General features: G+C 65.1%; 44 protein-coding genes, 1 tRNA gene and 2 pseudogenes (1 of these 47 only partly in view). 19 read left to right on the forward strand and 28 right to left on the reverse strand.

Annotation, left to right across the window (positions count from 1 at the left end; genetic code table 11):
* Positions 1 to 81: 81 nt before the first annotated feature.
* A pseudogene (locus AC1RJ9_RS22365) lies at positions 82 to 372 on the forward strand (hypothetical protein); the annotation flags it as partial.
* A 45-nt stretch (positions 373 to 417) separates the two neighbouring features.
* On the opposite strand, the gene AC1RJ9_RS22370 reads toward AC1RJ9_RS22365, so the two are convergent.
* Genes AC1RJ9_RS22370 through AC1RJ9_RS22410 form a run of 9 tightly spaced genes read right to left on the reverse strand, consistent with a single transcriptional unit; the run spans position 418 to position 9,545 of the window.
* Positions 418 to 1,569: a glycosyltransferase family 4 protein gene (locus AC1RJ9_RS22370; RefSeq protein WP_492840320.1), complete on the reverse strand. Its 1,152-nt coding sequence runs from the start codon at positions 1,567 to 1,569 to the stop codon at positions 418 to 420.
* Between the two features lie 14 nt (positions 1,570 to 1,583).
* Entirely contained in the window at positions 1,584 to 3,020 is a 1,437-nt protein-coding gene (locus AC1RJ9_RS22375; RefSeq protein ID WP_492840318.1) for a lipopolysaccharide biosynthesis protein, read from the reverse strand.
* A 34-nt stretch (positions 3,021 to 3,054) separates the two neighbouring features.
* On the reverse strand, positions 3,055 to 4,167 hold the full coding sequence (locus AC1RJ9_RS22380; RefSeq protein ID WP_492840316.1) for a glycosyltransferase: 1,113 nt from the start codon (positions 4,165 to 4,167) through the stop codon (positions 3,055 to 3,057).
* A complete protein-coding gene (locus AC1RJ9_RS22385) occupies positions 4,160 to 5,350 on the reverse strand; it encodes a glycosyltransferase (protein WP_492840314.1) in 1,191 nt (396 codons plus the stop codon). The genes AC1RJ9_RS22380 and AC1RJ9_RS22385 overlap by 8 nt, the downstream gene beginning before the upstream one ends.
* The gene (locus AC1RJ9_RS22390) at positions 5,347 to 6,132 is read right to left on the reverse strand and encodes a glycosyltransferase family 2 protein (protein WP_492840312.1); all 786 of its coding nucleotides are present in this window, start codon (positions 6,130 to 6,132) and stop codon (positions 5,347 to 5,349) included. The genes AC1RJ9_RS22385 and AC1RJ9_RS22390 overlap by 4 nt, the downstream gene beginning before the upstream one ends.
* The gene (locus AC1RJ9_RS22395; RefSeq protein WP_492840310.1) at positions 6,129 to 7,157 is read right to left on the reverse strand and encodes a glycosyltransferase family protein; all 1,029 of its coding nucleotides are present in this window, start codon (positions 7,155 to 7,157) and stop codon (positions 6,129 to 6,131) included. Before AC1RJ9_RS22395 ends, AC1RJ9_RS22390 begins: the two co-directional genes overlap by 4 nt.
* Before the next feature lie 2 nt (positions 7,158 to 7,159).
* Positions 7,160 to 8,164: a GDP-L-fucose synthase gene (gene fcl, locus AC1RJ9_RS22400; RefSeq protein ID WP_492840308.1), complete on the reverse strand. Its 1,005-nt coding sequence runs from the start codon at positions 8,162 to 8,164 to the stop codon at positions 7,160 to 7,162.
* Entirely contained in the window at positions 8,130 to 9,206 is a 1,077-nt protein-coding gene (gene gmd / locus AC1RJ9_RS22405) for a GDP-mannose 4,6-dehydratase (protein WP_492840306.1), read from the reverse strand. Before gmd ends, fcl begins: the two co-directional genes overlap by 35 nt.
* Positions 9,207 to 9,230: 24 nt before the next feature.
* Positions 9,231 to 9,545, reverse strand: coding sequence for a hypothetical protein (locus AC1RJ9_RS22410; RefSeq protein ID WP_492840305.1), 315 nt, complete (start codon positions 9,543 to 9,545; stop codon positions 9,231 to 9,233).
* A 107-nt stretch (positions 9,546 to 9,652) separates the two neighbouring features.
* On the opposite strand from AC1RJ9_RS22410, the gene AC1RJ9_RS22415 reads away from it, so the two are divergent.
* From AC1RJ9_RS22415 to AC1RJ9_RS22425, 3 genes are all read left to right on the forward strand, one after another.
* Positions 9,653 to 11,341, forward strand: a complete 1,689-nt coding sequence (locus tag AC1RJ9_RS22415; RefSeq protein WP_492840303.1) for a DUF1800 domain-containing protein — start codon at positions 9,653 to 9,655, stop codon at positions 11,339 to 11,341.
* A gap of 5 nt (positions 11,342 to 11,346) precedes the next feature.
* The gene (locus AC1RJ9_RS22420) at positions 11,347 to 12,711 is read left to right on the forward strand and encodes a DUF1501 domain-containing protein (RefSeq protein ID WP_492840301.1); all 1,365 of its coding nucleotides are present in this window, start codon (positions 11,347 to 11,349) and stop codon (positions 12,709 to 12,711) included.
* Positions 12,712 to 12,928: 217 nt separating this feature from the next.
* Positions 12,929 to 13,051: a hypothetical protein gene (locus AC1RJ9_RS22425; RefSeq protein WP_492840299.1), complete on the forward strand. Its 123-nt coding sequence runs from the start codon at positions 12,929 to 12,931 to the stop codon at positions 13,049 to 13,051.
* Between the two features lie 301 nt (positions 13,052 to 13,352).
* On the opposite strand, the gene AC1RJ9_RS22430 is transcribed toward AC1RJ9_RS22425, so the two are convergent.
* Both AC1RJ9_RS22430 and AC1RJ9_RS22435 read right to left on the reverse strand, forming a co-directional pair.
* A tRNA-Cys gene (locus tag AC1RJ9_RS22430) sits at positions 13,353 to 13,426 on the reverse strand.
* Between the two features lie 275 nt (positions 13,427 to 13,701).
* Positions 13,702 to 15,573, reverse strand: coding sequence for a hypothetical protein (locus AC1RJ9_RS22435; RefSeq protein ID WP_492840297.1), 1,872 nt, complete (start codon positions 15,571 to 15,573; stop codon positions 13,702 to 13,704).
* Positions 15,574 to 15,766: 193 nt separating this feature from the next.
* Here AC1RJ9_RS22435 and AC1RJ9_RS22440 point away from each other — a divergent pair, with 193 nt between their 5' ends.
* The gene (locus AC1RJ9_RS22440; protein ID WP_492840295.1) at positions 15,767 to 16,000 is read left to right on the forward strand and encodes a helix-turn-helix domain-containing protein; all 234 of its coding nucleotides are present in this window, start codon (positions 15,767 to 15,769) and stop codon (positions 15,998 to 16,000) included.
* 418 nt (positions 16,001 to 16,418) lie between these two features.
* On the opposite strand, the gene AC1RJ9_RS22445 is transcribed toward AC1RJ9_RS22440, so the two are convergent.
* The 4 genes from AC1RJ9_RS22445 to AC1RJ9_RS22460 form a co-directional block, all read right to left on the reverse strand.
* The gene (locus AC1RJ9_RS22445; protein ID WP_492840293.1) at positions 16,419 to 17,627 is read right to left on the reverse strand and encodes a tyrosine-type recombinase/integrase; all 1,209 of its coding nucleotides are present in this window, start codon (positions 17,625 to 17,627) and stop codon (positions 16,419 to 16,421) included.
* Between the two features lie 268 nt (positions 17,628 to 17,895).
* Positions 17,896 to 18,213, reverse strand: coding sequence for a HigA family addiction module antitoxin (locus tag AC1RJ9_RS22450; protein WP_492840291.1), 318 nt, complete (start codon positions 18,211 to 18,213; stop codon positions 17,896 to 17,898).
* A gap of 46 nt (positions 18,214 to 18,259) precedes the next feature.
* Complete coding sequence (locus tag AC1RJ9_RS22455) at positions 18,260 to 18,541, reverse strand: type II toxin-antitoxin system RelE/ParE family toxin (RefSeq protein WP_492840289.1); 282 nt, start codon at positions 18,539 to 18,541, stop codon at positions 18,260 to 18,262.
* A gap of 195 nt (positions 18,542 to 18,736) precedes the next feature.
* A complete protein-coding gene (locus AC1RJ9_RS22460) occupies positions 18,737 to 20,134 on the reverse strand; it encodes a tyrosine-type recombinase/integrase (RefSeq protein WP_492840287.1) in 1,398 nt (465 codons plus the stop codon).
* Between the two features lie 636 nt (positions 20,135 to 20,770).
* Between AC1RJ9_RS22460 and AC1RJ9_RS22465 the strand changes: the two genes are divergently transcribed.
* From AC1RJ9_RS22465 to AC1RJ9_RS22475, 3 genes are read left to right on the forward strand one after another with little or no spacing between them, the layout of a single operon-like run.
* Entirely contained in the window at positions 20,771 to 23,821 is a 3,051-nt protein-coding gene (locus tag AC1RJ9_RS22465) for a TonB-dependent receptor domain-containing protein (RefSeq protein ID WP_492840285.1), read from the forward strand.
* 16 nt (positions 23,822 to 23,837) lie between these two features.
* Positions 23,838 to 26,348, forward strand: coding sequence for a zinc-dependent metalloprotease (locus AC1RJ9_RS22470; protein WP_492840283.1), 2,511 nt, complete (start codon positions 23,838 to 23,840; stop codon positions 26,346 to 26,348).
* Between the two features lie 26 nt (positions 26,349 to 26,374).
* Positions 26,375 to 28,180, forward strand: a complete 1,806-nt coding sequence (locus tag AC1RJ9_RS22475) for a CIA30 family protein (protein ID WP_492840281.1) — start codon at positions 26,375 to 26,377, stop codon at positions 28,178 to 28,180.
* A gap of 132 nt (positions 28,181 to 28,312) precedes the next feature.
* On the opposite strand, the gene AC1RJ9_RS22480 is transcribed toward AC1RJ9_RS22475, so the two are convergent.
* Positions 28,313 to 29,632 (reverse strand): sialate O-acetylesterase, encoded by a 1,320-nt coding sequence (locus tag AC1RJ9_RS22480; RefSeq protein WP_492840279.1) that lies wholly within the window; start codon positions 29,630 to 29,632, stop codon positions 28,313 to 28,315.
* Here AC1RJ9_RS22480 and AC1RJ9_RS22485 point away from each other — a divergent pair.
* The 5 genes from AC1RJ9_RS22485 to AC1RJ9_RS22505 are packed head-to-tail and all read left to right on the forward strand — an operon-like array spanning position 29,613 to position 36,645.
* On the forward strand, positions 29,613 to 31,502 hold the full coding sequence (locus AC1RJ9_RS22485) for a polysaccharide lyase 6 family protein (RefSeq protein WP_492840277.1): 1,890 nt from the start codon (positions 29,613 to 29,615) through the stop codon (positions 31,500 to 31,502). The genes AC1RJ9_RS22480 and AC1RJ9_RS22485 overlap by 20 nt on opposite strands.
* Before the next feature lie 7 nt (positions 31,503 to 31,509).
* Positions 31,510 to 33,672, forward strand: coding sequence for an alginate lyase family protein (locus AC1RJ9_RS22490; RefSeq protein WP_492840275.1), 2,163 nt, complete (start codon positions 31,510 to 31,512; stop codon positions 33,670 to 33,672).
* Between the two features lie 8 nt (positions 33,673 to 33,680).
* A complete protein-coding gene (locus AC1RJ9_RS22495) occupies positions 33,681 to 34,979 on the forward strand; it encodes an MFS transporter (protein ID WP_492840273.1) in 1,299 nt (432 codons plus the stop codon).
* Positions 34,979 to 35,731 carry an SDR family NAD(P)-dependent oxidoreductase gene (locus AC1RJ9_RS22500; protein ID WP_492840271.1) on the forward strand — a complete coding sequence of 251 codons (753 nt, stop codon included), beginning with the start codon at positions 34,979 to 34,981 and terminating at the stop codon, positions 35,729 to 35,731. Before AC1RJ9_RS22495 ends, AC1RJ9_RS22500 begins: the two co-directional genes overlap by 1 nt.
* A gap of 14 nt (positions 35,732 to 35,745) precedes the next feature.
* On the forward strand, positions 35,746 to 36,645 hold the full coding sequence (locus AC1RJ9_RS22505; RefSeq protein WP_492840269.1) for an alpha/beta hydrolase fold domain-containing protein: 900 nt from the start codon (positions 35,746 to 35,748) through the stop codon (positions 36,643 to 36,645).
* Between the two features lie 366 nt (positions 36,646 to 37,011).
* On the opposite strand, the gene AC1RJ9_RS22510 is transcribed toward AC1RJ9_RS22505, so the two are convergent.
* The 4 genes from AC1RJ9_RS22510 to AC1RJ9_RS22525 form a co-directional block, all read right to left on the reverse strand.
* Positions 37,012 to 37,890: an alpha/beta hydrolase gene (locus AC1RJ9_RS22510; RefSeq protein ID WP_492840267.1), complete on the reverse strand. Its 879-nt coding sequence runs from the start codon at positions 37,888 to 37,890 to the stop codon at positions 37,012 to 37,014.
* Positions 37,887 to 39,146, reverse strand: coding sequence for an enterochelin esterase (gene fes, locus AC1RJ9_RS22515; protein ID WP_492840265.1), 1,260 nt, complete (start codon positions 39,144 to 39,146; stop codon positions 37,887 to 37,889). The genes AC1RJ9_RS22510 and fes overlap by 4 nt, the downstream gene beginning before the upstream one ends.
* Positions 39,146 to 41,170 carry a TonB-dependent receptor domain-containing protein gene (locus AC1RJ9_RS22520; protein ID WP_492840263.1) on the reverse strand — a complete coding sequence of 675 codons (2,025 nt, stop codon included), beginning with the start codon at positions 41,168 to 41,170 and terminating at the stop codon, positions 39,146 to 39,148. Before AC1RJ9_RS22520 ends, fes begins: the two co-directional genes overlap by 1 nt.
* A gap of 253 nt (positions 41,171 to 41,423) precedes the next feature.
* Positions 41,424 to 42,350 (reverse strand): LysR family transcriptional regulator, encoded by a 927-nt coding sequence (locus AC1RJ9_RS22525; RefSeq protein ID WP_492840261.1) that lies wholly within the window; start codon positions 42,348 to 42,350, stop codon positions 41,424 to 41,426.
* Positions 42,351 to 42,442: 92 nt separating this feature from the next.
* On the opposite strand from AC1RJ9_RS22525, the gene AC1RJ9_RS22530 reads away from it, so the two are divergent.
* Positions 42,443 to 43,276, forward strand: coding sequence for an oxidoreductase (locus AC1RJ9_RS22530; RefSeq protein WP_492840259.1), 834 nt, complete (start codon positions 42,443 to 42,445; stop codon positions 43,274 to 43,276).
* A gap of 119 nt (positions 43,277 to 43,395) precedes the next feature.
* Here AC1RJ9_RS22530 and AC1RJ9_RS22535 read toward each other — a convergent pair whose 3' ends face one another.
* From AC1RJ9_RS22535 to AC1RJ9_RS22560, 6 genes are all read right to left on the reverse strand, one after another.
* A complete protein-coding gene (locus tag AC1RJ9_RS22535) occupies positions 43,396 to 45,537 on the reverse strand; it encodes a phosphocholine-specific phospholipase C (protein ID WP_492840257.1) in 2,142 nt (713 codons plus the stop codon).
* A gap of 11 nt (positions 45,538 to 45,548) precedes the next feature.
* Positions 45,549 to 46,571 carry an alkaline phosphatase D family protein gene (locus tag AC1RJ9_RS22540; RefSeq protein ID WP_492840255.1) on the reverse strand — a complete coding sequence of 341 codons (1,023 nt, stop codon included), beginning with the start codon at positions 46,569 to 46,571 and terminating at the stop codon, positions 45,549 to 45,551.
* Positions 46,568 to 47,842, reverse strand: coding sequence for a DUF5690 family protein (locus AC1RJ9_RS22545; RefSeq protein WP_492840253.1), 1,275 nt, complete (start codon positions 47,840 to 47,842; stop codon positions 46,568 to 46,570). Before AC1RJ9_RS22545 ends, AC1RJ9_RS22540 begins: the two co-directional genes overlap by 4 nt.
* Before the next feature lie 88 nt (positions 47,843 to 47,930).
* Positions 47,931 to 48,494, reverse strand: a complete 564-nt coding sequence (locus tag AC1RJ9_RS22550) for an HD domain-containing protein (RefSeq protein WP_492840251.1) — start codon at positions 48,492 to 48,494, stop codon at positions 47,931 to 47,933.
* A 39-nt stretch (positions 48,495 to 48,533) separates the two neighbouring features.
* Entirely contained in the window at positions 48,534 to 49,463 is a 930-nt protein-coding gene (locus AC1RJ9_RS22555; protein ID WP_492840249.1) for a LysR substrate-binding domain-containing protein, read from the reverse strand.
* Positions 49,464 to 49,616: 153 nt separating this feature from the next.
* A complete protein-coding gene (locus AC1RJ9_RS22560; protein WP_492840247.1) occupies positions 49,617 to 52,466 on the reverse strand; it encodes a TonB-dependent receptor in 2,850 nt (949 codons plus the stop codon).
* A gap of 405 nt (positions 52,467 to 52,871) precedes the next feature.
* On the opposite strand from AC1RJ9_RS22560, the gene AC1RJ9_RS22565 reads away from it, so the two are divergent.
* From AC1RJ9_RS22565 to AC1RJ9_RS22580, 4 genes are all read left to right on the forward strand, one after another.
* Positions 52,872 to 54,164 carry a Xaa-Pro dipeptidase gene (locus tag AC1RJ9_RS22565; RefSeq protein ID WP_492840245.1) on the forward strand — a complete coding sequence of 431 codons (1,293 nt, stop codon included), beginning with the start codon at positions 52,872 to 52,874 and terminating at the stop codon, positions 54,162 to 54,164.
* Positions 54,165 to 54,234: 70 nt separating this feature from the next.
* Positions 54,235 to 55,248, forward strand: coding sequence for a methionine ABC transporter ATP-binding protein (locus AC1RJ9_RS22570; protein WP_492840244.1), 1,014 nt, complete (start codon positions 54,235 to 54,237; stop codon positions 55,246 to 55,248).
* Complete coding sequence (locus AC1RJ9_RS22575; protein ID WP_125155762.1) at positions 55,245 to 55,904, forward strand: methionine ABC transporter permease; 660 nt, start codon at positions 55,245 to 55,247, stop codon at positions 55,902 to 55,904. Before AC1RJ9_RS22570 ends, AC1RJ9_RS22575 begins: the two co-directional genes overlap by 4 nt.
* 8 nt (positions 55,905 to 55,912) lie before the next feature.
* Entirely contained in the window at positions 55,913 to 56,275 is a 363-nt protein-coding gene (locus tag AC1RJ9_RS22580) for a hypothetical protein (protein WP_492840241.1), read from the forward strand.
* Between the two features lie 11 nt (positions 56,276 to 56,286).
* Here the strand turns inward: AC1RJ9_RS22580 and AC1RJ9_RS22585 are convergent.
* Positions 56,287 to 56,372, reverse strand: a pseudogene (locus AC1RJ9_RS22585) (hypothetical protein); the annotation flags it as partial.
* A gap of 10 nt (positions 56,373 to 56,382) precedes the next feature.
* Positions 56,383 to 56,631, reverse strand: a complete 249-nt coding sequence (locus tag AC1RJ9_RS22590) for a hypothetical protein (RefSeq protein ID WP_082009197.1) — start codon at positions 56,629 to 56,631, stop codon at positions 56,383 to 56,385.
* 117 nt (positions 56,632 to 56,748) lie between these two features.
* Between AC1RJ9_RS22590 and AC1RJ9_RS22595 the strand changes: the two genes are divergently transcribed.
* Positions 56,749 to 57,414, forward strand: the 5' portion of a protein-coding gene (locus tag AC1RJ9_RS22595) for a MetQ/NlpA family ABC transporter substrate-binding protein (RefSeq protein ID WP_492840239.1). Its footprint extends 153 nt past the window's final position; 666 of the gene's 819 nt are visible here — the first part of the coding sequence; the start codon lies at positions 56,749 to 56,751; its stop codon lies off the right edge, out of view.

Consider the following 57,414-nt stretch of genomic DNA (forward strand, 5'->3'; position numbering starts at 1 on the left):
AAACTGATCGAAACCGACGGACACCTTCATCCCCTATAGGCGCCATCCTCGCCGCGGCGCTCACCGGATGGGTACGCCGGACTTATCGCGCTGGCAATCTCTCCGAAAGCCAGTCTGCTCACGGCCGCGCCCTTGAAATGGCTGGGAAAGGTGTCGTTCAGCCTGTATCTGACGCACCTTTTGGTGTTGCTCAGCGTTTTCCATCTCTTGAATGAGCAGCTGCCCTTTTGGGTTCTGTTGCTGGTCGTAATCTCGTTCTCGCTGATCTTCGCGGAGATTTTCTATCTCTTGGTCGAGAAGCCATCAATGCGGCTGGGGCGGAAAATCGTGTTCCGCGAGACCGCTCAGCTCGAGTCTGTTCGCCCGACTTGAAGCACGGTGCGAGACTTGGGCCGACGGCTTGGTCTCGCGTCAGGCCTAGGTGGACTGCAGGTCCTGCAGGATGGTCGCGTAGTTCTGACCGTAAGTGTCCCAGCCTCCCAGCGTTGTTACGCGATGAAGTGCAGCTGCGCTCATGCGAGCGCGCAGGTCACGATCATCCGCCAGTTGCTGTAATCGTTCCGCGAACGCTTCGGCCGTGCGATTATGGACGACGAAGCCCTCAACCCCGTCCGTCAGGATGTCCTCGACGCCTGTATTGGCCGTCGCCACGATCGGCACGCCGCACGCGAGCGCTTCGCCGATCACCATCGCCAAACCTTCTTCGATCGACGCCAGGGCGAAGACGTGGGCCGAGGAATAATGGGCCGCCAATTCGGTGTTCGGCACCAGGCCGAGGAACTCGACATCATCGAAGCGACGTTCGCTCAGCCAGGCTTTCAGCTCTGGCATCACGCCGCCGATGATCTTCAGACGCTTGCGGGGGTGGCGTACGCGCGCGAAAGCCTCGAGCAGCAGCGGTATGCCTTTGCGGGCGCCGACCTGGCCGACGAACACCACCTCGAAAGTTTCTGGGTCGGGCGAGCCGACGGGCTTGAAGCGCGCGCGGTTTGCGCCGTAGGGACAGATCCGCAGTTTCTCAGCGGGAATACCTTCCTCAATGAAGGTGTTGGCCACGAAGCGTGACGGCACCACGATGCGGTCAGCGGCGGCATATTCGGCCCGTTCGCGCTCAAGCGTGGCCGGCGGGGTAGGGGGCGTGGCCCCGAAGCGCGCGAGTTCTTCACCCACGACGCGATGCGACCAGTCGGCGTGGGTTGAGCCGCGGTCGCAAATCCATTTTCCGCCGCGTTGCTGCGTTTGGCGGCCAGCCGCCAGGCCTGACTGCGACAGAGCGACGAACACGTCGCACTCCGGAATGTGGCGCGTGAGGTGTCGGTCGTTGTCGGAGTATCGCAGCCGCATGAAGGCGTCCGAACGGCTCAACTGCAGGCCGCGGCGGAGCAGGGCAAGCTCGGCCGTGTAGATCGGCCAGTTGCACGTGATCTTGTCCTGAGGCACCCCAGGTTCCGCGGAGATCTTGAAGCGGGGGTAGGTGGTGAAGATCCGCTCAAGCCATCCGCGTTGTTCCATCTGGCGAGCTAGATGAAACATGTGAAAACGACCCCAGGTCGACAGCACGACACGCATCAGTGTTCTTTTCCTTAGGCTCGGCGCGCGAAGCGAGAGGTGATTTTCGAGGCTTGGTCGCGGACTACCTGAGCCTCGGCAGCGACCCAGGCTCCCGGCCATTCGATCAGTTTCAGCGGTGTGATGCGAATGTCGCTCGGCGCATGCCTGGCCAGGTTCAAATAGCTGACCACGATCATCGTGCTCTCCGGGATGAGTAGGGCCATGGCCATGCCAACCGTCCCCATCAGGGGCATGAGGAGAGCTCCAAGACCAATTGCGACACCGAAGCCCAAGAGGGCGCCGAGGGCGATGGGCCACAGGCGGTTGGTGACGATCATGGCGTTGGCGAGCACGTCGCTGAAGCTGGCCATCACCGCGCCCATCAGCAGGCAGATCAGAACGCCATAGTCGGGGTGTACGCGGCCAGCGGTCCACTTCTCGATCACCAATGGCGAGACCGCCAATGCGCCCAGCGCCAGGACGATGGCCACCCAGAAAGCGCTCTGGCACGCCCTCGCCACCATGGCGTAGTACTTCTCGGTCTCCTTGGAACCGAAAGCGCGGCCGAGCTCGACACCGGTCGAGAGCATGACGACCGCAGCGAAGCTGCGCACAGTGCGCGCGTAGGTCATGGAGACCGTAAAGACGACGACCGCCGTAGGACCTAGGAGCGAGAACAGCACCATGCGCGGCACTTGCACGCCGATCGCATTCACCGCCACGTAAAGTACGAAGATGCTCGCGGCGGGCTTCAGGACCAGCCCGACCATGGATCGATCGAACAAGCCGGGCCGGAACCGGAACCAGGGCGAGACCCGCCTGATAGCAATAACGTCGGCCACGACGGTGAGTGCGCCGAAGCCCACCATGATCCAGGCAACAGTGAGGTAGTCCGCCTTGAATAACAGGGCCAGCGTCGTGACGGTGATCTCCGCCAGCTTTGATACCGCGCCGATCATGTTGGGTGCTCCGACACCGACCATAGCGCCGAGCGTGGAGTTCAGTGGTCCCGTCATGAATCCGATCATGACGTTAAGCGTCACCAGCATGAGAACCAGGCTAGCCTGGGAGCGCGTGAAGTGAGCGAGATGAGCCGTGCTCTTGACATCAATGATCATCAGCGTCGCGGCCACCAGCGTTGCGACGACAAGGAGGAGGCCGGAAAGGATGACCAATGCTGTCGTGCAAATCTTCTGGGCGCCTTCTCGATCGCCTGCGCCCAGGCGCATCACGACTTCATTCCCGGCGGCGGAGCCAAGCCCAAAATTCGATACGGAGGCGAGCGCGGCGACAGCGGTCAGCGTCAGCCATTCCCCGTAAGAGGAGACACCCCATGCGACTAGGAAGATCGGGATGAGGGCGACTTGCTCGACGATGCGTACGCCCCGCGACATCAGGGTGGCGCCGGCGGCCTCCCAGACGCGGCGACGCGTGCTCTTGGCCTCGGGAGGGGCGATTTCTACGGTCATGGGGCGAAAGTCTCGCCAAGTGAGTAGGCGGCTGTCATTTAGCGAATGTGCGGAAAGCACTGACGTAGCGTTCAAGGATCGGCGTCGGAGCAAAGCGCTCAACATTGGCTGCGCCAGCGCGCTTTAGCGCGTCCGCGACCGTCGAGGAGCGTATGATTTCGGCCAACGCCTCAGCCGCCGCGTCATGGTCGTGAGCGCCGACGATTTTACCACCGCTGCCAACGACTTCCGGCAATGAGCCACGATCAGAACTGACGATGGGAAGGCCGAGCGATTGGGCTTCTATGATGGGCAAGCCAAAGCCCTCGTATAAAGAGGGGAAATACAAGGCGGCGGCCGACTTGTAGAGCAGGCGTAGTTCCGCGCCGTTGGCCTGACCGAAGAAGTGCAGACGATCGTCCACCGCCGTGGCGGGGAAGTCCCGCCGGCCGACGATCGCGGCGTGAACGTCCAGGCCGTGGTCGCGCGACAGGCGCTGGACGACTTCGGGGAACGCCTTGGCGTTCTTCACGAATTTTCCCCCGCCGACGCCCAGGACGATGGGGCGACCACTGTCGAGCAGCGATTGCAGTTCGGGACGGATCACAGCCCCCTGGAAGACCGAGTTGTCCATCGCAAGAAGATTCGGATTGTGGATCGTGATCGTGCGATCAGCCGATAGGGCCAATCGTTCGACGAGCTCCCTTCGCGTGTTGTCCGACACGCAGATCACCAGGTCCGCTCGGCGCATGGCTTCGAGGTTTCGACTGAACAGCCATTCGCCTAACGCGCTCGGCTTAGGCCCCTCGATCTCACCGACCGCAAGGAGCTTTGGCAGGATGTCGTGGCAGACTATGATTGTGTGCCTGGCTTTGCTGCGAAAGGCCACGTGACCATCGGAATGGTCCGTGATGATCATCGCGTCGACATCGCGACCATTGAACGGACGGCCGTTCAGGACATAACGGTCAAGGTTGTAGAATAGCTTGCCGAGCTTTCCTCGTCCGGTCTGGGTTATCGCCAGCCTTGGTTCGTCGAAGCACTCCTCGACGGGCCTGGGAGCGAATGCCAAGCGCGCAGCATCGGCCACGAACTCACCCATGGCCTTCATGCTGAACTGCTTGCCGCTGTCGAACCCGCGGTACAGGCCTACGATACCGTCAGTCATGGCACGAACCATCGGAGTTGGCGGTGGAGAGGGACGCTTGCGTCAGCCTGTCCCACAGTTGTTCGGCGACGACGGCGGAGGAATAGCGGCTACGCGCGTAGTCGGCGCATTTCGCCCACGTATTTTCGGCGCCCACGAGGCCTTTGAGCTTTGCCAGCGCTTCGGCCATGTCGGAGCCGCTGCGATCGAAAGTTACACCGATGCCATCCGCATCGATCTGGTCCCACGCGAGGCCGCGTGTCACCATGACAGGACGACCGGCCAGGAGGGCCTCGACGATCACGTTGCCGAAGTTCTCCCGAACGCCGCCCTCCATGCCCGAGGGAAGAACCAGGGCGTCTACGTCGCGCAGTGCGGCTAGGAGTGTATCCCGCCCTAGCACGCCAAGATGAGTGACGTTCACCGATTGGGTGCAGGCCTGAGTGACCAGCGCACCATATTCCGCTTCCGGAGCGCCTCCAAGGCGCAGCTCGTCCTGCGCGTCCCCTACCTCAAGAAACCGCTTCATAAAGGCCAGGACACCCTTCTCGGGCGCTATCCGACCGAGAAACAGTAACCGGACGCCTGCGTGAGGCGGCGGGGGCGTGACCTCTTCCGCGCCCGGTAGGGAAAAACCATTCGGGATGACGATGGATTTTATGTTTGGGACGATAGCTTCGGCTTGTGACCGTTCGAGTTCGGTCGTGACGTGCACGCCTTGGGCGTGGCGGAGCGCGGGGAAGGTCAGGCATCGATAGAAGAGCGCCTTGAACGGTTTCTTGGCCTCGATGCTTTCCCAGTGCTCGCCCATCAGGCCGCCCCGTAGGGCGACGACGTAGGGGCGACCGAGCAGGCGGGCGTAAAGCGCGGCGACCGTCGTCGGCCAGGTCCCGATTCCCGAGACATAGGCCATGTCACTGCGCCGAAGGAGGGTAAGGGCCTTGGTCAAGGCGCCCAAGCCAAAGCCCCAGCGCACTAAGAACCTAGCCTTGTAAAGGCTCACCGGAGCATGCAGCGTTTCTTCGAAATCGCGGGTGGTCAGCGGAGGACCGCGGGTCCCATCCGACGTCAGGACGGATACGTCGCGGCCGCCCGCCCGCCAAGCCAAGATGAGTTCAGCGGTGCTTTCGGCGACGCCGCCATAGCCCAGGGCGGGACGGAGATGCGTGGCGACGACCGCGAGCTTGGGGTTCTGGCGGGTCATCGACGTGAACCCCGCATAAGCCAGATCGTCAATTCATACCAAGCGTACATCGCCGCGTATCGGAAGCCCGCGCGCCCGTCCAGGAATCCGAGCCGAAGGACATAGTGGTAGAGGAAGCGAATAATGGGGCGGAGGGCCCCTCTGGGCGCCAGGGCCGAAAGGCGTGCTCTCAGCGTCGAGGCGGCCTTGGCAGGAGCGTTTACCTCGTATTCGGCGAGCCGCACATGTTTATGGATCCAGGGGATCAGCGATCCCGACTGGAAATAGTGATCGTAGCCTTCGGGTGCCTGAGCGACCCGGCAGTCGACAACCTTTTCGCCGTGCCCCTGATGGTTCACCTCGAACTTCGTGGTCGTCCGAACTAGGCGCGGGTGAAGGATCGGATATCCCGGCGCATGGTTCAGTTTCGTACCGTCCAGAACCATCCAGCTGGGGACGTCATAGACGTCGACCGGGGGGTTTTCAGAAATCGTCTTAAGCAGCCAGGAAAAGAAGGTTTCGGAATAAATCTCATCCGCGTCGACAAAGAGGACCCAGGTAGTCCCAATCCCGCACTCGCGAAGGGAGAAGTTTCGCTGGTCCGCAAATCCCGTCCAAGGCCGTTCGAAGACCTTCGCGCCGGCGCATTCCGCGAGCGCCACGGTGTTATCGATGCTGCCGGAATCCACAACGACCTTCGGCATCCAGCTCGGGATGGCGGCCAGGCAGGCCGGCAGGTTTTTCTCTTCATTCTTGGTCAGGATGACGGCGGTAACGTCGCCGGGCTTGATATCCAGCATCATTGAACGCCTTCTAGGCGTTTCAACGCCAAGCTGACGAAATCCTTTTCGGAAAGTCCAAGTTCTCGCACGCGGATCGCCGCATTCTTACCGATCTCGTTGAGTAAATTTGGTGAACGCCACGCAGCGACTATCTTTTGCGCGCAATCATCCACGTCGTTGAATATCAAAGCGGACACGCCATCCTCGAATACTTCAGGGTGCCGACCGTGATTGTCGACGATCGGTGGGCGGCCGCATGCGGCGATTTCAATGGCCTTGTGCGAAATCTCGTCGCGATTGGAGCGCGTGACGAAAGCGAGGGAGGCTTTCGACGACAGTATCGCCTCGCTGTATCTAGGGCCCCACACCGCTGGTTGGGCGTCGAGGCGCTTCCCGTGGCGCGAATGGCGCCAGCTGTGCCACTGGGGACCCATGACGCTGAGTGTGATCCCTGCACGATCGAGATGTTCCTTTAACCGCCAGAGAAACTCCGGCCGATCATCGTAGGGCGAACCGATGAAGCTCACATCGTAGTTGAAAATCGAGCGGCCAAGATCCGGGGCGTGGATCGCGGGATCGAAGCTGAAGTCGCGAACGATCACGTCCCTCGCGCCCGCCGCACGAAAATCCGAGGCCGAGACCTGCCTTGGAACGATATGAAGATCGTAGAGCGGGAGGCTCTTTAGGAACAGCCGCCAGACGCCATCCTTCCGGGGGCCGAACGGGTCGTCCGGCATGTAGGATAGCGTCCGTATTCCACGGGTGTTCATCAGCGCGACCGTTTCGGGGCGGACGAAGATGGGCTTATCCAGAAAGACCGCGTCGGGCTTGTCGTCGAGCCGCTGGATGATCTCTCGGTTGATGGCGTCGACCACCGGACCGGTCTGTAGTCGGACGGCTTGCTGCTTCTGGAATAAGCCAGCGTTCAGGTGCTTCGAAACATCAACTCTTGCGACGTCAACACCAAGTGAAGCGAAGAGGTCAGCACGTCGCCTCGATGACTGGCCTTCAGCCATCGATCCAAGATACATGATTTTCTTAATCATGATCAGGATCCGCTGCTAGATGACGCGTATTCCTTGGTGACCTGATTTTCCTTGAACCACTCGTAGGCGTTCGAAACGCCCGTGCGCAGTTCAATCGAGGGGCTCCAGCCCATCGTGCGTAATTTGTCCGCGCTCATCAGCTTGCGCGGTGTGCCGTCGGGCTTCGACGTATCCGTAACGATCTCGCCCTTGAAGCCCACGACCTCGCAAACAAGTTGAGCCAACTCGAGAATCGTAACGTCTTCGCCAGAACCCACATTGACGTGCTCGAAGTCCGAATAGGTCCTCATCAGGAACACGCAAGCGTCGGCGCAGTCGTCGGCGTTCAGGAACTCGCGGCGCGGCGTGCCTGTACCCCAGATCGTGATGCTTTCGGCGCACGCCAGCTTGGCTTCATGAGCCTTGCGGATCAGCGCGGGCATGACGTGGCTGCTGTTCAGATCGTAGTTGTCACCCTGGCCGTACAGATTGGTCGGCATGGCGCTGATGAAGTCGCAACCGTGCTGTTTGCGATAGGCCTGGGCCAGCTTGATGCCGGCGATCTTGGCGATCGCGTACCACTCGTTGGTCGGCTCTAGCGGCCCGGTGAGCAGGGCGTCTTCCATGATCGGCTGGGACGCGAACTTCGGATAGATGCAAGATGAGCCGAGGAACAACACCTTGCCGACGCCACTCCGCCAGGCCGCGTCGACGATGTTCGTCTCGATGACCAGGTTGTTGTAGAGGAAGTCGGCCGGATAGCTGTCGTTGGCTAGGATGCCGCCGACCTTGGCCGCGGCCATAAAGATGGCGTCCGGCTTTTCCTTGGCGATCCAGCTCTCAACGGCGCTCTGGCGCTCGAGGTCCAGAACATCGCGGCCGGCGGTCAGGATTTCACAGCCTTCAGAGGCAAGGCGGCGCACGATGGCGGAGCCGACCATCCCACGATGGCCGGCCACCCAGACGCGCTTGCCCTCGAGAGGGAAGATCACGTCATTCGGCATTGCGACGCTGCTCCTTGGCGACATTGATCATGTCGGCCGCGACCATCTCGGCGCACAGCTGCTCCCACTTGGTCTCGTGGACCCAGCCAAGCTTTTCCTTGGCCTTGGTCGGGTCGCCGATCAGCAGCTCGACCTCGGTCGGACGGAAGTAGCGCGGATCGACCTCGACCAGCACCTTGCCGGTCTCGGCGCACGTGCCCTTCTCATCGATGCCGGTACCCGACCAACTGATCGTGATGCCGACTTCCGAGAAGGCCTTGGCGACGAAGTCGCGTACCAGGGTGGTCTCGCCGGTGGCCAGGACGTAGTCGTCGGCCTGTTCCTGCTGCAGCATCAGCCACATGCCGCGGACGTATTCGCGGGCGTGACCCCAGTCGCGCTTGGCGTCCAGGTTGCCCAGGTAAAGCTTGTCCTGGAAGCCCTGCTTGATGGCCGCGACAGCGCGGGTGATCTTGCGGGTGACGAAGGTCTCGCCGCGCAGCGGACTCTCGTGGTTGAACAGGATGCCGTTGCTGGCATGGATCCCGTAGGCCTCGCGGTAGTTGACCACGATCCAGTAGCTGTAGAGCTTCGCGGCGGCATAGGGGCTGCGCGGATAGAAGGGCGTCTTCTCGCTCTGTGGCACTTCCTGGACCAGGCCATACAGCTCCGAGGTCGAGGCCTGATAGAACTTGGTCTTCTTCTCCAGGCCTAGGATGCGGATGGCTTCCAGCAGGCGCAGCGTGCCGGTGCCATCGGCGTTGCTGGTGTATTCGGGGGTCTCGAAGCTGACCTGAACGTGGCTCTGGGCCGCCAGGTTGTAAATCTCGTCCGGCTGGGTCTGCTGCACGATCCGGATCAGGTTCGTGCTGTCGGTCATATCGCCGTAGTGCAGGATGAAGCGCGGATCGGCTTCGTGCGGATCCTGATAGATGTGCTCAAGCCGCCCCGTATTGAACGACGACGAACGCCGCTTCACGCCATGGACCGTATAGCCCTTGGACAGCAGCAGTTCCGACAAATACGCGCCATCTTGCCCAGTCACGCCCGTGATGAGCGCAACCTTACCGTTGCTTTCAACCGTCATTAGATCCCCACCTTCCAGGCGCAGCTATTCCGCTTGCGTAGCCGCGTCATAGCGGAAGCTTTCACTTTGCGCGACCACGTTATTGCGACGCCACGTCGAAAGTTCTTGGGTGCGCACGATGCATGCACCAAGCAAACCGCGCGCCAGCTCGTCCACGTTAAGTGCCGGCGTCGCTGAGCTGTCCGCAGATCGATGTTGCACGGCGTGAACGGTGTTCAACATTTTTGCGACCCATGTATAAAAACAAGAATTCTGTCGTATTGTCGACAATTTAAAGTGTAATAATTTGGTAATCACAATAAACAATTTGTTATATTGTTTTTTTGAATGCGATTTCATGTCGCATTACAAGGAGGGTGGTGTGGTTGTATTGGGTATGGTGAATATTTTTGTTATTGTCCCCATGTGATTTTGTTGCATGTGCGGCGTTATGGTTGAGAGTAGATATGCGTATCCAGCTTCTTGCCTCAGGCGCATTGGCTAGCGCGGCAGTATTCGCAACTTTAGGAGGGGGGCAGCTTGCCTCTTCCTCGGCCGCGCTTGCTGCGATTGGCGGGGTGAATCTTTCGGCTGCGCCTGGGGAGGCTGTGATCGCTCCGGCCGAGGCGGCTCGTCTGGCCAAGCAGGGGAGCTTCGGTCCTAATCAGCAATTGATCGATCGAATTGTCGCGTTGAAAAGCGTCTCTGCTTGGCTTGATGAGCAAATGTCGCTGAGTGTAAGTTCGTATGGAGATTTGGCCAGTAAGCCTGTGCAGAGGCAGCTTTGCGCAGGTAAAGCTGGATCCGAATATAGTGTTTGCAGCCGGGATAACTATTCTGTCGTTCCTGTGGCTATGCGATTTTACCGAAATGCTGTATCTAATGATGATCAGTTAAGGCAAAGGGTCGCTTTTGCCCTATCGCAAATTTTGGTGGTGTCCGATCTGGAGGTGCACACTACTGCGGGCCTTGCGACATACCAGCAAATCTTGCTGAGAAACTCCTTTGGAAATTATCGCGATATACTCAGTGAGGTTACGCTAAATCCTTTTATGGGTGACTATCTCGATATGGCGAGCAGTAGCAAAGTTGCTCCTAACGAGAACTACCCGAGAGAGCTCATGCAGCTTTTTGCTTTGGGGACTGTGTTACTAAACCAAGATGGGACGCCCCAGCTTGATAGCAGTGGTTCGGAAGTGGCTGCTTACGGCAATAGCGACGTCAAGGAAGTGGCAAGGGCGCTTACCGGTTGGAGCTTTGCTCGATTGAGCGGCGATGTCCCTGATTACGACTATTCCAAACCTATGGTGGCGGATGTAGGCCGGTTTGACGCCGGTGCTAAGACTTTCCTTGGGCGGACAGTTTCGACGGCGGCTTCTCCGGCGGAGAATGTTAGTGCTGTCGTGGACGCCGTTTTCAATCACCCGAATACTGCACCGTTTGTTTCTAAGCGTCTGATTCAGCAGCTCACAGTTGCTAATCCTTCGTCAGCTTATGTCGGGCGTGTTGCGGCAGTATTTTCAGACAATGGCTCAGGTGTGCGTGGGGATTTGCGGGCTGTCATTCAGGCGATATATTTGGACTCTGAGGCTCGCGTGGTTTCTCAGGTTCCGGGAAAGGTCAAAGAACCAATACTATTGATGACTTCACTTGTGAGAGCAATTGGAGTTACGACAGATGGCTACGCACTTTATGGCCGTGATGGTCAGATTGGGCAAAGGGTGTTTAGTGCGCCTTCTGTGTTCAATTATTATCCTTATAGTTATCCGCTGGAGCGGAGCGGGGGGCTGATTAGCCCCGTTAGCAAGATTATGAATACGTCGACGTCTATATATCGGCACAACTTCACGTACGACTTCACGATTGGTGGCGAAAATAGTCGCCCTGAACTACTGGCGCAGCCGGGATTAACTGGGGCAGGTGGTACTCAGTTGGATTGGGCGAGCTGGGAGGCCTACGGCACGGAAGACGGTAAGATCGTCGACCGGATCAATCTTGTCATGCTTAACGGGACCATGACCACTGCCCAGCGCCAGTCACTGTTGGCGGCCATGGCCGCCGTGAAGAGCAGCGACCCTGCTACCCAGACCCGCAAGCGCGCCCAGGTCGCGCTGTACATCGCCGCCTCCTCGCCGCTCTTCCAAGTGGATCGCTAAGCGTAATGACCGTCTCTCGTCGTGAACTCCTGCGCCTGACCGCCGGCGGCTCGGCCGTCGCCGCCCTGGGTCAGCTCGGCCTCTCCAGCGCCCTGGCGGCCGACACGTCCGGCTATCGCGCCATGGTTGGCGTCTTTCTGTTCGGCGGCAACGACGCCTGGAACATGGTCGTGCCTAACGATGGCCGCTACGCTGACTACGCCAAGCAACGTGGCTCGGGCATTGCTTTGGCTCAAAGCAGCCTCGTCCCGCTGACTGGCACGGCCTTTGGCCTGCACGGCGCCATGGCCGCACTGAAGCCCGCCTGGAACGACGGCGCGCTAAGCGCGGTGCTCAACACCGGCACGCTGTTCGCGCCCTTGACCAAGACGCTCTACACCAGCCGTCCGGACCTGCGCCCGGTGAACCTGATGTCCCATGAGGACCAGCAGAACCAGTGGCAAGGCATGCGCACGCGGGCCACCAACAAAGACGGCTTCATGGGCCGGATCAACGACCGCGCTCAGGCCGCCAGCCTCCCGCCGCTGATCTCGATCGCCGGCTCCAACCTCTGCCTGATCGGCGACCGCACCGCGCCGCTGATCCTGCCGTCGAGCGGTTCGATCGTGCGGAACGGCTACAACGCCGCTTCGACCGATGCCGCTGTGAAGGCTCGTCAGGCGGCGCTGGAAGTGTTCGCCGACGGCTCATCCTACGGCGCGATCACCGACCTGACCGGCAAGGGCATGAGCTCGGCCTACGCGCAGGCGGTGGCCGCCAACACCATCATCAGCTCCACGACCTCGGCGGTGGACAAGTTTTTCGTCCACCCGACCACCGGCGCGGCGCTGACCTCGGACATCTCCCGCCAGCTCCTGCGCGCGGCCCGGATGATCGAGGCGCGCGGCACGCTGGGCCACGCCAAGCAGACCTTCTTCGTCAGCCAGGGCGGTTACGACACCCACACCAACGAGCTGGCCAGCCACAACAACCTGTACGGCGACCTCGCCAACGCCCTGGCCGGTTTCTACAACGCCATGAAAGCGCTGGGCCTGCAGGACAACGTCACCGCCTTCACGATGTCCGACTTCGGCCGGGTGTTCAAAGGCAACGCCAGTGGCGGCACCGACCATGCCTGGGGGTCCAACCACCTGGTCATCGGCGGCGCGCTGGCCAACGGCAAGGTTCACGGCCGTTACCCGGACATGACCTTCGGCGGTCCGGAGGACACCTCCAATGACGGCCGCTGGATCCCGTCCATCGCCACGGAAGAATATGTTGGTGCCATCGCCCAATGGTTCGGCGTCAGCGCCACCGACCTGCCCTACATCTTCCCAAACTGGGCCAACTGGAATGGCGGCGGACGCGGGCCCGTGCCGCTGTTTGCCTAAGTGGGGCGACGGGAATGATGGCTATGCCGCTGGTTCAGTTCGCTCAAAGCATACAGGAGGGGAAGGCAGGAGTTTCAGCTTCCAAACAAACTTACCCGGCGCTCCGAGATCTCAGCGAGTGATCAGGCGCTCGGTGGCCTGGGCATCATCAGCGGCACAATCCATCCGCCTCAGTGGGGGCGTGGGCGGAAGGCCTATCTCCTGGCGAACGCGGTCTATGCCCGCGCGCAGGTGGCGCGCCACGGCGGCCGGCGTCATCCTGTCGGTCTTCCTGGTCAAGGTGGCTGCACCGCTGATCCCGTTCGCGCCGCCGCGCAAGCCAAAGCCCGCTGGTGGTTGATGATGCGGCGGCGTCATCAGCACCATCCGACTGGCCCGCTGCGAACGATATCATTGGATTCCCCGGAAGTAACTTCCGGCCGGCGCGGCCGGACTCGCGTATCGCCGCAGGATGAAGCGCGACGACATCGACAGGGACAGAACACAACCGCGCGGCGATCTTGCGGTGCCCGGAGCGTGGCGGAGCTCGACGCGAATGAGTGGAAACCTAGGAAATTCGACGGAATGAAAAACGCCGTGAAGATCTACTGTTTCAGCCCGCAAATGCCGTTCAAGTCCTTAGTTCATAAGGGTTTGGTGGTTGGAGGCCCGGCCCGGAATCGAACCGGGGTGCACGGATTTGCAGTCCGCTGCGTCACCACTCCGCCACCGGGCCATCCGGGTCGACGACGCAAATCACGTCGGCGGGGGAGGGCGTTCGATACAGGAGCCTCCATGCGCTCGCAACTGTCAAATGCGGTTCAGCGCGGGCATAGGCCTCGCGTCGCCATCGGCGTGGCATCAGAGCCTGTTCCAAGGTGGCGAAAGCGGGGAGAGGGCCGGCAGCACTCACTGAACGCCGCCGGCCAGGTGCTCGTCGGTGGGGTGACGAGAGGGGCGCGAAGGTATGTCGCGATGTGCCCTGAAGCAAATGGTGATCACTTAAACGCATCAGGCTGCTTCCCACACCTCGTCAAGGATCCGCGCGGCAATGGCGGCCTTGTCGTTCGGCAAGAAGCGCGCGTAGTAGCGCGCGACGGTTTCGGCTGTGTCCTGGATCGCGTAGCCAGCCTGCTCATACGAACCGGTGCGCTTCAGAACATGGGTCGCCAGTACGTCGCGGACGTTATGGGGGCCGTGAGGCAAAAGCCCTCTTATGGCGCCGCGGCCGGTGTAAGGATTGTACACCCCATAGCGCTCGATGGTGTGGCGCCACGCTTCATAAAACGAGGTCTGGCAATAGCTGGCGTGCCTTAGGTGTGGGTACCGGGCGGTCTTTACAAAGAAGGTGCCTGGGTCCTGTGCGTTGAACAGGAGCACGGCCCGGTGTGTCCGAAGGTACGCCTCGATCCGGCCATAGAGATTTCCAACGTCGGGTAGTAACAGTTTGTACGGTTGGTCCGAAAAATAGGAGGAGGCGGCGTTTTTGAATGCGGCAGCCGGGATCGTGATCATCCATCCCTGTCGCACTATGTCCCAATGCAATTCGCCTCGCTGCAAGGCCTCTAGCGTGCGGAGCGGTGTTGGCGCCTCGTCCAGCTGGCGAACGCCCAGCTCGCGAAGGTTCCGCTGCCTCAGTCCCGTGTGAAGCCCAAGCCGTATCATCAACAGGCTTCGAACCGCTTCGGCCGCTGCGAGGGGGTATTGTCGCGAGTCTGGCGTGCGCCGATCGATTTCCTCGGCGATCATGTTGTAGACCCCAACCGGACTTTCGGCTTCCAATACGGGCAAAATCGGCTCGAACGTGTCGCGATGCACTCGCGCTACCCGCTTGATGTCCTTGCGCCAGGCGCTGGCGTAACTGTAGCCAACGTCACATGCGCCCTGCCAGTCGCGCTGCGCGCTGGTGATCTCTTCATCGGTCAGGATGCCCGGTATGGGTAGCAGGTGTTGAGAGAGCTGCGGCGATTGCCGCAGCCAGCCTGTTTCTCGGCGTAGAAGCGAGGCTGCCAGACAGAGCATGTCCGACTCCCAGCGCGTGTGAAAGCCGCGGCGTTGTAGGCGCCATTCGATGTACCAATTCCAAATCTTCGGAAAGGCGAGCAGGGCGACGGTCAAATGGGCCTGCGGAACGCCAAGGCCTGCGATCGGGCCGCTCGCCGAAGCTGACAAGGCGCCAAACAGAAGGCCCAGGTGCGCCGCCTTCTGCTGACGGGTCTGGGCCCCCCACACGCCAACGCGCCGAAACCCGAGCGGCGTGATCTTGGCGGCCTTGAAGCGGAGCAGGCTGGCTAACTCCTGATCGAGAATGGGCGGCGCGGGGACGCGGTGAAAGTGAGCGGCTTTGGCCAAGCTTCGTTTTCGTTCGCCGGGCTGCCGATAGGGTGCGGAGGTGTCTAGCGCCTCTTCTGAGAACCCGATCGCAAAAGGACGTTTCTGGGAGGCGCTCTGGTAGCGGCGGTACGCCGTGGAGCCGGTCAGGATCACCGAGCGCGCCCAGCCTATAATCTCGGCCTGCTGCTCGAGCGGCCGGTCGTTGAAGTCTTCTGGCAAATGCCAAGCAAGGCGCCTGCGCTCATTCGCCGTCAGCCCGGTCGGTTTATGGCCAGCGTAGGCCCTGGCTTGATGAGGGATGAGGCCCTTGAGTTCGCCGGCATGAAGGCCGTAGCGGCGCTCGATGAACTTGAGCGCTCGAATGCTCTCCACGTGGCGCGGGTGGTCGTCGCCTCGGCGCCAAGCATAAAGGCTCGTATACGGCACCTTGTAACCCGCAGCGCGCAGCGCGCCGTAGAGCTGGTAGCACGTTTCGCCACCTGCTCGGATCGCCGATTTAAGGGCGCTTGAGAAGGGTTTCTCGCGCCCGTTTCCAGTCGTAGGCGCCAAGGCCCTGCGCCAACATCGTCCCTCGGCGGTTGTTTGGTTCGCGTGCTCGGCTCCACCGCACCCCTGACGTCCAGCTTCGTTCACACCACCCATTGCCACGCTTGTGTCACTCCCAAGTGCTACTCATCGTCATCATTTACAATGCTACTTATCGTCTGTCGACTCATAGTCATCAGGCGTCTGATTTGGCGCGATGAAAGCGCCTCCTTCCGACCTGCGCCGCGTGGTGGCTGACAACGTGCGGCGTCTTCGGCGGGAAGCACAGCAAAGCCAGGAAGAGTTGGCTGAGCGCGCTGAGTTGCACCGCACTTACGTCGGGTCGATTGAACGCGCCGAGCGCAACCTCTCGCTAGACAATATCGAGCGGCTGGCCCTGGCGCTGCGTGTCGAACCGGCCGACCTCCTGAAGCGCCCAGATCGTGACTGAGCCGCCGCCGCGGTGTAGCGGCCATAGCGGATGCCGAGCGTAAGATCTGGCTCGGAGAGGTGGGGCAGATGGGGCCGCCGCGAGATTTTGGCGATTACAGAGATTGGTGCGGGCGGCCGGAATCGAACCGGCATAGCCTTTCGGCTGACGGATTTTCATACCACTTCGGCTTTCGCCGCCGCGGCGAGGCCGCGTTCGTGGTCTGGACTATCCCTTCGCCATGCCTCGACCGAGGTTTAGGCGCCGCCCGTCTAGTCTCTACACCTTCCCCAAAGGGGCTTGGCTCGGGATCGCCATTTCACAGGGTTCCCCGAATTTGAGCGGTTCTACGTCCTGGGTTTCCCCAAGCGCACTCAATCCTTGGCTTAAGTCCGTTGCGTCTACCAGTTCCGCCACGCCCGCTTAAAACCAACGCGAGCTATAGTCGGCCGGCCGCGGGGCGTCGAGCCTTTCGCGTGGCGCCGGCGGCGGGCTTCGTGGAGCCGTTGGCCTGTCGACGGACTTTGCGGACGTTGACCGCGCCAGCGTCGATGACATCCTTGATGTGGGCCGCGTAAAACGTCTCGATCATCTCGACGCTCGTGCGGCAGTTCTTGGCGATCTGGTAGATGTCCGCGCCTTCGATCAGGCGCAAGCTGATGTAGGTGTGGCGAAGGCTATAGGCCGTGCGACGCCGTCCCTCGCGGTCGAACTTCAGGTCGAGGGCGTTCAGAACGGCGTTGAGCCGATCGCGTTGCGAGGTTGGAAAGAGGCGGTCTGACGGTGCGCCGCTGTGACGAGCCTGAAGGCGCTGAAACGGAACGACGGCATTGGGCATGCTTTTGCACCACCCGACGCCGCGTTTGCCACGAACCTTGATCTCAAGGATTTGGCCGCCGCCTTGATCGCTTGCGATCGTTACATCCCGGTATTCGAGCCCCGCCGCCTCGTCGGGGCGAAGGCCGGTGTTGACCATGAAGAGCACATAGTCGTGGAGATCCTTGTCGCCAGGAGAGGCGTCTTTGCGCCGGGCCCGTTCGCGCGTCTCGGTATAGAGGCGCTTGTAGTCGTCCGGCGACAGCCATGCGCGATGGGAGACCTTGGTCGAGCGCCGGAAGGGCGTGGAGAGATCTGGAAGGCTGTCCAGCCAGCGATGGCGGTTGGCGGCCTTTAAGATCTGGCGCAGGCAGACGATTTCCTGGTGCAGGGTGCTTGGCGAAGGGGGCTTGCCGTCGCGTAGTTCGCGCATGCGATGGATGCGATAGTCCTGGACCATGCCGGCGGTGATATCGCCAAGGACGGTTGCGCCGAAGAACGGCCCTAGATGGTTGGCGATCCTGGCGCGGTGGCCTTGAACATAGATCGGACTGCGCTCTCCGCGCGTGATGACTTCGAACTCGTCGATGAAGCGGTCCGCGGCCTCGGCAAAGGTCTTGCCCGCCTTGATGTCGCTGGCGCGGTACTTGCCAAGAAGGCCCAGGTACCAATCCAAGGCGACGTCTTTGGCGCGCGCCAGACTGTCTTCGCCTGTGGTCTTGCGTCGCTGGCGGCCGGCGATTGAACATGAGCATTGCCAATGGGGGCTGCCGGCGCGCCGGTAAACCTGCACCCGACCATCCATCAAGGCGTGACGCACGGACTCGGCCAAAATGCCAACCCGAAAGCTATAGCTACTCTATCTAGGATAGCGGAGATGCTGCTGTCACGCGAGTGGGGGCGAAGGCATCGAGAAAGGTGACGTGGAGCGGGAGCTTGTGCATCCAGGTTGGAAGGGGCGCCCTGAGGCTTGGCCGCCCTTTTGGGTCGGAGAACGCGAGGGCTTGAGCGCGGCCTTGGTTAGAGGCTTAACGCTAGTTGTTGAGCCCGGCCCAGGACCTGTCGCCTGCCATCTAGGAGCGCCCCGATCACAGAGCAGCCTAGGCGACAGCCAGGGGACGGATTGCCTTCAGTTCCGCCCCGCTCTCAATCGCCGCTTTAGACAAGTCGTGCTGAGCCTGAAGGTTCATCCAGAACTGCGCGTTGGCCCCAAACACACGCTCCAGTCGTAGGGCGGTATCGGAGGTGATCGGCTGCAATTCGCGAGTGATCCGCTCGATGCGCGTGCGATCCTTCAGGCCCATCGCCTTGGCCAGCGCGCCAGCACTCATGTTGAGCGGTGCTAGAAAGTCTTCGCGCAGGATCTCGCCCGGGTGGGGGAGGGGCGAGACAAAATCGTAATCCATAAAGGTGGCCACTACCGTTCCTCCGTGAACAGGCCGAATTTACATCGTTGCGGCGCGCCTAATGGTAGTCGCCAAACCAAACTTCTTCTGGCCCTTCAGGTCCCCAGACAAAAACCAGTCGGAACTGATCATTGACACTGAGGGACCAGTGACCAGCCATGTCGCCGCCAAGCTGGTGCAGGCGATTGCCTGGTGGAAATCTCAACTGCTCGACGTCGGTCGCGGCATTGAGTTGGGCCAACAGGCGCCGTGTCTTTCTCACCATGTCCGCAGGAAAGCCCTTGGGAGCCTTGCCTTCAAAAACCTGCTTCGCCAGTTCGCTCTTCCAGTTCTGGATCATGGCGTATCCTCGAACAACTTAGATGTAGCGCGCGGCGCTACGAATGGCAAGGTCGATGTAGCGTTCTGCGCTACGTTCTATAGCCAGGCGATGGCTGCGCGCCGTGCGGCGCGCGGACGCCAGCGGGCTAGGCCGTTCGGCCCATCCCTTCGCGCTTGGCCGCGTCGGCCGGTTCCGGCCTTGGGCGACCAAGGATCACGGCGCGGGTGTCGCGCCGGCAGGGGAGGGGCGGGCCTTGCGGACATTGATCGCCGAGGCGTCGATGACGTTCTTGATATGGGCGGCGTAATAGGTCTCGACCATCTCGACGCTGGTCCGGCAGTTCTTGGCGACCTGGTAGATGTCGGCGCCGGCCATTAGGCGGGTGCTGATGTAGGTGTGGCGCAGACTGTAGGCGGTGCGTCGACGCCCCTCCCGATCGGTCTTCATGCGCAGCTCGTCGAGGATGGCGTTGAACAGCTCACGCTGGAAAGTGGGGAACAGCCGATCGAGCGGCTGCCCGCCATTACGCGCCTTGAGGCTGAGGAAGGGCTCCACGGCTTCGGGCATGCTCTTGCACCAGCCGACGCCGCGCTTGCCGCGCACGGCGATTTCCAGGAGCCGCTCGCCGGTGGCCTCGTCGGCGATCACCGCGACATCCCGGTATTCCAGGCGCAGCGCTTCATCCGGGCGAAGGCCGGTGTTGATCATGATCAGCGCATAGTCGCGCAGGTTCTCGCCGGCCTCGCGCCAGCGCTCTTTCCTCGGCCGCGCGACGCGATCATGCAGCGCCGCCTCGAACAGCGCCCATTCCTCCGGCGAGAACCAGGCTCGGTGCGAGATCTTGCCGGACCGGCCGTACGGCGCCGAAAGGTCGGGGAGATGGTCGATCCAGCGAAGCCGGATCGCCGTCTTCAGGACCTGGCGGAGACAGACGATTTCCTGATGCAGGGTGCTGCGGGCGGGCGGGGCGCCGCGATGGCGGTCGCCCATGCGCATGACGCGATACTCGGCGATCACCCCCGCATCGATCTCACGGACGCTCATCGCGCCGAAGAAGGGGATCAGATAGTTGGTCAGTCGCGCGCGATGGCCGGTGACATAGATCGGATTGCGCTGGCCGCGGGTCAGGGCCTCGAACTCGACCATGAAGCGGCTGGCCGCTTCGCGGAAGGTTTGACGGGACGCGCTGGCGGCCGATCGCGGACCACGTCGGCCCGCGAGTGGCCCTGGACGGGGGATTGGCCGGGCCGCCGTGCGGCCGGCGCCCGCGCCCATGGCGCCGCCGATGGCGGCGTCATGGGCCAGCGCCAGATACCAGTCGTGGGCGAAGGCGGCGGCGCGGGTGAGGCCATCCTCACCGGTGTTGGCGCGGTGCTGGCGCCCGCCGACCGAGCAGGCGCACTGCCAGTTGGGGCTGCCGCCGCGCAGATAGAGCTGAACCTTGCCGTCCAGGATCGCGTGTCGGCCGTCGCGGGGCGACGAAAGTCCTATGGGGAGGGATTGTGCTAGAGCCCCGGCGGAGTGTGCTAGCTCTGTGCTAAGCTTTGCCTTGGATTTTCGATAAGAAGTTGTTGTTTCTCGGGTTTTTCTAGATTTTGCGGTGGAGTGCATAGGATTTTAAGTCCGGCGCGTCTACCATTCCGCCACGTCCCCGTCCCGCGTGGCCTAAGGGTTTTCGGGCGTAATCACAAGGCTTCGGTCCGTGTGAAGACCGGAACGATCGGCGAACATCAGGAGGTCTGCGGGACCGCCGTAACGCAAGATCGACCACAGTCCGTTCCCGTTTTCGTCGCGCGTGGCGTCCGCGCCCGCTCCACCCGGAGGGCGCAGCGCCTGGCCGCGCCGGTGGCCGGCTGAGATGAAGCCCGCAACGGACCCGCGCGTGGGGCGACGTCGAACGTCCGGCGGCAGGCCAAGGCCTGCCCGAAGGGCGCGCCCAAGAACAGCGGCGGCCGTGATTTCAGGTTTGATTTCCTCTCGCGTGAAGGCGTTTTCCCGCCCTCGTCAATCCCTTTATCATGGGCAAATATTTGCCTTTTCGTTGAGCAAAAGGCCTCGTTTGGGGTCGTTTCTGTGACCATCCCTGCGGCGCCTGTCAGAAAAATTCCCCTTTTTCAAACCCCACAAGTTTGATGGGATTAACTTCCATCGATCCCTTTGGGTTCGGAGTGTGGCGTGAGCCATGCCCTGCTTCGTCTGGAGCAGGGCAGGGGTGGCTCGCGCGTCGCGTTTATTGGAGGGGCTTCCATGATCAACAATCATCGCAAACTCGTGCTTGCGACCACGGCGCTATGCGCCGTGGGCTTCGCCGCCCACGCCTGGGCCCAGACCGCGCCGCCAGCCGGCGCTGAACCCACCGAGATCGAGGCCGTCGTCGTCGTCGGCTCGCAGATCAAGGGCGCGAAGGTCAACGCGGCCCTGCCGGTGACGGTGGTCGGCGAGGACCAGATCGGGGCGTCCGGCGCGGTGTCCGGGGACGAACTCTTCCGGTCGATTCCACAGATGGGCGACGTGAACTTCAACGCCCAGTACCTGCCGGGCAGCAGCAACAGCGCCCGGGGCGACGTCGGCTCGGTGAACCTGCGCAACCTGGGCATCGGCAATACGCTCGTTCTGCTGAACGGTCGCCGCGTGGTGACCCACCCGACCAGCCAGGCCAACGACAACCTGGTGCCGGTGCTGACCTACAACACCAGCGCCATCCCGGTGTCGGGCCTGAAGCGCCTGGAAGTGCTGCGCGACGGCGCGGCGGCCATCTACGGCGCCGACGCGGTCGCCGGCGTGGTCAACACCGTGCTGCGCGACGATGTCGACGGCCTGACCGCCTCAGCGCAATACGGCTTGGCCGAAGGCACGAACCTGAAGGAGTACAACTTCAACGCCTTCGGCGGGAAGAACTTCGCCGACGGTCGCGGCAATGTCAGCGCCTTCGTCTCGTACGACCAGCGCACGAGCATGCGTTCGACCGACCAGGACTACACCGCCTCGCTGGATCGCCGTCCGCTGTTCGCAGGCACCCGCTTCGAGGGCGTCGCCAGCCTGGACAGTCGCAGCACCACGACGCCATGGGCCTATGTCCAGACGCCGCAGAGCTTCGGCACGGTGCGCCAGGGCACCACGGCGCTGACCAGCAGCGCCGGCTATTTCCACATCCAGCCCTCGACGTTCGCGGGCTGCCAGCTGAACATCAGCGGCGGCATGTGCATTGACGACGGCGCCCTGGCGACCTCGGCCGCCGACCGCGACCTGCGGTTCAACTCGGCCGCCCTGGGCACGACGGTGATCCCGGAGCTGAAGCGCACCAACGTCTTCCTGACCGGCCACTACGACATTTCCGAAGACCTGACCGTCTTCGGCGAACTGGGTCTCTATCACGCCAAGACCAGCGCCCTGCAGGCGCCGATCGCCACCCTGTCCTCGGGCGTGATCAGCATCCCGGCCAGCAACTACTGGAATCCCTTCGGCCCGGTGACCTTCGCCAACGGGACGGCCAATCCCAACCGCCTGCCCAATCTGAACGTCCCGGCCAGCGGTCTGTCGCTGACCCTGCGCGGCTACAACTTCGCCGACCTGGGCCCGACGCATGTCGATGTGACCAACGACCAGTACCGCGTGCTGGCCGGTGTTCGCGGCGAGAAGTTCGGTTTCGACTGGGAATCGGCCTTGGTCTATTCGGAAGCCACCGCCGACGACATCAGCGATAACATCTCCAACACCAAGCTCTACGCCCAGCTGGCCCTGTCCACGCCCGACGCCTACAACGTCTTCAACGGCTCGGACATCAACAACCCCAGCGGCGCGGACACCACCCGCAACAGCGAGGCGGCGATCAACGCCATCCGCGTCAAGATCAAGCGCCGCACCAAGAGCAGCCTGGCCTCGTGGGACTTCAAGGTCTCCAAGCCCGACCTCTTCAGCCTGCCGGGCGGCGACGTCGGCGTGGCCTCCGGCGTCGAGGTGCGTCGCGAGACCCAGCTGGACGACCGCGACAAGCGCATCGATGGGACCATCACCTTCACCGATCCGATCAGCGGCGCGGTGCTCAGCGACCTGATCAACTCCAGCATGAACCCCGACACCAAGGGCCATCGCTCGGTCGCTTCGACCTATATCGAGTTCGCGGTTCCGCTGGTTTCGCCCGAGATGTCGATCCCGCTGGTCCATCGCCTGGATCTGCAGCTGGCCGGCCGCTACGAGCACTACAGCGACTTCGGCAATACGGCGAAACCCAAGATCGCCGGCGCCTGGGACCTGGTCGACGGCTTCCGCATCCGCGGCTCGTGGGCCAAGGGCTTCCGCGCCCCGAACCTGGAGCAGATCAACGCCACGGTGGTGTCTCGCTCGAACAACCGCACCGACTACGCCTTCTGCGAGGCCGACCTGCGGGCGAAGCGCATCACCTCGTTCGCGGGCTGCTCGCGGTCACTGCTGACCACGGCGCGCCGGGCGGGCAACCCCGACCTGAATCCCGAAGAGTCCGAGACCCTGTCGTATGGCGTGGTCCTGGAGCCGAAGTTCATTCCGGCGGAATATGGCCGCCTGACCTTCACCGTCGACTACTGGAAGGTGAGGCAGACAGGCCTGATCGGGGTGTTCGGCGAGGGCAACGCCCTGATCCTCGACTATCTGCTGCGCCAGTCGGGCTCGAGCAATCCCAACGTCATCCGCGCCGCCCCGACGGCCGACGACAGCGCCGCCTTCGCCGGCACCGGCCTCGCGGCGGCCGGCCAGGTCCTTTACGTCAACGACAAGTACACCAATCTGCAGCCGCAGGACGTCGAAGGGCTGGACCTGGGCCTGATGTATCACCTGTCGACCGACAAGCTCGGCGACTTCGACCTGAACGTGAACGCCGCCCACCTGCTCAAGTACTACCAGTCGCCTTCGCCGGGCATCGCCGAGCTGATGGCGGCGCGGTCGGCGGGCAAGATCAACGCCGGCACCACCATCACCGGCGGGGGCGACCTGTTGAAACAGAACGGCAAGACCGACTGGAAGGTCTCGGCCGCGCTGACCTGGCGCTACAAGCAGATGACCGTGGGCGGCTTTACCCAGTACATCGGCGAGTATAACGACACGGCTCTGCTGGACTCGACCGGCGCGCCGTGGGTCGTGGACTCGCAGATCACCGCCAACCTGTACGGCGAGTACGACTTCGCCCAGGCCAACACCAAGCTGCGGCTGGGCGTGCGGAACATCACCGACAAGGATCCGCCGCTCAGCTCGACGGGCTACGACGGGACGGTCTATCTGCCGTACGCGCGCTACTGGTACGTCTCGGTCAAGAAGACGTTCTAGGAACAAGGGACCGATTGTGAAGTACGAGTTCAGCGCTGACCGGGCGCGCTGGCGGGTTTCGAGCGCGCTTGTCGCGCTCGCGCTCGCCGCCGCGCCGGCGACTTTCGCTCAAGCCGCTGGCGCGCCCGCGCCGGCGGCCGCCTCGCCCTCGGGGCTGCTGCCGGTGAAGACCGACGCGGCCAAGGGCGCCGTCGTCATCACCCTGCCAGCGCCCGCCGCCGACGGCGTGTCGGGACGGTTCCTCTATCAGCCCAGCCTCAGCGGCGGCCTCGGGTCGACGCCGGTGGGCCTGGACCGGGCCGCGACGGGCGAGACCCAGGTGCTGATCTTCCGGCGGGTCGGCAAGAAGGTGCTGATCGCTTTCGAGAACTACGGCTTCCGCGCCGTCGGCGGAACGCCCGAGGAAGCCCGGACCGTCCAGGACAGCTTCCCGGCCTCGGTCGTCTGGTCGGGCGAGGTGATCGCCGAGACGCCGGCTGGCGGCGTCACCGTCGACATCGCCTCGTTTCTGCTGCGCGACGCCTTCGACATCGCCGGCGGCCTCAAGCGCGGCAAGCAGGGCGCCTACAAGCTGGCCCCGGCGCTCAGCTATGTCGACCTGCCGGTCACCGGCGTCTTTCCCGACAATCTCGAATTCGAGACGCGGCAGACCTTCACCGCCGATGATCCGGGATCCGAGGTCAACGGCATCGCCCCGGACGGACGAGCGGTGACCTTCGGCGTCCATCACAGCTTCATCCGCTTGCCGGCGCCGGGCTTCGTTCCGCGTCCGCAGGATCCGCGCACGGGCACCTCGGCCCAGGTGCTGTTCGCCGACTACGCCACGCGGTTGGACCAGCCGATCGTCCAGCGTCTGGCGCGTCGGTTCCGGCTGGAGAAAACCGATCCGACAGCGGTCCGCTCGCGGGTCAAGAAGCCGATCGTCTACTACGTGGACCGCGGCGCGCCCGAGCCGATCCGCACCGCCCTGATCGAAGGCGGCCAATGGTGGGCCAAGGCCTTCGAGGAGGCCGGCTATATCGACGCCTTCCGGGTGGAGTCGCTGCCCGAGGGCGTCGACCCGATGGACGCGCGCTACAATGTCGTCAACTGGATCCACCGGCAGACCCGCGGCTGGTCGACCGGGACCACGGTGGTCGATCCGCGCACCGGCGAGATCGTCCGCGGCGTCGTCCAGCTGGGCTCGCTGCGCGTGCGCCAGGATCGCCTGATCTTCGAAGGCCTGGTTGGCGCGGACAAGACGGGGAAGGGGGGTCCCGACGATCCGCTCAACGTCTCTCTGGCCCGCATCCGCCAGCTGTCGGTGCACGAGATCGGCCATACTCTGGGCCTGGCCCACAACTTCGCGGGCAGCACCTACGATCGCGCCTCGGTGATGGACTATCCCGCGCCGCTGGTGAGGATCGAAGGCGACCGCCTGGACCTGTCCGACGCCTATGCCAAGGGCGTGGGGGCCTGGGACCGGTTCGCGATCAATTGGCTTTACTCGCAAGGCGCGCCCGGCTCGGACGAGGCCGCGCGTCTGGATCGCCTGGCGCGCGACGCCCAGGCCAACGGCCTGCGCTTCGTCACCGACGGGGATTCGCGCAGCGCCGCGGCCGGCCAGCCCTATGGCGCGCTGTGGGACAATGGTCCCGATGCGGTCGCCGAGCTGGAGCACGTGCTGGCCGTGCGCAAGATCGCGCTGAGCAAGTTCGGCCTGGTCAACCTGCCCAGTGGCGCGCCGGCGGCGGACCTGAAGCGTGTCCTGGCCCCGATCTACCTGTTCCACCGCTACCAGGTTGAAGCCGCCGTGAAGCTGATCGGCGGCGTGGACTATTCGTACGCGGTGCGCGGCGACGGCCATGAGGTCGCGTCGATCCCGTCGGCGGCCACCCAGCGCAAGGCGCTTGACGCCCTGCTGCTGACCACCGACCCGGCCACGCTGGACCTGCCCGACCCCCTGTTGAACCTGCTGTCGTCCGGCCAGTCGGGCGTGCGCGACAAGGCCTATGAGATCGAGATCTTCCCGACCTCGGGGCCCGCGGTCTTCGACCTGCCGACAGCCGCCGAGATGGCCGCCGACCAGACCGTGTCGCTGTTGCTGAATCCGCAGCGGCTGAACCGGGTGGTCGAGCAGAACCGCCGCGATCCGGCCCAATTGGGCGTGGCCGAGCTTGCCGAGCGCCTGCTGGCGGGGGTGGCCCCAAGCAAGGCCGAGGGGCGATTGGGCGACCTGCGTCGTCGCATACGCGCCCGCGTCGTCGGCGACCTGGTCGAAGCGCAGGGCGACAAGGCGCTGTCGCCAACAGCGGCGGTCCAGATCGACGCGGCGCTGCGCACCTTCGGCAAGACCCTGGCCGCCTACAAGGGCGGCGGGGCCGAGGGCGACCAGGCCGCGGCGCTGTCGCGCGCCCTGCTCAGCGACGACATCGCCGTCAGGCAGGCCCTCGCCGCGCCCCGCTCCGGCGCGGTCGAGAGCCTGCCGCCCGGCATGCCGATCGGTGGGGAAGACTGCTGGTTCTGCGCCCCGAGCGCAGGTTTGTAATGCGTATCCAAGAAGGAAAGCGTCCCATGACCGCTCACCATGCCAGGCTGCTCAAGGTCTCCCGCCGAGGGGCGCTGATCGTCGCCGCCGGCGTCCTGCTGCCGATGGCCGCCGCCCAGGCCGCGACGCCGGCCCTGGCGATCGTCAACGCCCAGATCTTCGACGGCGCCGGCGCCGCGCCCTACAAGGGCGGCCTGGTCGTGCAGGACGGCCGCATCGTCGATGTCGGCCGCAGCGTGAAGGTTCCCAAGGGCGCCAAGACGATCGACGCCAAGGGCGAGGCCGTGGTGCCGGGCTTCTTCGATGTCCACACCCACTGGACCCCCGCCGGCGCGCCGAACATCACCCCCAAGATCGCTGACGCCTATGTCGCCGCGGGCGTGACCACGGTGAACGACTTCCACCAGCAGCCGGAGTCCTTCGCGCCGCGTCGCCGATGGCTGTCGACCCTGACCACGCCGCACGTCAACTTCGTGGCTCGGGTCAGCACGCCCGGCGGTCACGGCGCCGATTGGGCCGACGAGGCCACGACCCGCTGGGTGAACACCCCCGAGGCGGCCAAGGCCGCCATCGAAGGCTTGGCCCCCTACAAGCCCGACGCGATCAAGGCCTTCACCGACGGCTGGCGCTACGGCTCGGCCCCGGACAACACCAGCATGGACGGCTGGACGCTGAAGGCCCTCACGGACTCGGCCCACAAGCTGAACCTCAAGGTTCTGTCGCACACCGTGACGGTCGAGCGCGGCGCCGTCGCGGCGACCAGCGGCGTCGATATCATCGCCCACAGTCTGCAGGATGGCCCGATCGACGCCGAGACCGTCGCGAAACTCAAGGCCAACGGCACGTTCTACGCCCCGACCCTGGCGGTCTATGAGCCGGTCAAGCCGGGCCAGGCGCCGCCGGCCGACCCCGATAGCCCGCGCGCCAAGCTGGCGGTCCAGAAGTTCGGCTATGCCCTGGCCAACGTGAAGACGCTGAAGGACGCTGGGGTGCCGATCGCCTTGGGCACCGACGCCGGCATGCCCGGCACGCCGCACGGCGCCTCGACGCTGCGCGAGATGGAACTGCTGGTCCAGGCGGGCCTGACCCCGTCCGAGGCTCTGATCGCCGGCACCGCCACCAGCGCCAGGGCCATGAACCTGCTGGCCGACCGCGGCACGCTGGAGAAGGGCAAGCGCGCCGATTTCGTGATGATCGCCGGTCAGCCGTGGACGACCATCACCGACATCCGCAAGGTCGACCGCGTGTTCATCGATGGCAAGGCGGTGTTTGGGCCCGGCTCGACCCGCTCGGCCGACAATGACAAGCCCACCATGCCGACCCTGAAGGCCAAGGGGCCATTGGTCGACGACTTCGAGCGCGCCGACGGCCGCACCAGCCTGGACACCCTGCGTCTCAGCGACTTCGACGGCGGCCGCGATCGCAGCGTCGAGGTCCTGCAGACCGTCGACCGCGGCAATGGCGACCACGTGCTGAGCGTCGCGGCCAAAATGGCCCAGAAGGCCGAACCGGACGCCGGCGTCCTGCTGCCGCTGAGCCGTGGCTCGGTGGAGCCGGTCGACGCCTCGGCGTTCAAGGGCGTGACCCTCGAGCTGCGCGGCGACGGCGGCGCCTACGTCGTGACGATCAACAGCGTCTCGGGCTCGTGGGTCGCCACGGTCTCGGCCAACGGGACCTGGGAGAAGATCACCGTCCCGTTCGCCGACTTCAAGCGATCGGGTCGGGGCGCGGGGGCCTGGACCGGGACGGACCTGCTGGAGGTGGGCGTCTCGGGTTCGCGTCCGGCCGGTCGAAAGCTCTGGTTCGAGCTGGACGATGTGACCTTCTACTGAGCCTTTCCGCTTGACCCCGCCGCCGGAAGCCCTCGCTCGAAAGGCGAGGGCGGCTTCTGGCGCGGGTTCGACCGCCAGTTCTCAACGTGTCCTGCGCGCCGACGCGCGAAGCGGCGTCCGCTTCGCGCGTCGCTAGTCGACGGGGATCTCGAAAGGCCCCACAGGCAGGTCTTCGCTGTTGAACAGGTTGACGAACGGGGAGTCGCTCCAGGCATAGCGGATGGCGCGGATCTCGGGGCGGTTGGCGCCGGCCAGGGTCACGTGGTCGCCCGACGCCACGGCTGAAGCGTAGCGGCATCGACGATCGACGTCGCAGACCTCGAAGCCGATGGCGGTGTCGCTGCTATAGGTGCGCAGGCCGTCCGCGGCGTCGCTGAAGCGCACGATCAGGTCGTCGCCCGAACGCGTCAGGGCCACGGGAGAGGGGCTCTGCGCCACCGTCTCGCCATAGGCCACGCGCCGGGCGGTCAAGGCCAACCGGTTTCCCACGACTGTCTTCTGGCCGGGGTGAATGTCGTAGCGGTCGCCGATGTCGATAATCGAGGTCAAGCCCACACGGTCGAACGTCTGGGCCGTTCGCCGCTGATGCTCGCGCACCTCGGCGGTCTTCGACGCGCCGGGATGGTCGCCGACGGGACCGTAGTTCGGCAACTGGGCCAGCACGAAGGGCAGGTCGGTCACGCCGAACGCCGCGCGCCACTGTTGGATCAGCGCTGGCAGAAGACGACCAAAGCCCGCCGGGTCATGGACGTTGGACTCGCCTTGATACCAGGCGACCCCTTTGACGGTGTAGGACGTCACGGGCGCGACCATGGCGTTGTACAGACTGCCCGTGCCCTTGGTCGGATCCCAGGGGGTCACCGGAACACCGCCCAAGGCGTCCAGGGGCGCTGAGACGCGATAGCGCCAGGCTTGCGGCAGCGGCGTCTTCGTTCCGTCCGCCAGGGCCAGGAAGCGCTGGTCGTCGGTGTCGTAGAGGCCGCCGGAGCCGCCAGAATCCAGCACCCGGACCGCGACGACGTTCCGGCCCGCCACGAGCAGGCCCTTCGGCAGGGCGTAGCCGCGGCGCGTGGTGCGCCCCTCGATGCCGCCGACGCGCACGCCATTGACGAAGGTGGTGTCGCTATCGTCGATCAGGCCCAGGGCGATGCGCGTCGCGCCCTCCGCCTGGGCCTTGGTCAGGGTGAAAGCGGTGCGATACCAGACCGCGCCGTTGAATCTGGCCAGCTCCGGGTCGCCCAGGCGCTCCCAGACCCTTGTCGGATGGACCGGCTTCCAGCCGGCGTCGTCGAAATCGGGCCGGGCCCAGGCGGCCTTGGCGTCCGGTTCATGGGCCGTCCACCAGGCGTCGAAATAGCGCGCCTGCCGCGCCTCGCCGGCCCGCCGGTCCTTGGCGTAGAGGTCCAGGCGATCCAGCGCGTCGTCATAGGTCTTGAGGGGCCTGATCTTCAAGGATGGGTTCAGCCCATCGTCCGAGGTCATCTCGTTCCGCCAAGACGGCAAGGCGCTGGCGTTCGACTCCCGCGTCACCGAGACGGTGATCGACGGGTTCAATAAGCCCAACCGCGCCGCCGGGGACTATTGGGTCGGCCTCTACGGCCAGAACAACCGCTTCGACCACAACCACCTGCAGGGCAAGCTGAACAACGGCGTGACCCTGGCCGTGGTGCTGAGCTCGGTCGAGAGCCAGCGGAACCATCACCGCATCGACCACAACTATTTCGGCCCGCGCCCCCCGCTGGGATCCAATGGCGGCGAGACGATCCGGGTCGGGACCAGCCAGTTCTCGCGCACCCGCTCCCTGACGGTGGTCGAGGACAACTATTTCGAGGGCTGCAGCGGCGAGGTCGAGATCGTCTCGAACAAGTCAGGCGGCAACATCTATCGCCGCAACGTCTTCGTCCGCTCGCAAGGGTCGCTGGTGCTGCGCCATGGCGACGGCAACCTGGTCGAGGACAATGTCTTCCTGGGCGGCGGGGTGGCCCATACCGGCGGCGTGCGCGTGATCAACGCCGGCCAGACGGTGCGCGATAACTACTTCCAGGGCCTGCGTGGCGATGGCTTCGCCGCGGCGCTGGTGCTGATGAACGGCGTCCCGAACTCGCCGCTCAACCGCTACAATCAGGTGCTCGACGCCCGCATCGAGAAGAACGTCTTCGTCGACGTGAAGCAGGTGCTGTTCGGCGCCGGCGCGGACCAGGAACGCACCCTGCCGCCCGCCCGGAGCACGCTGTCGGGCAACGTCTTCCTCGGCGCGGGCGGCGAAGCGATCTTCAAGGCCACGGCGCCGATCGACGGCCTGACCTTTACTGGCAACCGGGTCGACGGGGTCGCGCCGCCAACCGGCGCCTCGGGCTTCGAGACCAAGACGATCGGTCGCGAGACCCTGCTGGATGGCCGCATCTACCCCGACGCCGCCGCGCGCAGGGCCCTGGGCCTGAAGGAACCGGTCAAGCTGTTGGCCCGTGAAGAGACGGGCGTGGCCTGGTATCCGAAGGGCGACCGGACCGTCGCGCTCGACAGCGGCCAAGTCCTGAAGATCAAGCCAGGCCGGGACCAACTGTCGGCCGCCGCCCTCAAGGCCAAGGCCGGCGACATCATCGAGCTGGCGACCGGCGACTATGCCGAGGGCCTCGTCATCGAGGTCCGCCAGCCCCTGACCTTTCGCGCCGGGACGGACGCCGAACCATTGGTGACCTTCGATCATACGACCCTGTTCAACCTGACCGGCGAGGGCGCTCTGAAGCTGCAGGGCCTGCGCCTGTCGGGCGCCAAGGCGCGGGACGCGATCGGCAATGCCGTGATCCGCGTGAGCCCCAGCTATCCGCTGAGCAATTACGCCGTCGAACTGGTCGACACCGAGGTCTCACATCTGGGCGGCCAGGCGTTCGCCGTCCTGATGGGCGAGAAGAGCACCTTCGCCGACCATGTGACGATCAGCGGCTCGCGCTTCGCCGACATCAGCGGGGCGGTGCTGGACCTCGCCGGCGAGACGGGCGGTTCGGGCCTCTACGGGGCCGAGACGGTCGACATCACCGGAAGCCTATTCACGCGCCTGGGCGGACCCGTGCTCGACCTTCAGCGGGGCGGGACGGACGAGAGCACCTTCGGCCCCCGGGTCCGGGTCAGGGACTCGGCGTTTCGCGACGTCGCGCCAGGCCAGCCGTCGATGCGACTGGACGGAGTCCAGGTCGCGAAGCTCGACGGCAACCTCTTCGAGCGCGCGGCGCCGGCCCGCGTCACCATTCACGTCGGCAAGCCCGATCTCAGCGAGGCCGGTAACATCGGCGCGGCGCTCGAGATCGTCGATCAGCGCAAGTAGGCCAGCCATGTCCAAGTTTCGCGTCCATCTTTTCGCCGGCCTCGCGGCCCTGGCCTTGGCTGGAGCGGCCCAGGCCGCCGCGCCGGCCAAACCCGCGCCAGTTGCTTCCGCTCAGGTTCCGCCGCTGTTCGCCGCCACCCAGGCCAAGAGCAAGGCCTTCGTGGATCCGCAGCTCAAGAAGACCATCGACGTGCCGGTCCCGGCCGACGCCGGCGGCGGCTACACCCACGAGCGGCACAAGGACAACTACCGCCTGATCTATGAGGCGGGGATGCTGTATCGGCAGACCGGCGACAAGGCCTATGCCGACTTGGTGCGCCGTGTGCTGCTGGATTACGCCAAGCTCTATCCGTCCCTGCCGCTGCATCCCAAGCGCGCCAACCAGGTTCCGGGCCGGCTGTTCTGGCAGGTGCTGAACGACAGCGTCTGGCTGGTCAATTCCATCCAGGGCTACGAGGCGGTGATGGACGCCATTCCGGCCACCGACCGCGCGACCATCGAGGCGGGCGTGTTCCGGCCGATGGCGGCGTTCCTGTCGACGGGCTCGCCCAAGACCTTCGACAGCATCCACAACCACGGCACCTGGGCGCTGGCGGCGGTCGGCATGACCGGCTACGCGATCGGCGATCAGGGCCTGGTCAAGCAGGCGCTGTACGGCCTGGACGGCTCGGGTAAGTCAGGCTTCTACAAGCAGCTGCAGGAGCTGTTCTCGCCCGACGGTTACTATGCCGAAGGCCCGTACTATCAGCGCTACGCCCTGTCGCCGTTCCTGCTGCTGGCCCAGTCCATCCAGCGCCACGACCCGTCGCGCAAGATCCTCGACTATCGCGATGGCGTGCTGCGCAAGGCCGTCTACGCCACCATCCAAGAGAGCTATGGCGGCCTGCTGTTCCCGATCAACGACGCCATCAAGGACAAGGGTCTGGACACCCCCGAACTGGTCCACGGCGTCGCGGTGACCTATGCCGCGACCAAGGACCCGGCCTTGCTGTCGATCGCCATCCAGCAGGGCTCGGTGGTGCTGAGCCCCGAAGGCCGCGAGGTCGCCGCCGCCATCGCGCGCGGCGAGGCCAGGCCATTCCCGTTCGCCTCGATCAAGCTGCGCGACGGGGCCAAGGGCGACAAGGGCGCGCTGGTCGTGCTGCGCTCCGGACCCAAGCCCAAGGACCAGGCGCTGGTCTTCAAGGCCACGTCGCAGGGCATGGGGCATGGCCATTTCGACAAGCTGTCCTGGCTGTTTTACGACGCCGGCCAGGAGGTCGTGACCGACTATGGCGCGGCGCGGTTCCTGAACGTCGAGGCCAAGGCCGGCGGTCGCTACCTGCCCGAGAACGACAGCTGGGCCCAGCAGACGGTCGCCCACAACACCCTGGTGGTCGACGAGAAGAGCCAGTTCGGCGCCAACACCGACACCGGCGAGAAACATTGGCCGACGATCCTGGCCTTTGAAGCCAAGGACGGCGTCCAGATGACCGCCGCCAGCATCGACGACGCCTGGCCCGGCGTGCGCTATCGCCGCGCCATGGCGCTGATCGACCGGCCCGAGGTTGGGCGTCCGATCGTCCTGGATCTGGTCCGGGCTGAAGGCGGCGGCAAGCATCGCTTCGACCTGCCGCTGCACTATGACGGCCAGATCGTCGAGTCCGGCCTGAAGTTCCAGGGCGGGACCCGCGACCTGAAGCCCCTGGGCAAGGCCGACGGTTATCAGCACCTGTGGGATCGCGGCCGCGCGCCGGTGAAGGAGGGGGCGCGCGTTTCCTGGTTCAACCAGGGCCGGTTCTACGACTACGTCTTCGCGTCCAGTGACGTCGATCAGGTCGTCCTGACCGAGCTGGGCGCCAACGACCCAAACTACAATCTCCGCAACGAGCGGGCCTTCATCCTGCGCGGCGACGACAAGGACAGCTTCACGCTGGCGGGGGTGCTGGAGCCGCACGGCGCCTACAGCGCCGCCGAGGAATACGCCCGCGACACCATCGCCTCGGTCAAGGCCGTCGAGCGCGTGTCCGAGAACGGCGCCGACCTCGTTTTCATCCGCCTGAACTCCGGCAAGAGCCTGGCGATCGGCGTCTCCTGGGATTCCGATCCCGCCAAGCGCCATCGGGTCACGACCCCCGCCGGCGCTTACGCCTGGACCGGGTTCTCCGGCCTGGCGGGTCCCGCACAATGAGGCGCGAGATGAAGTTCAAGGGCCTTCGCTGGCTGATCGTCGGCATGGTCGGCCTGGCCACGGTGATCAACTATATCGACCGCAACGCGCTGGCCGTGATGTGGCCGCAGATCTCCAAGGACATGGGCGTCGGCAAGGAAGAGTACGCGCTCATCCTGACCTGCTTCATGCTCTCCTACGCGGCCGGTCAGACGATCTTTGGCAAGATCTTCGACGCCCTGGGCACGCGGGTCGGCTTCATGCTGTCGATCCTGGCCTGGTCGGCGTCGATCGCCCTGCACTCGGTCGCCCGGTCGATCCTGACGCTCGGCCTGCTGCGCGCCGCCCTGGGCGTCAGCGAGGCCGGCAACTGGCCCGGCGCCGCCAAGGCCAACGCCGAGTGGTTCCCCGTGCGCGAGCGCGCCTTCGCCCAAGGCATCTTCAACGCCGGCGCCTCGGTCGGGGCCATCATCTCCGCGCCGCTGATCGCCTGGCTGTTCCTGACCTTCGGCTGGCGCGCGACCTTCCTGATCATCGGCCTGCTGGGCGCCCTGTGGGTGGTCCCGTGGGCCATCGTCTGCCGCGCCGCGCCCGAGGACCATCCCTGGCTGTCGGAGGAGGAGCGCCAGCACATCCTGACCGGCCAGCGCCCGGCTTCCGGCGACGCCGAGGTCGACTACAAGCCGACATGGTCGGGTCTGCTGCGCCACCGCGAGGCCTGGGGCCTGATCCTCGCGCGCTTCTTCATCGACCCGGTCTGGTGGCTGTTCGTCTCCTGGCTGCCGATCTACCTGGCCGAGCGCTTCGGCTTCGACATCAAGCAGATCGGCTTGTTCGGCTGGGTGCCCTATGTCGGCGCGGCGGCGGGCAGCCTGTTCGGTGGCTGGATCTCCGGCTGGCTGATCGGTCGCGGCTGGCGGCCGGTCAAGGCCCGCAAGTGGGCGATCACCCTGGGTGGCGTCTTCATGCTGCCGGCCCTGCTGCTGACCATCGGCGCGTCCTCGCCGCTGCACGCGGTGCTGCTGATCGCCGTGATCCTGTTCGGCTTCCAGATCGCCATCAACAACATCCAGACCCTGCCCAGCGACTACCTGCCTCGGTCGGTCGGCTCGCTGGCCGGGATCAGCGGCACCGCCGCCGTGGCCGGGGTGCTGATCACCACCTGGATCGTCCCGGTCGCCACCAAGGTCAGCTACGCCCCGGTCTTTGTCATGGGCGCCAGCCTGGTTCCCCTTTCCATCCTGTCCATCTGGCTCTTGGGCGGCCGAGGCGAACGCCTCGTCGATCCCGCCCTCGCGGCCCGCACTACCAACGGAGTGAATTCCTGATGCGCCTCACCAACAAGACCGTCATCGTCACCGGCGGCGCGCGCGATATCGGCAAGGCCGTGTCGCTGAAGCTGGCGGCCGAAGGCGCCCATGTCGCGATCAACTATTTCGGCAGCGAGGAGGGCGCCAAGGCGACCTTGGCGCAGATCGAAGCGGCGGGCGGCCGGGCGCTGATCCTCAAGGGCGACATGACCTCCGCCAGCGACGTCCAGGCTCTGGTCGATGCGGCCCTGTCGACCTTCGGCGGCCCGATCGGCGCCCTGGTCAATGTCGCCGGCGGCATGGTCGCCCGCAAGACGCTGGACGAGATGGACGAGGCCTTCTTCGACTACGTCATGCACCTGAACCTGAACTCGGTGTTCCTGACCACCAAGGCGGCCGTCCCGCACATGGCCGCCGGCTCTGCGATCGTGAACCTGTCCTCGCAGGCCGGCAAGGACGGCGGCGGTCCCGGCGCCACGGCCTACGCCACCGCCAAGGGCGCGATCATGACCTTCACCAGGGCCATGGCCAAGGAATTGGGGCCGCAGGGCATCCGGGTGAACGCCCTGTGCCCTGGCATGATCGGCACAACCTTCCACGACACCTTCTCCAAGGACGAGGTCCGCGCCCGCGTCGCCGCCAGCACCCCTTTGCGTCGCGAGGGTCGCGCGCCCGAGATCGCCGACGCGGTGGCCTATCTGGCCAGCGACGAGTCGAGCTTCCTGACGGGGGTCTGCCTGGACATCAACGGCGGCCTGCTGATGAGCTGATGGGAGAGGTATCGATGATCGCCCAAACGCTGGCCACCAAGGCGCTCGCCGCCATCGTCCTGCTGGGCGCGACGCCCGTCGTCGCCCAGGCGCCGACCGAACCCGCGCCGCCGGTGTCGGTCAAGGCGCCGGAGGCGACCAAGGACGTCGTCTACCTGCAGGCCAGCGGCAAGGACCTGCATCTCGACGTCTATCGCAACACCGCCTTCAAGGGGCCGCGCCCGGTGCTGGTCTATATCCACGGCGGCGCGTGGTGGAAGGGCGAGAAACCGGCTGGATGGGGCGGCTTCCGCGCCTATCTGGCGGCGGGCTTCTCGGTCGTCACGGTCGAGTATCGCCTGAGCGACGTCGCAACGGCGCCGGCGGCGGTGCAGGACGTTCGCTGCGCCCTGTCGTGGGTCAAGGCGAACGCCAAGACCTATGGCTTCGACGCCAGGCGGGTCGTGCCTTATGGCACTTCGGCCGGCGGTCACCTGGCCTTGATGGCGGGCATGCTGCCCAAGACCAACGATATCGACCTGCCCGCCTGTCGCGACCAGCCGACCGTGCCGGCGATCCTCGATTTCTACGGACCCTATCACCTGCGATCCAACCTTCCCGGCGCCTTCAAGAGCCCGTCGACGGCGCGGTGGATCGGTGAAGGGCCGGAGACCCTGTGGACGACGATGTCGCCGGCGACGTACGTGCGCAAGGGCCAGCCACCGGTGTTCATCGTGCATGGTGATGCGGACCCGACCGTACCCTACGAAGCGTCGCGGGCGCTGAAGGCCGACCTGGACAAGGCCGGCGTTGCGAACCGCCTCCACACCGTGCCGGGCGGCGTGCACGGCAAGTTCCCGAAAGAAGAGCAGGACAAGATCGAACGCGAGGCCCTGGAGTTTCTGACGATGAACAGGGTGGTTGGCGCTCGCTAGCGCCAAGAGCTGGCCGCAAGCCGGCTTTCCGGCGCGGGGCCAAGGACAGCAAATGGCGCATCTGTAACGCGAAGTCGCGATTGACCGGACCGGATGGTTCGCGCCCGCACCACCCTTGTTTGGACATTTTGGCTTAAAGCCGAAGTGGTGTTCGGCTTGGGGTGTCAGGTCTTCTTGGCCGAGTGTCTGGGTTGGGACGGTTGGAGATCGGTGGGGCCGCGCAGGCCGCGCGCCGCCCTCGCCGAGACCTGAGCAACAAGGATCAGGGCTGGTGTGATCAGGACGTAGGCGAAGAGGTCCCAGGGGCCGCGACCGGGAAGGCCAGAACGGCGGCGAGCGTGAGGCTAGCGATGAAGGCGGCGGATTTCATGGGCGATCCTCGGCGGCCAGGCGCAGGGCCAGGGGAAGGGACATTGTCAGGGCGCCGCCATGGGGCTGGCCGGGCAGCACGGTGACGTCGACGATCAGGCGCGGTGTGGCCGCCAGGCTCTCGCCCAAGGCGCGGACGCGGGCGACGGAGGCGGCGAAGTCATCCGGCGAGGGCGGCGAGCCGCCGGTGCGTCGCGCTTCGCGGTCGCCGACCATCAAGGCGACGCGGACAGGACGGCTTGGGGAGGGGAACGGCGCGGCCGCGATCGCGCCGTCGCGCCACCAAAGCGAAGGGCTGACCGGAACGCAGGTCCGAAAGGCTTCTGGGGCCGCCCGCAAGGTGTCCAGCACGAAGAGCGCGCCGAACGAGTGCCCCCAGATCGCCGCCTTGTCGGGATCCAGGCGACCGAGTTGTTCGAGGCGCGGCCGGATCTCTCCGAGCAGCAGTTCGCGGAACGCGGCCGATCCCCCCTCGGGACGGCCCGGCGTTTCGGGCGGGCCGGGCAAGGATGGCGTGTAGTCGAAGGTCCGCGCCAGGTTGTCGAACCGTTGCTCGGTCTCGTAGCCGATGGCGATCAGCGCCAGATTCGGAACGTTCGCCAGATCCGCGGGCGTCAGGATCGTGAAGGCGGCGTTGCCGTCCAGGAGGTAGAGTGAGGGCCAGCCCCGCCGGGGCGGCCTGCCCTTGGGCGTGGCCATGTCGACCCGATAGCGGCGCTGGCCGTCGGCCGAGAGGAAGGCGTGGCGGGTGACGCCGTGCGTCGCGGCGCCGGTTTCGAACAGACCGGGGCCGGCGGGACCTGTGCCGGGCTGAGCGAGCGCCGGCGCGGCGGGCAGGCTGGCCAGCAGGGCCAGCGCATGGCGTCGGGAGATCATCGCGCGTCTCCAAGCAGATGGATCAATCCATCGGAAAGCGTGCCGCGCCAGGCCAGGTCGTCGTGACCGCCGGCGAACTCGTCCTGCCGGATTTCATAGCCCTTGGCCCGCAGGACGTCGGCCAGCTTGCGGGTGGTCGAAAGGATGCTCTCCGAGCCGCCGGCCGACTCCAGCAGGCCGGCGTCGAGATAGAAGCGGACGGGCTTACGGTCCTGCGCCTGGACCTGTCGCGCCACCCAGCCGGCGGCGTCGGAAGGGGGCTTGCCGTTATCGGGCTCCCACCAGAACGATCCTGACTGGCTGAGCACCGCGCCGAACCGTTCTGGACGCCTCAGGGCCGCGCAGGCGCTCGCCAGCCCGCCGAAGCTGGAGCCCGCCAGCACGGTCCTGGCCGGATCATCGGAGACCGACGCCCTTCCGCGGATCCAGGGCAGAAGTTCATCGGCCAGCATGTCGGCGAAAGCGGGATTGCAGGCCAGATCGACCCCGCGCGCCTCTCGCGTGGGATTGGCCGCGAACACCGCCGTCACCGGTGGGATGGCGCCGGCGGCGATCAGGTTGTCCAGGATCGTCGGCGTCGGGATCGACGACAGGTAGCGATCGGCGTCGAAGACGATGATCAGCGGCATGTTCCTGGTTGGGCTCGGCGGCGAATAGATTGTCACCTCCCGCCGGGCGCCCAGGGTCTTGCTCTCGAACACGCTGGTCGCCAGCCGCCCCTTGGCGACCGCGCGCGGGGAGACCCAAGGCTGGGGAGGCGCGCCGGGAAGCTCGACAACCGAGGACGTCGCCCAGCGACGCGGGTTGAGTGGGTCGGGTCGCAGCGCCGCGACCAGTCCCGCGCGATAGGCGGCGCGGTCGCCTGGGGCTCCGCGCTTGGGATCGGGCGCGAGCTGGTAGGACAGCCGCGTTCCGGCCGGCAGGCGCACGGTCTTGAACCAGACGTCGCTGCCGGCCAGCCGTTGAAGATGGTTCTCGCGTCGGTCCGCTGTCCACACCGGCCAACTGAGTTCGACCTCGCGATTGGTCTCGCCGCGCCAGAGGAAGGTGACCAGCGCCGAGCCGTCGGGCCTGGGCTCGACCAGGGGCGCGCCCCTGGTCTTTACGCCGGCCCAGAACTCCGCCGCGGCGCCGGGCGCCGACAGCGTCTGGCGCAGGGCCTCGAGCCGCGGGCTTTCCAGCGGCGCGGCCAGGGCGACCGCGGCCAGGGCGGCCGGCGTCAGGCCGGCCACGATCGCCCAGGGGCGCGAGACCATCAGAACCGCCGCGTGACGGCGGCGAAGAAGCGGCGACCTTCCTCGTTATACTCGTCCGAGGTTTGGCGCTTGATCGACTTGTCCGCGGTGTTCAGCACGCCGAAGCGCACCGTGGTCTCGGGATTCACAGCGTAGGCCGCGCCGATATCGACCGTGCCGTAGCCCTGGCGCTTCACGTTGTTGGCGGCGTTCGTGTAGACGGCCAGGAACTGCTCGCCGACATAGTTCCAGGTGGCGAACAGCGACCAGACGTCGGTCGGACGCACGTTGACCGTGGCGTTGGCCGAGTGCTTGGGCTGATAGATCATCGCCAGTTCGACCGGATTGCCGCGGTTCTTGCTGTCGAGGTAGGTGTAGTTGGCGGTCAGATCGACCTTGTCGCTGACTCGGAAGCGGGCGTTCGCCTCCAGGCCCTGCGACCGCACCTTGGCGATGTTCTGGTAGCGGAAGATCGGTCGGCCATCAGGCAGGAAGCTCACGAAATTGGAATAGGTCGGCGCCAGCTTGACGTCGCGCGTGCGGCTGGTGATGTCGATCATGTTCTTCAGGTCGTTGCGGAAAACGGTGACCCCGCCACTGAACCGGTCGAACTCGGCGCGCACGCCCAGTTCGCGACTGGTGGCCGTCTCGGGCTTCAGCTCGGTCGAGCCGATGATGTAGCAGCCCGTCGTGGCGCTGCCGCAGGACACCGAACCCCAGTTGGGGCTGTTCTGCAGAAGGGTAGGCGCGCGGAAGGCCTTGGCCGCGCCGCCCTTGAACGTGATGTTCGGCGTGGCGTGAAAGACAAGATAGGCGCGGGGGCTGTGGTGACCGCCGAAGTTCTCGTGGTCGTCATAGCGGTCGCCGATCGTCAGGCGCAGATCGTCGGTGAAACGAACCTCGTCCTCGATGAAGGCGGCCTTCTGGTCTACCTGGGTGACCGGGTTCTGATTGTAGGTCGGCGTTCCGGGCAGGCCGCGCAGGTTGGCCGGATCCTTCAGCTCCTGGCGCCGCCACTCCGCGCCCAAGGTGATGGTCTGGCGTGCGGCGTCCCAAGGCAGGGTGACACGGCCGTCGACAGCGGCGTTGGTCGCCTTGTTCGGGTTCTTCTGACCCGTGACGTTGCCGATCTCGTTCTCGATGCGGTCGCCGTAGGCGCGCAACTGGGTGGCGCCGAAACCATACTTGCCCTTGTGGGTAAGCGACCAGTCACGACGCTCCATCGGGAAGCTGTCGTGGGCCAGGCGGTTCCAGCCGAGGTTGGCCAGGACGGTGTTGGCCTTGTCGGGCGTCCAGGCCAGGGTTGCGTCGACGTAGCCCTCGTGCTTGTCGCGGATGCCGAACAGCGGCGCGCCGCCGCTCGTCGTGGGCGGGTTGACGTCGTTGGCGTCGCCGAGGCGGCGGTTGTAGCCGCCATAGATCTTCAGGCCCAGGACGTCGTCCTTCAGGGGGCCGCTGGCGAAGAAGCCAGCCTTATAGGCGTCCCCCGCGTCGCCGTCCTCCTGCAGCACATAGTCAAGACTGGCCGAGCCCGTCCAACGCTTGCCGACCGGCTTGGTGATGATGTTGACCACGCCGCCGATGGCGTCCGAGCCATAGAGCGAAGACATCGGGCCGCGCACCACCTCGACCCGGGAGATCGCCTCGACCGGCACCCAGCCGGCGTCGAAATCGTTGCCGCGGAACATGGCGCTGGTCGAGTTCACGCGCTTGCCGTCGATCAGGAAGAGCGTGTAGGCGCTGCCCAGGCCGCGTAGCTGGATCGTGCGCTGGTTGCCCGAGCGGTTGAGAGTCACGCCTTCGACCCGGTCGAGGATATCGGTCAGGTCCCGGACCGGACGGACGTGCAGATCCTCCTCGGTGACGACCGAAATGCTGGCGGGAGCGTCGGTCAGCTTCTGCTGGGTGGCGGCGGCGGTGACGACCACCTGTTCGACTTGATTGACGTCAGTCTTGCTCTCGTCGGCGTGGGCTAGGCTGGCCGGGGTCAGCAGCGCGACGCTCGCTCCGGCCATGAGCAGCGCCCGGCTCTTGATTCCGATCATCGTTGGACCCCGTTGGCTTTCGTACAACGACCGGGCTTCTAACGAGCCGTATTTGCAAATGCAAATGAGTCGCATCACTTAAGGGCGATGCGAAGCAGAGCCATGACCGCGCGGCGGCCGTCGGCCATACCCATCAGGCGGCGCGGGATGTGTGTCCGCGAGACAGCGCGTCTTCGCGTCGAGCGTGGCCAGCCGCGTCAAGTCCGCCAAGTTCTCATGGGCTCAACGCTTTCGCCGCTCGTTGGCAAGCGGACTAAGTGGCCGAAGCGCCATCGCGGACCGCGTCGATGAAGGCGCGCAGGGCGGGGCTCATCTGGCGCTGCTGAGGAAAGCACAGGTGGTGGCCCGGGAAGGGCTCGCACCAGGGCTCCAGCATCGGGACCAGCAGGCCATCGGCGATGGCCTGGCGGGCGGTGCGCTCGACCGAGAAGGCGATGCCGACGCCGTCGATGGCGGCCTTCAGGGCGATGTCCTTGCTGTTGACGATCAGCGGCCCGTCGACCTCGACCTCGAACCAGGCGCCATTCTCGAAGAACTCCCAGCGATAGGGCTGGGTGCGGCCCGGCCAGCGCCAGCGGATGCAGTCGTGGCCTAGCAGGGCGCGCGGATGGGCCGGCAGGCCGCGTTCGGCGATATAGCTGGGCGCGGCGACCGGGATCTGCCGCACGGGCGGCTCCAACGGCACGGCGATCATGTCGCGCTCGATGACCTCGCCGATACGGATGGCCGCGTCGAACCCGGCCGCCACGGTGTCGACGACTTCGTCGTCGATCGTGATGTCCAGCACGACCTGCGGAAAGGCGCTGCGGAACGCGGGCAGGATCGGCTGGATGTAGAGCTCCGCGGCCGAGCGGAACACATGGATCCGCACCGTCCCCGACGGACGCTCCTGGTAGAGGCGGGCCTGGCCGACGGCCTGGCTGAGCTCGGCCACCGCCGGGGCGACGCGGCGCAGCAGGTTCTCGCCGGCCTCGGTCAGCGAGACGCTGCGAGTGGTGCGGTTCAGCAGACGAACGCCGATCCGGTCCTCGAAGGTCCGAACCACCTGGCTGAGGGCGGACGGCGTGACCCCGAGGATCTCGGCGGCGCGGGTGAAGCTCAAAGCCTGGCCCACCGCCACGAAGGCGCGCAGGTGGACGAAGTCGCCGCCGCTCAGCATCGCGTTGGTGCTCGTGGTCATTGTTTAGCCCGGCTAATAAACTCACGCAGATATAGTTCTATTCTGAAGTTGCTCTGACGCGCGCACAAGGTGCGCCTCACAAGGAGCATGCGATGACGAAGCATTGGTTCATCACCGGGATCTCGCGCGGCCTGGGGCTCGCGCTGGCCCAGGCGGCCCTGGCGCGGGGCGACACCGTGGTTGGCACGGTCCGCTCGGGCGCACCGGCGATCGAGGCGGGGCCGGGGATGCTGCACGTCCTGACCCTGGACGTCACCGACGGCGCGGCCATCGACCGAGCCGTCGACGAGGCCTTCCGCCTGGCCGGTGGAAGGTTGGACATCGTGGTCAACAACGCCGGCTACGGCCTGCTGGGAGCGCTTGAGGACGCCACGGACGCGGAGGTCGAGCGGCTGTTCGCCACCGACGTCTTCGGGCCGTTCAAGGTCATCCGCGCGGCCTTGCCCCGGCTGCGTGCGCAGGGCGAGGCCCGGATCCTCAACATCACCTCGATTGCCGGCCGGGCGCCGGGGGCGGCCTCGGCGCTCTACGCAGCGGCGAAGTACGCCCTGGAGGGGCTGACGGCGTCGCTGCACCAGGAGGTCGCGCCGCTGGGCGTCAAGCTCACGGCCGTCGCGCCCGGCGCCTTCCGGACCGACTTCCTGTCGACCCACTCCATCCGCCTGAGCGAGACGCGGGCCGAAGGCTACGACGCCACGGTCGGCAATGCCCGCGCGGCCTTCTCGTCGATGGCTGGCCAGCAGTTGGGCGATCCGGACCGCGCCGCTCAGGCCCTCTTGCGCATCGTCGACGCGTCCGATCCGCCGTTGCACCTACTGCTGGGCTCCGACGCCCTGCGCCGAGCCCGCGCCAAGCTGAAGGCGGTCGAGGCGGAGATTGGGATTTGGGAGGACCTTACGATCAGCACCGACTTCCCGGAGGCTTGAGGCGTTCTCAGAACGCCTCAAGGTTCAGCGGCTGCTTGCGAAGCTGAAGGCTCGGTGGCCGTCCGTGCGGCTATACGCGCACGACCCGGCCCTTTGATGTTTCCGTTCTTCTGTCCGGATTACAGAGTCAGCACCATCGCCCCAATGCCGGGGTCGGTGCGGCCCGGTTTGCCGTTTTCGACGCGCCCGGCATAGCGCCAAAGGCTGTCGGCATCGGCGGTATCCGTCAGGCTGATATCGTACCAAAGGTCGCTGGCGGCGAGATCGAGGGCGATTTCGCGTTGCTCGCCGGGCTCCAGTGCGATGGCCTGCTGGCGCGAGGCGCCCGCGGCGACGGGATAGCGTGGATCGACGCCAAGGCTGAGCTTCGCCTTGGCCGAGGTCTCATTGCGCAGGCTCAGCATGACCTTTCCGGTCGCCGGTTCTTCGCGCAAAGCGACCCGGACATAGCCGTTCTTGGACGGGCGACCGCGGAAATGGCGGTAGAAGCCATTGGGCCCATGCACGGCCAGATCGTAGGCTTCCTTGTCCTTGTGGTTCCACTGCGCCGCCGTATGGCGCTCGCCCGCGACCAGCGTGTAGTGCCACGGCGCGCTCAGGCCGTAGGGCGCGTAGTCGTGGATGGTGAAGACCGCCGCGTGGCCGCCGGTGTTGGCGAGCTCGACCAGCAGGTTTTCCCCGTCTGGCCGCAGATCGGCTCCCAGGCGATAGGGCAGGGCGCGCGCCGGTCTTTGCACGCGAGGCTGCTCGGCGGGGGTCTGGACCGCGGGGATTTTCAGGGCGGGCTGGCGCGCGGCATGGGCCAGGCGCTGCGTGTAGTCGTCGGTGGACGGCAGGTCGATGCCCCGCGTGTCCGCGTTCGGCGTCTTGAAATCGAAGCACGAGGTCAGGTCGCCGGACACCGCGCGCCGCCAGTCGGAAATGTTCGGCTCCTTCACGCCGAAGCGCTTTTCCAGGAACTTCAGGGTCGAGGTGTGGTCGAAGACCTGCGAGCAGACATAGCCGCCACGGCTCCACGGCGAAACGACGATGGCCGGGACACGGATGCCGAGGCCCAGCGGCTGAGGGCCGCTGACGCCGGGGTGGGGATGTTTGTCGTAGTCCTTGAACTCGCCGGCGACGCTGACGCCGCTATAGCCACGCGTCGCGTCGGCGGCGGGCATGGGGGGCAGCATATGGTCGAACAGGCCGCCCGCTTCGTCGTAGTTGAGGATGAACACGGTCTTGGAGAAGACTTCGGGATGATCGACCAGGGCCTCGATCAGCTTGGCCGTCAGGTTTTCGCCGTCCGCCGGCGTCCAGCGCGGGTGTTCGGACAGCGCCGCCGCCGTAACGATCCACGACACTTGCGGCAGGCGTCCAGCGGCGATGTCGGCGCGGAAGGCTTCGACGAGTTGCTTGCCGTCCGACCGGGTGCGGTCGGCGCCGTCCTTGTGCTCGGACACCCATGAACGGCCACGCTTGTAGAGGTTGGAATCCTTGTCGCAGGGGCGGAAGGGCTTGAACACCGACAGGATGTTGTCGCCGAAATTGTCGTACTCCTGATAAACCTTCCAGCTTACGCCCGCCGCCTCAAGGCGCTCGGCGTAGGTCGTCCACTCATAAGCCTTGATCGGCTGATCGGTGGCCATGTCGGCTGAAGGCGTTTCGTCCTCGCCGTAGTTGCTCATCACCGGGTCGCCGCCCACATGCCCGCCGCCGTTGCAGCCGGTCCAAAGATGCAGGCGGTTGGGATAGGTCTGGGTCAGGGTCGAGCAGTGGTAGGCGTCCAGGATGGTGAAGGTCGAGGCCAGGGCATGGTAAAACGGCAGGTCCGAGGCCTTGTAGTAGGTCATGCGGTGTTGAAGCTGCCGGGAAACGCCCCACTGATCGAAACGTCCGCCATTGACGATGATCGTCGCGGCGGTGTGCCCTTGATCCCCGCCGTCGACCACATAGGCGTTGGCGCTCTTTGAATCGGCCCAGTAGGGCTGCACATATCCGTCCGGGTGCTGATCGCTGGGCTGACGCCAGACGGTGTGACCGTTCCGCAGCCGCAAAGGCCGTGGATCGCCCAGGCCGCGCACGCCGGGGAAGCCGCCGAAATAGTGGTCGAAGGCGCGGTTCTCCTGCATCAGGATCACCACGTGCTCGACGTCCATGATCGTTCCGGTGCGGTTATTGGCCGGGGTGGCCATGGCTTTTTCCAGCGTCGCCAGCGTGGCGGCGCTCAAGCCGGCGGCGCCCAGCGCCTTGAGGAAATGGCGGCGGTCAGCGGTCATGGCGACGTCCCTCAGCTATAGGTCAGTTCACTGAAATTGAGGCGATAGGCGATGTCGGTCGCGCCCGTCTGGCTGTCGCTGACGCGATAGAGGATGTGCGGCGCGTTGTAGTCGTCCGCCTCCCACTGGATATCCAGGAGGCACATGGCGTGCAGGCTCGTGGATACAGGCGACACGCGGTAGAGGTTCTTTTCCGGCTTCTCGATCTGATTGAGGCCGCAAAACTGCAGTTCGACCGCGTCGTAGCCCAGAGCGCCGCGCGCGCGGGCCACTTCGCCATAGTGTTGATCGCCGGTGATGAACACGACGCCTTCGCGGCGATGCTTGCGGATCATCTTGAATAGGCGGTCGCGGGCGCGCGGATAGTCTTCCCAGGTCTCGGAGCCCGTGCCGGCGTTGAGCAGGATCTGCGTGCCGCTGATCACCAGCGTCAAGTCGGCCGGAACGGCCAGTCGGCCGTCCAGCCAGCGCCATTGCCCCTCGCCCAGAATATCGCCGTGGCCATCGGGCGCGTCACGACGCCAGCGCACGTCCAGCATGATGACGTGCAGCCGGCGCTGGCCGAACGTGAACAGCCGGCTGTTGTAAACGCCGTCTTCCGGCGCGGAGGTGTCGGTTTCGAGGTTCCAGAAGCGCTGGAAGGCCGTCTTGGAGACCTCCTTCAGCGGATAGGTCCGATCGGCGTCGTTCGCGCCATAGTCGTGATCGTCCCACGTCGCCATGTGCGCGCCCTGAGCGCGCAGCTCGGCGAAGCCGGGCTTGCTGGCGAGCTGGGCGTAGGCCTCGGCGAAGGCGGCCGGGTCGTCCTTGGTGTCCACGTAGACGTTGTCGCCGATCCACAGGCTGAGGTCGGCCTTGGCGGCGGCATAGGCCATCAGGGCCGGGACCGGCTTTTTCTGGCGGATGCAGCCCAGAATGGCGATGCGGCGGATCGGGGCGGCGAGTTGCGCGGCCGCGCCGGCCATCGGCGCGGCGAGGGCGCCCAGAGTCACACCGCCCAGGGCGGCGGTCACGTTGCGGCGGGTTGGTGTCATTTGCGGAAGACCTTCGCGGAGAAGTACAGGGCCGAGCCCGCGGTCGTAATTCCGACGATGGCGGCCGCCGCGTAGCAAAGACCGGTGAAGAAGCCGAGCCAGCTCAAGGACAGGCCGAAACTCTTCAGCAGCATCAGGGCGACGCTGCCGCCATAGCCGGAGGCGTCGGCCAGATACATGAAGAAGGCCGCATTGCCGGGCAGGCCGAGCGCTGCGGTCAGCCGGTCGGCCAGCACCGCGTTGTAGGGGATAAAGCCGAGATAGACCCCGGCTCCGACGGCGATCATCCACCACAGAGGGCCGAGCAGATGCGCCTGCCACGCCAGGGTCGCCAGGGCGATCAGGATCGCTCCGGCGATGATCATGACGTGATAGACCATCACCGCGCGGCGATTGTCGCGGATCAGGGCTGTCAGACCGAACAGCGGCAGGATGAGGGCGGCGATCGGCAGTTCCGAGAGGCTGAAGACGGCCGGCTTGTCGCCATAACCCAGCGCCTCCCAAAGCTCGACGGCGAAATTATCGCGGAAGTCGCGTAGGGCGGTCAGGACGATATAGGCGGCGATCAGCAGCCCTATCCCCAGCCCGCCGCGCGCCCAGAAGGCCTTGCGGTCTTCGCGGAACATGGGTTGGCGCGCCATGCGCTCGACCACGTCCCGCGCGTCCGGCGGAGGGGTCTGAGACAGCATCCAGACCGACAGGGCCAGCACAGGCGGGAAGAGGGCTCCGGTCGCGGCCGGCATCCACAGTTCCGGGACGCCGTGGTCGACGATCAGCGACCGTCCGACGGACTTGACCACCCCGGAAGAGACAATGAAGCTGATGCACAGGCCGGCGCCCAGCCATTCCGAGGCGCGTCGTCCCTCCAGAAAGCCGAACACCAGCCCCCAGATCATCCCTAGCGGCAGGCCGCTGAAAAAGATGGCGATGATCTTCAGCGGCGCGGGCAGGACAGCAAAAAGGATCAGGGCCAGCCATGAGCTGACGACGAAGCCCACGATCAGAAACGCCCGGTGTTGCGGCTGCGCCTCGCTGACCACCTTGATGCCGATCAGCTTGGACAGGGCGTAGCCCAGCACCTGAGCGATGACGAGGACGATCTTGAAGTCGATGGCGAACGGCCAACCCGAAACGCCCGCGTAGCTGGCGACCGCGAACGGTTTGCGGAAGGCATACATGCAGAAATAGGTGCTGAAAGCCGCCGTCAGGGCGTAGGCGGCCACCCATCCTGGCCCGGATCGGGCCAGGCCGCGCGTAAGTCCGGAGGTCATGCCGTCCCCAATCAGCATAATATCGCATTATAGAGTCGTTAATATAATGCGATATTATTATGATCGCGTGACGATCAGGTGGGGTGGCTTACGGGTTCAGCGCCGCCACAAGGTGGCGCTCGAGAAACTCGTCCAGGCTGTCGGTGACGGCGTTCTTGTCCTTGGCCAGCTCATCGATACGCCGCAGGGCGATGGCTTGATCGGCGAAGGGCTCGTGCAGGAAGGCCAGCTGTTCGGCGTCGTCCATCACGCCGCCCTGTAGCGCCAGGGAGATGCGGGAATCTTTCGACAGGCCGTCCTGATAGCCGGGCTCCACGCTGCACAGATAGCGTTTGGCGGCCACATGCAGGCGTATGGGCTCGCTCACGGCCAGGGGAAGGCGCGCCGCCGCCCATTCGGCCCCCAGGGCTTCGTGCAGATCGTCGACGCCCTCTTCCGCGGGGGCCTCGCCCAGATCGTGGATCATGTGCCCGACATCGTGCAGCAGGCAGGCGATGACGAGGGATGACGACAAGGCCTGCGCTTCGGCATGGGCGGCCGACTGAAGGGCGTGCTGCAGCTGATTGATGCCGTAAAGGCCGTAGGGGCGCTGGGCGTTGCCCAGATAGATGTCGCGGATCTCGCTAAGCAGGGCGGGGGCGGGGTTTGTCATAAAAATATCAAATCCATCATGCGATGACATTTGATATTGTTATAATGCGGTTCCCTTTAGTCCAGCAAGGCGAATGAAGGCCGAAACCGCCGGAATTTCCATGTTTTCACGCAAGGTGACGATGTAAACGCCGCCGGTGCGGGGCATGCCGTGGACGGGCAAGGCCTTCAGTCGGACGTCGTGTCCGATTTCGCCATCCAGAATACAGCCGAAGCCGATGCCGTGGGCGGTGGCTTCCTTAACCGCTTCACGGCTTTCGACGATGAAGCCCCTTTCCACGCTGGTGGCGCTTCGGCCGAGCGCGATTTCCGTCAGGGCGCGCGTCACCGAGCCCTCCTCCCGCAGGACCAGCGGCAGACCGCCCAACTCACGGGCTTCGATGTGAGCGCGCTGGGCGAAGGGGTGATCGACGGGCACCATCAGGTTGAGCGACTGCTCGAAAACCAGGTGGCAGGCCAGGATCGGATCGGGCTCCAGCAGCGAAATGATCGCCACATCGGCCCGACATTCCATCACATCCTGCGTCAGGGAGCGCGTATTGCCCAACCGGGTGGAAATCTCGATATCCGGATAGGTGCGCCTGAATTGACTGATCAGCTGCATGGTCGCCGGCGGCGTCGAAAAGCCGATCGACATGCGTCCGCGCTTCAATCCACTGAATAGATTGGCGGTCATCTCGAAATCGTCGACGCGGCTGATGACCAGCCGCGCCCGCGTATAGAGCTCGCGCCCGGCGTCGGTCAGGTTCTGGTTCTGGGTGCGCCGGTTCAGCAGCCGAACGCCGCAGATCTGTTCCAGCGCGTTGATCTGATTGGAGATGTTTGGCTGGGAAACGCCCAGCACGGCGGCCGCGCGCGAGAAGGAGCCTTGATCGACGACGGTGACGAAGGCCTTCAGCGCCCCGATCGACAGGCTGCCGGCTTCACGGCGGCGGCTACGCTCGGCGCCATCGTCAGGCGAAACGGCCATGATTCTCTCTTCGACAGGTGACTGACCCGGACCATACAAATCGGGACCGGAAACTCAAACAGACCTTGGCTCGGGGGCCAGTCACTCGCCTGGAGGCCAAAGAAAAGCCCTTCCGGCGCGAGCCGGAAGGGCAAGGAAAAAGATTAAGTCTGATCAGTAGGAATAGGCGACGCGCAGGATAAAGTTCCGGCCCGGCTCCATGTAGTCCTTTTGATAGGTCGGGTTCTTACCCTTGGTCGTATAGTAACGGTGGCCATCCAGGATATTCTGAACGTCGAAGTCGACCGTCAGCCCGTGGCGAATGTTGTAGCGGGTATGCAGGTCGAGCGACTTGTTAGGCTGCACCCACTTGTCGACCGCGTTGTCGCGCGTGTCTTCGATATAAGCGCCTTGATACTGATAGCTGAGTTTGGCTTCGATACCGTACTTCTGATAGGTCAGAGAGGTGTTGTAGATCAGGTCCGGCGCCTGCAGGAACGTGATCGGATGGCCGCGACGATAGTCCAGGCCCGTTTCGGCCTCGGACGTCTGCGAGGTGACGTTGGCCTCGACGCCGAAGCCGTCGAACGGCGCCGAAAGACCTTCGAACGACTTGATCAGGTTCAGTTCCACGCCCGTCAGGGTCGCGTCCTCGCCGTTCTGCGGCTGAGTGATGGTGATCGTGCCTTCCTTGGTCGGAGCGTTGACCGAGCGGCCGTTGGTGAAGATGAAGTTCTTGATCTTCTTGTGGAAGACGCCGACGGACACCACGCTGGAGCGATCCGGATACCATTCGGCCGACAGGTCGAAATTGACCGACTCACCGGGCTTCAGGTCCGGATTGCCGCGGCTGATGGCGATGATTTCCTTGGTCGCGGGATCGCGGGTCACGCTTTCGCCGCGCGAGATGTTCGAATATTCCGGACGCGAGAAGCTGGTCCAGATCGCGCCGCGATAGACCAGGGTCTCGCCCTGACGGTAGACAGCGGTGATGCTGGGCAGGAAGTTGGTGTAGTCGCGGTTGGTCTTGCCGAACCCCGACGTCGTGGCGTCGGCGATCCACGCGGTGGTTTCCACCTTGGTGTGTTCGACGCGGGCGCCGCCGACGACTTCGAGATTGCCCGACCTGACATGGGCCAGCGCGTAGCCGGCATAGATGGTTTCCGAGCCCTTCTTGTCGTCCTTGCTGAGGTCCGCGGTCGAATAGGACACCGGATTGGCGGCGCGCGCCGCGTTCACCGCGGTGATGACCCGTTCGCGGCTCAGGATGGAGCCATAGTAGTAGCGGTTCTTGAAGAAGCCATCGACCTGACGCTCGACCAGGCCGGACGCCGCCAGCGATTTGCCGTTCAGCGGCGTGCCGGACAAGTCCCCTTCCCAGATCGGGGTGGAGTCATATTCGCGCTCTGACTTGAGATACTTGAAGCCGCCCTTCACATAGTCGATCAGGCCGTCCATCTCATAACGAGCATCGAACTTCAGCGCGGTGCGGGCGTCGGACTGCTTGTCCTTGTTCATCGACGCGCCGTCGAACGGCAGCAGATCGTCGCGGTGATCGACATTGGCCGCATAGGCCGGAAGCTGCGCCAGCGGGAAGCGCGGATCGGCCGACGACCACAGGATGCCGGTCGAGTTGAACATAGGATCGGTCGAGCACTTATCGCAGTTGTAGCCGATGCCGTAGTACAGCGGCGTGCCCTTCTCGCCATAGGAGTAGCTGAGGTCGTAGTCGAGCGTCAGACGCTCGAAGCGGCTCTGGCCCCCCGCGTTGATCGTGTAGAGCGAGGACTCCTGGTCCTGGGACTCATGGGTGCGGGCGAACTGGAACGCCTTGGGGTTCCACACGCCCGAACGGCCAAACAGCGACCAGTACGAGTTGCCCGACTTGCGGTCGGCGTCGGTGATCAGGCCGTCCTTGTCCGTGTCGACGATCTGGCCGACGGTGTAGCCGTAGATGTTGCCCTTCACCGCATCGCGGCCGGTGATCATCTGCTCCGGCTGCAGAAGGGTCGTGTCTTCCAGGTTGACCTGCGTCAGGCGCTTGGTGGGACGGCTGCGGAAGTCCGTGTAGTCATTGGTGCCCGTGCGGTTCAGCTTGGCGTACTGGCCGCGGACATAGAAGTTGTGCTGGTCGATCTGATAGTCGGCCGAGAAGTTGCCGCCAAAGCGCTCCTGTTCGCCGCGACGGAAGTCCAGGTCGATGCCCGGCAGATACATCGAGCGGCTGTCGATCGGTTCGATCGAGTCCTTGCGCCAGCGGTAGGGCTCCCACTCGCCGTCGTTCTCGGACTCTTCGTTGGTGTAGTGGCTCTTGCCGTAATAGACCGATCCGAACAAACCAAAGCGTCCATCGCCGAACTTGCGCGCGCCGTCGATCTGGATCTGGCCGCTGCCGGCCGGCTCGTCCTGCTTCTGGGCGCGGTCATTGAGGCCGTAGGAGGCGAAGACGCGCAGGGTGGGCTTGCGGAAGTCGAAGGCGGTCGGGGTGACGAAGTTGACCGAACCGCCGATGGCGTCACCGTCCAGATCGGGCGTCAGCGTCTTGTTGACCGAGATCGCCTTCAGGCCGTTGGGCGGCAGGACCGTCATCGACATCTTGCGCGAGCTGGCGTCCGTCAGCGCCACGCGCACGCCGTTGATCGAATAGGCGTTGTAGGTGCTGGCCAGGCCGCGGATGGAGACGTATTCGCCTTCGCCGGTCTCCTGATTGACGACGACGTTGACGCCGGGGATGCGGGCCAGGGCGTCGGCCACGTTCGCGTCAGGCAGCTTGCCCAGATCGTCGGCGGAAATGACATTGACGACGCCGGTGGCCTTTTTCTGATCCTGGATCGAGTTGGCGGTCGACAGGCGCTGACCGGTGATGACCACCTCGCTGACGGCGTCGTCGGCGGAGGGTTTGGCCTTGGCTTTCGGGGCCTGCGTATTGGCCGTCTGGGCGTGGACGGCCGGAGCGAAGGCGAGCGCGAAGACGCTGACGCCGGTCAGGGCCGCGAGCTTGAGACGCGATGGCGGGTCGAACATGGATAACTCCGTTGATTGTGTCCCGACGCCCGCTCAAGGCGCGCGCCGTCCCCCTCCCGTCGGCGATCACCGACGGGTTAACGCCCTGAAAAGCCCGGCAAGGAGGCGGTTCAGGGAAGAGCTGTGCGAGGCTGGATCCCGTTTGCGATGCGACGTTCGTGAAGCCCCCTTGACGAACGAAGATATAAAAAATGCAAATGAGACGCGTGTATCTATACGATTAAAGTATGACGGCTTGTTGACGCCGCGACGTGCCGACGCTGGCTTTCATCTGGGCTGGATAGGCGTCCGCGGAGGCCAGATGCGGCTGGTGTCGCCGAAGGTTCCCGGGCTCGGTCAGATCCGGCGAGCGGGTGGAGGCTCGACGGCGCGCGCGGGCGTGCTAGCGTCCTCCGCTCAAGTTGGATGGGGACGGATCGAATGCGTGAGGGGATCAAGGCCGCGGTGTTGGCGGCGGGCGTGCTGGCGGCGGGCGCGGCGAACGCGGCGCAGGTCGAGGCGGTCAGCGCCGCGCGGCTGCTGGACGTGGCCAGCGGCAAGTATGTCGACAACCCGTTGGTGATCGTCACCGACGGTCGCATCACCAGCGTCGGCAAGAAGGGCGATGCGGTTCCGACGGGGGCCAAGGTCGTCGACCTGCCAGGCGCGACCCTGCTGCCGGGCCTGATCGACATGCACACCCATATCGACGGCCTGGCCGAGATCGGCGGCTATAACAGCCTGGAATACAGCGATCGCTTCTGGAGCGTGGTGCAGGTCGCCAACGCGAAGAAGACGCTGGAGGCGGGTTTCACGACCATCCGCAACGTCGGCTCGGCCGACTTCGACGACGTCGGCCTGCGCGAGGCGATCGACGGCGGCTATGTGATCGGTCCGCGCATCGTCACGGCGACCTGGGCGATCGGCGCGACCGGCGGCCACTGCGACTCGACCTTCTTCCCGCCGTCGATGGACGAGAAGGGGCCCTACAACATCGACAGTCCGGACGAAGCACGCAAGGCGGTCCGGACGCTGAAGAAGTACGGCGCCCAGGTGATCAAGATCTGCGCGACGGGCGGGGTGTTCTCGCGCGGCGACGAGCCGGGCCAGCAGCAACTGACCTATGAGGAGATGCACGCCGTGGCCGACGAGGCCCACATGGCCGGCATCAGGGTCGCCGCCCACGCCCACGGCGCGGCGGGCATCCGCGAGGCGATCAAGGCGGGCATCGACACCATCGAGCACGCCAGCCTGGTCGACGACGAGGGGATCAAGCTGGCGGTCCAGCACGGGACATACTTCTCGATGGACATCTACAACACCGACTACACCCAGGCCGAGGGCAAGAAGAACGGCGTCCTGGAGGATAACCTGCGCAAGGACCGCGACATTGGCGAGATCCAGCGCCAGAACTTCAAGAAGGCGCTGAAGGCTGGGGTGAAGATGATCTACGGCACCGACGCCGGGGTCTATCCGCACGGCGACAACGCCAAGCAGTTCGCGGTCATGGTCCGCTATGGCGCCACGCCGCTGCAGGCGATCCAGGCCGCGACGATCACCGCCGCCGAGGCCCTGGGCCAGTCCAAGGACGTCGGCCAGGTCGCCGTCGGCCGCTGGGGCGACATCATCGCGGTGGCGGGTGACCCGCTGGCCGACGTAACGGTGCTGGAAAAGCCGGTGTTCGTGATGAAGGGCGGCGCGGTGGTGAGGCAGCCCTAGGTCAGAGTCTCGACTATCGGGCGGGGAGCGCCTAAGTGCAGCGCTCCCCATTCACAGGACCTAAGACGACGTGATCGCCTTCGAGGCTGTTTCCAAGACCTATGCGGCCTCAAGCAAGGAAGGGGGCGCTCACGCGGCCCTTCGCGGGGTCTCGCTGTCGGTGAAGGCCGGCGAGGTGTTCGGCGTGATCGGCGCCTCGGGCGCGGGCAAGTCGACGCTGATCCGGCTGATCAACGGGCTGGAGACGCCGACCGGCGGCAAGGTGATCGTCGACGGCGACGACGTCGCGGCCCTGGGCGTCGAGGGCCTGCGCGCCCTGCGTCGCCGGGTCGGGATGATCTTCCAGCACTTCAACCTGCTGTCGGGCAAGACCGTCGCCCAGAACGTCGCCTTCCCGCTGAGGCTGGCCGGTCGTCCGGCCGCCGAGGTCAAGGCGCGCACGGCCGAGCTGCTGGAGCGGGTGAGCCTCACCGCCCACGCCGACAAGTATCCGGCCCAGCTGTCGGGCGGCCAGAAGCAACGGGTCGGCATCGCCCGGGCGCTGGCGACCAATCCCAAGGTCCTGCTGTGCGACGAGGCCACCAGCGCCCTCGACCCGGAGACCACCGAACAGATTCTCGACCTGATCTCGGGCCTGAACCGCGAGCTGGGCCTGACCATCGTGCTGATCACCCACGAGATGGACGTGGTCCGCCGCGTCTGCGACCGCGTCGCCGTGCTGGACGCGGGGCGCTTGGTGGAGGAGGGGCCCGTCGAGGACGTCTTCCTGCATCCCAAGAGCGCCACCGCCCGCCGCTTCGTGCGCGAGGCCGATGGCGAACCCGCCGCCGACGCCGCCCTGTCGGGTCGCGTGGTGCGCCTGACCTTCCGGGGCGAGGCGACCTACAAGCCGGTGCTGGGCGAGGTGGCCCGGACCACCGGCGTCGACTATTCGATCCTGGGCGGGCGCATCCACCGCCTGCGCGAGACGCCCTACGGCCAGCTGACCCTGGCCCTGACCGGTGGCGACGTCGCCGCGGCCATCGCTCAGTTCCAGGCCTCCGGCGTGCGCGTCGACGAGCTGTCCGGGGAGACCGCCCGATGAGCGTCTCGAACATCGACTGGAGCGAGATCGGCCAGGCGACCATCGACACCCTGTCGATGCTGGGCGGTTCGCTGGTGCTGACCATCGCCCTGGGCCTGCCGCTGGGCGTCATCCTGTTCCTGACCGGCAAGGGCCAGATGCTGGAGAATAAGGTCGCCAACGGCCTGTTGTCGCTGCTGGTCAATGTCCTGCGCTCGGTGCCGTTCGTGATCCTGCTGATCGTGATGATCCCGCTGACCGTGGCGCTGGTGGGCACCTCGCTGGGCGTGGCCGGCGCCATCCCGCCGCTGGTGGTGGGCGCGGCGCCGTTCTTCGCGCGCCTGGTGGAGACCGCCTTGCGCGAGGTCGACAAAGGGGTGATCGAGGCCAGCTTCGCCATGGGCGCCAAGCGGCGTCAGGTGGTGCTGGGCGCGTTGTTGCCCGAGGCGCTGCCGGGCCTGGTGGCCGCCGCGACCGTCACCGCCGTGGCCCTGGTCTCCTACACCGCCATGGCTGGCGTGGTCGGCGCCGGCGGCCTGGGCGACCTCGCCATCCGCTTCGGCTACCAGCGCTTCCAGACCGACGTGATGATCGTCACCGTCGTGCTGATGCTGGTGCTGGTCCAGGTGCTGCAGATGATCGGCGATGCGGTGGTGCGTCGCGTTTCGCACAAATAGAGCTGACGATGATCGACGATATCGACCAAGGCGACCAACCCCTCGACGCTCATTGGGACGCCGCCTTCGCCAAGAGCATGCTTGGCAAGACCCTGCTGATGAACCTGACCTTCCTCGACGAGGACGGCGAGGTGGCCGAGCGCCAGCAGTTCTTCGGCGTGGTGATCGACGCCACCGAGGACGAAGGCATCGTGCTGGACCTGCTGGGCGAGCACGATGGCGACACCTACACCCTGCCGCCCCAGACCTCGGCCATCCAGGTCGCCGAGGCGGGCGTCACCACCCTGGCCGGCGAAACGCCCGACTTCATCGCCAACTGGGTCATCCACGGTGAGCCGGACGTACCCGAGCCGGCGAACGACGAGGACTAGAGGCCTCGGGGTCGTCCTCGCCCTTCGACAAGCTCTGGGTGAGGACGAATGCTGACGTTCGGGTAGAAACCTCATCCTGAGCTTGTCGAAGGACGAGGTTTCGGTCCCTAGGCCTGGTCGAACGGGTGCGGCAGGCGGCCGGCCTTGAACAGGATGTCGGGGTTCTCGTCGTAGTCGCCCAGTTCGACATCGGCGCTGGCCGAAAAGGCGACGACGCCTTCGCGCAGCGGCGCCAGCCGCTCGGCCTTGCGGCGCGCCTCTTCCGCCGTCTTGCAGCCGATCTGCTGTTCGGCCTTCAGGCCCTTGCCGCGTCCCGCGACATAGGCTTGCACGATGTGGACGGTTTCCTTGGCCATCCCCCTCCAAGCCGCCTGTTCGGAGGCCGGGTCAAGCGATCGCTCGACAGGCCCTCAGGAAATCTGATTTCCTCAAGAGGCGCTGACGGGGCAAAAGCCTACCCGTCAGATCGCCTTATGGAGCCGTTCATGGTCGCCCGCCGCGCTATTCTCGTTCTCGGCCTCGCCGCCATGACGCTCGCTGCGTGCGGCCCGAAGGAACCCAAGGCCAGCGCGCCCGACACCCTGACCGTGGCCGCCACCGCCGTGCCGCACGCCGAGGTGCTGGAATTCATCAAGCCGAAGCTGGCCGCCGAGGGGCTGAACATCGAGATCAAGGTGTTCAACGACTACGTCCAGCCCAACACCCAGGTGGCCGAGAAGCGCATCGACGTCAGCTATTTCGAGACGTTGCCGTATCTGGAGAGCTTCAACCACGACAAGGGCGCGAACCTGATCCCGATCCAGGGCGTCCACGTCGAGCCGATCGGCGCCTATTCGTCGAAGTGGAAGTCGATCGCCGCCTTGCCGGACGGCGCCACCGTGGCCATTCCCAACGACGGCAGCACCGAGGGGCGGTCGCTGATCCTGCTGGCCAAGAACGGCGTCATCACCCTGAAGGACCCCACGAACGCCCTGGCCACGCTCCGCGACATCACCGGCAATCCGAAGAACCTGAAGTTCAAGGAGCTGGAAGCGCCGGCCCTGCCGCGCGTGCTGAACCAGGTCGATCTGGCGGTGATCAACACCAACTACGCGCTGGACGCCAAGCTGAACCCGTCCAAGGACGCTCTGATCATCGAG

The organism is Caulobacter sp. GW822-FHT07D08 (genome assembly GCF_058798735.1).

What these genes read in the sequence shown, in the direction of transcription:
- AC1RJ9_RS22500 (WP_492840271.1), top strand. Translation starts at nt 34,979, where the DNA reads ATGCGCCTCACCAACAAGACCGTCATCGTCACCGGCGGCGCGCGCGAT.
- AC1RJ9_RS22535 (WP_492840257.1), bottom strand. Translation starts at nt 45,537, where the DNA reads ATGACCGCTGACCGCCGCCATTTCCTCAAGGCGCTGGGCGCCGCCGGC.
- AC1RJ9_RS22460 (WP_492840287.1), bottom strand. Translation starts at nt 20,134, where the DNA reads ATGCACTCCACCGCAAAATCTAGAAAAACCCGAGAAACAACAACTTCT.
- AC1RJ9_RS22440 (WP_492840295.1), top strand. Translation starts at nt 15,767, where the DNA reads ATGAAAGCGCCTCCTTCCGACCTGCGCCGCGTGGTGGCTGACAACGTG.
- AC1RJ9_RS22375 (WP_492840318.1), bottom strand. Translation starts at nt 3,020, where the DNA reads ATGACCGTAGAAATCGCCCCTCCCGAGGCCAAGAGCACGCGTCGCCGC.
- AC1RJ9_RS22415 (WP_492840303.1), top strand. Translation starts at nt 9,653, where the DNA reads ATGCGTATCCAGCTTCTTGCCTCAGGCGCATTGGCTAGCGCGGCAGTA.
- AC1RJ9_RS22390 (WP_492840312.1), bottom strand. Translation starts at nt 6,132, where the DNA reads ATGATGCTGGATATCAAGCCCGGCGACGTTACCGCCGTCATCCTGACC.
- AC1RJ9_RS22525 (WP_492840261.1), bottom strand. Translation starts at nt 42,350, where the DNA reads ATGACCACGAGCACCAACGCGATGCTGAGCGGCGGCGACTTCGTCCAC.
- AC1RJ9_RS22475 (WP_492840281.1), top strand. Translation starts at nt 26,375, where the DNA reads ATGACCGCTCACCATGCCAGGCTGCTCAAGGTCTCCCGCCGAGGGGCG.
- AC1RJ9_RS22560 (WP_492840247.1), bottom strand. Translation starts at nt 52,466, where the DNA reads ATGTTCGACCCGCCATCGCGTCTCAAGCTCGCGGCCCTGACCGGCGTC.
- fes (WP_492840265.1), bottom strand. Translation starts at nt 39,146, where the DNA reads ATGGTCTCGCGCCCCTGGGCGATCGTGGCCGGCCTGACGCCGGCCGCC.
- AC1RJ9_RS22410 (WP_492840305.1), bottom strand. Translation starts at nt 9,545, where the DNA reads ATGAAATCGCATTCAAAAAAACAATATAACAAATTGTTTATTGTGATT.
- AC1RJ9_RS22590 (WP_082009197.1), bottom strand. Translation starts at nt 56,631, where the DNA reads ATGGCCAAGGAAACCGTCCACATCGTGCAAGCCTATGTCGCGGGACGC.
- AC1RJ9_RS22540 (WP_492840255.1), bottom strand. Translation starts at nt 46,571, where the DNA reads ATGACACCAACCCGCCGCAACGTGACCGCCGCCCTGGGCGGTGTGACT.
- AC1RJ9_RS22555 (WP_492840249.1), bottom strand. Translation starts at nt 49,463, where the DNA reads ATGGCCGTTTCGCCTGACGATGGCGCCGAGCGTAGCCGCCGCCGTGAA.
- AC1RJ9_RS22580 (WP_492840241.1), top strand. Translation starts at nt 55,913, where the DNA reads ATGATCGACGATATCGACCAAGGCGACCAACCCCTCGACGCTCATTGG.
- gmd (WP_492840306.1), bottom strand. Translation starts at nt 9,206, where the DNA reads ATGACGGTTGAAAGCAACGGTAAGGTTGCGCTCATCACGGGCGTGACT.
- AC1RJ9_RS22505 (WP_492840269.1), top strand. Translation starts at nt 35,746, where the DNA reads ATGATCGCCCAAACGCTGGCCACCAAGGCGCTCGCCGCCATCGTCCTG.
- AC1RJ9_RS22545 (WP_492840253.1), bottom strand. Translation starts at nt 47,842, where the DNA reads ATGACCTCCGGACTTACGCGCGGCCTGGCCCGATCCGGGCCAGGATGG.
- AC1RJ9_RS22395 (WP_492840310.1), bottom strand. Translation starts at nt 7,157, where the DNA reads ATGATTAAGAAAATCATGTATCTTGGATCGATGGCTGAAGGCCAGTCA.
- AC1RJ9_RS22455 (WP_492840289.1), bottom strand. Translation starts at nt 18,541, where the DNA reads ATGATCCAGAACTGGAAGAGCGAACTGGCGAAGCAGGTTTTTGAAGGC.
- AC1RJ9_RS22425 (WP_492840299.1), top strand. Translation starts at nt 12,929, where the DNA reads ATGCCCGCGCGCAGGTGGCGCGCCACGGCGGCCGGCGTCATCCTGTCG.
- AC1RJ9_RS22550 (WP_492840251.1), bottom strand. Translation starts at nt 48,494, where the DNA reads ATGACAAACCCCGCCCCCGCCCTGCTTAGCGAGATCCGCGACATCTAT.
- AC1RJ9_RS22510 (WP_492840267.1), bottom strand. Translation starts at nt 37,890, where the DNA reads ATGATCTCCCGACGCCATGCGCTGGCCCTGCTGGCCAGCCTGCCCGCC.
- AC1RJ9_RS22565 (WP_492840245.1), top strand. Translation starts at nt 52,872, where the DNA reads ATGGGGACGGATCGAATGCGTGAGGGGATCAAGGCCGCGGTGTTGGCG.
- fcl (WP_492840308.1), bottom strand. Translation starts at nt 8,164, where the DNA reads ATGTCGCCAAGGAGCAGCGTCGCAATGCCGAATGACGTGATCTTCCCT.
- AC1RJ9_RS22380 (WP_492840316.1), bottom strand. Translation starts at nt 4,167, where the DNA reads ATGACTGACGGTATCGTAGGCCTGTACCGCGGGTTCGACAGCGGCAAG.
- AC1RJ9_RS22495 (WP_492840273.1), top strand. Translation starts at nt 33,681, where the DNA reads ATGAAGTTCAAGGGCCTTCGCTGGCTGATCGTCGGCATGGTCGGCCTG.
- AC1RJ9_RS22420 (WP_492840301.1), top strand. Translation starts at nt 11,347, where the DNA reads ATGACCGTCTCTCGTCGTGAACTCCTGCGCCTGACCGCCGGCGGCTCG.
- AC1RJ9_RS22530 (WP_492840259.1), top strand. Translation starts at nt 42,443, where the DNA reads ATGACGAAGCATTGGTTCATCACCGGGATCTCGCGCGGCCTGGGGCTC.
- AC1RJ9_RS22520 (WP_492840263.1), bottom strand. Translation starts at nt 41,170, where the DNA reads ATGATCGGAATCAAGAGCCGGGCGCTGCTCATGGCCGGAGCGAGCGTC.
- AC1RJ9_RS22490 (WP_492840275.1), top strand. Translation starts at nt 31,510, where the DNA reads ATGTCCAAGTTTCGCGTCCATCTTTTCGCCGGCCTCGCGGCCCTGGCC.
- AC1RJ9_RS22575 (WP_125155762.1), top strand. Translation starts at nt 55,245, where the DNA reads ATGAGCGTCTCGAACATCGACTGGAGCGAGATCGGCCAGGCGACCATC.
- AC1RJ9_RS22385 (WP_492840314.1), bottom strand. Translation starts at nt 5,350, where the DNA reads ATGACCCGCCAGAACCCCAAGCTCGCGGTCGTCGCCACGCATCTCCGT.
- AC1RJ9_RS22465 (WP_492840285.1), top strand. Translation starts at nt 20,771, where the DNA reads ATGATCAACAATCATCGCAAACTCGTGCTTGCGACCACGGCGCTATGC.
- AC1RJ9_RS22370 (WP_492840320.1), bottom strand. Translation starts at nt 1,569, where the DNA reads ATGCGTGTCGTGCTGTCGACCTGGGGTCGTTTTCACATGTTTCATCTA.